Source organism: Antrihabitans cavernicola (genome assembly GCF_008297975.1).
Classification (GTDB): domain Bacteria; phylum Actinomycetota; class Actinomycetes; order Mycobacteriales; family Mycobacteriaceae; genus Antrihabitans; species Antrihabitans cavernicola.
In genome coordinates, this window is record NZ_VLNY01000003.1 from 57,672 (window position 1) to 113,575 (window position 55,904).

Below are 55,904 nucleotides of genomic sequence, written 5' to 3' on the forward strand. Positions count from 1 at the left end.
GGCCTCGCGTCCGGTCGTGATCGCGTCCGTGGTGCGCACGATCTTCGCGAAGACATTCGCCGACCAGGCCGAGGCGGAAGAACTTTTGTTGGCAAGCACTCTCGATTGGACCGTGGTTCGACCCACCAGGCTCACCGACGGTGCGCCGAGTTCAACGTTCCGATCGAGCATCGATCCGATCATGCGCGGGCCGTTCTCGGTATCGCGATCCGACGTCGCCGCTGTGTTGCTGGACGTCGTCGAGTCCCATGACCATCGCGGTGCGTACATCAACGTCTCCGGATGAATACGACGAAAGGAAGAACCATGTCAGCCAGCGCAAGTGCTCACAACGAGAGAGGCCCCGCAGGCACACTCGTCATGCGGCTCTACGACGAAGCGCTCAACGGAAGCGACTACGCCACTGTTGTCGACGAGGTGGTCGGGTCTGATGTGATCGTGCACGAGCTCGATGGCGATCGTCATGGGCGCGATGCGGTTGCGTCGACCATGCGAACCCTGCACAGTGCCTTCACCCAAATGCATTTCGACGTTCATGACCTGATCGAGGCCGACGACAAGGTAGTGGTGCGGTGGCGGATGGTCGGCACCCACACAGGTGAGTTCGCTCGATTCGCCGCAACCGGCAAAGAGATCGAGCAACGTGCGATCGTGATCTATGCCGTCCGCGACGGTGTCGTGGTCGCGGTCTGGCCGATGATCGATCGACTCGGCATGGCTCGGCAGCTGCAGGCGGCCGGCCGATGAGTCCGAGTCCGATGTTGTTGGGAATTCACGTGACCCTGGCTTTGGGGCTGACCGTTCTGGTCGGAGTCCAGAGCGTGGAGCTGGGGAGAATCCGGCGACCGGACGCCGCTCACGATCTACGGCCCCTGACGCGTGCGATTGCGACCGTGCCCTTTCTCGTTGTGCTGGTCGGTATCACCGGCGGCATGCTGATCGGCGACGGCTCGCGCGGAGGACCTTGGATCGGAGCCGGCGTGTTCTCGGCGGTCGCCATCGCGGCCACCGCAGGGTGGACCCGTCGAGCGATTCGCCGGCCGACTGAACTGAGTGAGCGTGCGCGGGCGGGGGTCTCGGGCGTGCAGTGGGGGATCCCGGCTGTGACGCTCGCGGCAGCATTCCTGATGGCGGATCGTCCGCAGAATCCGATCGGTGCCGTCGTTCCGGTGGTGCTCGCCACGCTGGTGGCTGTTGTGGCGGCGATGTCAGCGCAGCGCGGCGCGTCCGCGAATACGGCCGACCAGCACTAGCGCAACAAGCGTGACCAGCAGCAACAGGGTGGTATCAGCGGCGGCAAGGAACACCTGACCACGATCGGTCAGCCCGAAGATGCTTACGGGCAACGTCTTCCACGTCGCTGGATACACCATCACTGTCGCTCCGAGCTCGCCCATCGACAGTGCGATCGCCAAACCGGCGGCCGCCCCCAGTGCAGGCAAGAGCAATGGCAGGGTGATTCGAGTCAGAACTCGGAACGGCCCGGCTCCCAACGATTCGGCTGCCTGCCGGTAGGCGGGATCGAGTCGGACCAATGCCGCGGACACAGCACTGAATGCGAACGCCAGCACCAACACCGAATGCGCCAGAATGACAATCCATTTGGTGCCGCCGAGCAGGATCGGCTGCGAGTTGAACGCGATGAGCAGTCCGAGTCCGATCGCGACAGACGGCACGGCGATCGGCAGGTGGAACACCGCATCGGTGATGCGGCCGAGCCACGGCGGGGCCTCTTTCGCGGCCAGGGCGGCCCACGTTCCGACAACCAATGCAATCCCACCGCCGATCAGCGCTGTCTGCAAACTCACTGTCAGGCTTGCAACGTTGTCGCCGGACAACGCGTCGTTGATATGTCCGAGTCCGAGGTCCGATGGCACTGGTCCGGTCCACGAACCGGCCAGCGCAGCGGCAACCACCGTTGCGATCGGCGCGACGAAGACCACCACGACGACCAGTCCGAACACCGCCAACAGTGCGGCGCGGCTAGATCGGCTCCACAACAGCATCGTTACCTCCTCGGCCACGATCGATCATGTGAGAGAACACCATTCGGTACAGCGCGTACAACGCCAGCGACAGCACCACCTGCACGGTTGCGATGACGGCAGCTCCCGGCAGATCGAAGGTCACGATGCCGCGGGTGTAAATCAACACCGGCAGGGTCACCACATCCTTTGCGCCGGTGAACAACACGATGCCGAATTCGTTGAGGGTGAGCAGCAGGACGAGGCTGCCGCCTGCCATCAGGCCGGGCCACGCCTCCGGCAGCACGACTTGCCGCAGTACCCGCAGCGGTGATGCCCCCAAGCTCGCCGCCACGTCGAGCTGTTCGCGCGGCAACTGCGAGAACGCTGCCAGCAACGGCCTGACCACGAACGGTGTGAAGAAGGTGATCTCGGCGGCGATCACACCGGCGGGCGTATTCAGGAAGTCGATCAGTGGCGTGTCTCGGCCGGTCACGTCCATGATCAGTGCGTTGACAGCGCCCGCCGTTCCATACAGGAACGTGAAGGACAGCGTGATCAGAAACGACGGCAACGCGAGGATCGTGTCGATCAACCTGCCGACCACGCTGGAACCTGGAAATGGGGCGAACGCAAGCACGATCGCGACGAAGGTGCCGAGCAGCAGGCAGCCCGCAGTCGAGCACACCGCGATCGAGACCGTCCGCCACAACGCGTTTCGAAAGAGCTCGGAACCGAGGACGGCGGACCATGTACCTGTTCCCCGGCTGCCGTCCGACTGCGTGACGGACTCCGTGAGCACCCGCACCACCGGATACACCGCGAAGAGAAGCACGGCGATCAGCGGTGGAGCGGTCCACAGCGCGCCACCCCAACGGTGTTGCGGTGGCCGAGCCACGGGAAGAGCGGGCGACGGCCGCTCCAGCACGGATGTCACCGTGCGCCCTCCGGTGCTTCGATCAGCACGCCGGCTTGCTCCGGAAAGTGCAGGCCCACTGCATGACCGGAATCGAACTGCGCCTGACCGGCTACGTCGACCTCGATCGGCGAATCGGGAAGTCCATCGACCGCGAGCGTCAGTCGCGTCGACGCTCCCCGCCACACATTGGACGTCACATTGGCGCGCAACGCATCCCGCTCCGATGTGGCAACGATCTGCAGAGTGTGCGGGCGAACGCAGAGCAGGGCTGCCGAACCAGGTGCCCAATCGACCTTGCCGATGGCGGGCTGCGGCGCCTCGGCGTTGAGAGTCGACTGACCGACCGTCACCAGCGCCGAGGTGCCGATCACCCGGTTCACGGTGCACGGGATCAGATTGGCGCCGCCGAGGAATGCTGCCGTGAAGCTCGACGGCGGTCGCTTCCAGAGGTTCTCGGCGGTATCGATGTCGACCAACCGTGCGTCCCGCATGACCGCGATGCGATCCGCCAATGCCAACGCTTCGGACTGATCGTGAGTGACGTACAGCATCGCCGTATCGGGCAACGCATCACGCAGCCGCTGCAGCTCGCCCAACATCGCCTGTCGCAGTTGGGCATCCAAGGCGGCGAGGGGTTCGTCGAGCAGCAACACCTTCGGTCGAATGGCCAAGGCGCGGGCAATCGCCACCCGTTGTTGCTGACCGCCGGACAGCTCGCGGGGCAGCCGAGCCGCGTAGCCGGACATCCCGACCATCTCCAGGGCTTCGGCCACTCGGGGACCGACGTCGTTGCGCGGCACCCGATGCGACTTCAACCCGAACGCGACGTTGTCTCGTACTCGCATGTGCGGAAACAACGCATACGACTGGACGACTACCCCGATTCCCCGCTTCGCAGGCGGAAGATCGGTGACGTCGGTGCCGCCGAGGCGCACTGTTCCTGATGCGGGCCGGACGAACCCTGCCAAGGCTTTCAACGCCGTCGACTTGCCGGACCCGCTCGGTCCCAGTAACGCGACCGTCTCGCCTGGCGCGACGCGAAGGTTGAAGTCGCTCAATGCATCCGTTGCCTTCTTGCCTCGGCCGTAGGTAACGCGAACCCGATCGAAGGTGATGGCAGGCGCGGAGTAGTCGACAGCTCCGTGTACATCGGTGGCTGCGCGGCGCTTGGTCAGGTCGACGTCGGCCATGTCAGCTACCGGTGGCCTTCTGGTACGCGGCGACGTCGGCATCCAACTCGGCCAGAACGGCGTTCCAGTCCGGCTGCCAGATCTCGACACCGTTGAGTACCGCTGCAGGCGATCCGGGAGCCGCAGAGGCTGCCGCGCCTGCGCGAACGTCCTGCCGCACCGGCACACCCAACGCGTCGGGGGCGATGGTCTTCTGAACGTTCTCCGACAACAGGAACGTGAGGAGCTTCTTTGCCTGCTCGGAATGCGGTGCGCCCTTGGCAAGTCCGGCCACGTAGGGCAGCGCGACGGTGGTGCGCTTGCCATCGGCCGTCGCCGGGAAGATCACGTTGAACTTGGAGCCGTCGTCCTTGATGGATGCGAGGTTCATCTGCACATCGCCATTGGCCACCAACAGTTCGCCGTTGCTGACCTTGGGCTGCAGCTTGCCGGTCGACGACGACGGGCCGACGTTGTTGGCTTGCAGCTTGCTCAGGTAGTCGAGGGCGGCCGGCTTGCCCATCAGATGCTGAAGCAGCAGGAGCACGGCGGTGCCGTCGCCTGCCTGGCCCGGCGTCGAATACTGAATCTTGCCCTTGTAGGCGGCGCCCAGCAGGTCGTCCCATGTGGTCGGGGCCGGATTCGCGCTCGGATTGGCGATGAACGAGAGGTAGTTGTCGACGATCGAGACGTATTTGCCGCCCGCGTCCTTGTCCTCCGGCGCAACGGAACTCATGTCGACACCGCTGGATTCCAGCAGCCCCTGCTTGTCGGCTTTCTGGATGAACGGCGGCAGCGTGACGATGACGTCTGCCTGCGGATTCGACTGTTCCTTCTCGACGCGGGAGACCACCTCGCCGGACCCGGCTTCCACCAGATTCACCGAAATGCCGGTGTCCTTGGTGAATTGGTCGAACTGCGGCTTGTACCAGGCGGCAAGGCCGTCGGCACTGTAGACGGTGAGGGTCTGACCGTCCGAGCTGCTGGTCCCGGTGCCACCGCATGCGGCGGTCATCGAGATCGCTGTCGCGGCAACGGCGAGAGCCGCAACCCTGGTGAGTGTCGGTCGAGTACGCATGGTCGAGTCCTTGCTGTAGGGGTCGAAAGGCTGTAGGGGTCGGAAGATCAGTGCGAGAGAAGAAGTTCGGCAAATTCGGTGACAGAGGCAACCACGTGAGTTGCGCCCGCTTGGGTCAGCTGTTGCTTGTCGTGCGCGCCGGTGAGGGTGCCTGCGACTATCGATGCACCTGCGCTGAGTCCGCTGGCGATGTCACTGCTGGTGTCACCGAGAACGGCCACATTGCGCACGTCGTCGCCGTGCAATTGCAGTAGGGCGGTAAGAATCAGGTCGGGGTACGGGCGTCCGCGGACGGCCCCGGACGGTGCAAGGGTGAGATCGGCGACGCTGTCCCAACCGAGGGCGGTCAGCAGCTTCAGTTGTGTCGATCGGCTGAATCCCGTTGTGAGAGCGACCTTGATGCCGGCCGAACGCAACTTGTCGATCGCCGCGGCCGCACCCTCGATCGGCCGGGCATTGCCTGCCTCGATCAGTCCGTCGTAGGTGCGCTCGAACTCGGCGTTGGCGGCCTGAGCGTGCGCTTCGTCGTCGAGTAAGGCGCGAAACACGGTGATCTTGGACTGACCCATCGTGTCGATCACGTACTGGCGAGCGTCGTCGCGGCGGGTACCGGATTCGGGAATGCCCGCGGCGGCGGCGGCAGCATCGAAGGCTTGCAGTACCAGGCCGCCGTCTTCGACGGTTGTACCCGCCATATCGAGAACGGCCAGCTGTATTGGATTGGTGGACAAGGTGACTCCTAGAGATCGAGTTGGTCGGCGGTTTGTTCGCCCAGGACGGGTCCGAGCGTCATTCCGCGCCCGCCCGGACCGGCGATCACCCAGGTGTGGTCGTCGACTCGATGGCGGTGCACCAGCTCCGTCGGATCGACACACTGGCTGTACACCCCTGCCCAACGCCGCACGATCGGTGGCAGCGTTCGGCCGAGAAGTTCTTCGACGACGCCGGTGAGGTAGGCGTAGGGCGCTTCGTCGACATCGAAGGCGAAGGGCTCGGTGTATTCGTGCGTGTCGCCGATGGTCAGTCCGCCGTGCAACCTTTGGACGCACAGCAGCTGCATCTTGTGCTGTGCCGCAACGGGATCCTGGGGTTGGTTCGTGCGAAGCGTGTCCAGCTCGGAGCCCGCGAAGGCGGGGTAGTAGCGCAGGCTGTCGCCGTCGGCGATGGCTGTGGTGAGTTGCTCGTCGAGCGGTGCGGTCTGCATCATCTGCAGCCGCACCCGGCGGATCGGGAGTTCGCCGGCTAGCTCACGGGCCAGACCTGTCAGTGCGGCACCCGGACAGATCAGCACCAGGTCGGCAGGATGTTCGCGGTTGTGGTCGTCGCGCACGACGGCGCCGGACGACGTCGAGCGCACCTCCCGCGCCTCGGTACCTGCGTGAAACGTGTATCGAACCGACGCCGCAAGTGCGGCACGGATGGCGGGGAGTGCGACACGCGACTCGACGGCACCGTCACGGCTGCAATGCAATCCGGCCACGTACTTGCCTCGGAGCGCGGGATTGATCGCCAGCACCGCTGTGGGATCGAGCAGGGTGAAACCGCGCTCGGTCGCGTCGGGTCGCGCGAGGACTTCTTCCGCGACCGCCACCTCGTCAGGGGTTCGCAACAAGGTCAACGATCCCGCTGGGCGAAACCCCACGCCCGGCACTTCGCGACCGATCTGCTCCCACAATTCCCGCGAACGGAGGCTCGCGGCAAGTTCGTGGGGTGCACGGCCGGACACCCATACCAATCCGAAGTTGCGGACGGTCGCGCCGCGCGCCTCGGGCTCGCGTTCGAGCTGCACCACATCGTGCCCGCGCCGAATCGCTTCCCTGGCGTGAGCGGTCCCGAGGATCCCGCCGCCGATCACCACTACCTGCATGACGGCAAGCATGCCGCATTGGTCTAGACCAATAGGTGATGGAAAGGAGAATTTCGGGTTAACAATTGGTATAGACCAATCTCGGGTACGCTGAACTGCATGGACTCGCTAGCCGAAACGGCGCGCCTCCTGGAATCGCTGCGGGGGATCTGGGATGAAGAGGCGGTGGACGAACTCGATCACGCCCTCCAGAGCGCCGCGCAAGCGATCGCGGCCGGCGCAGACGACGAACTGGTGCTTGCCAGTGCATTGCACGATCTCGGTCACAGCCGTCTGCTCGGACTTCCTTCGGATTACCCGCACGACAAGGCGGCCGCACGGTGGCTGACGCCACGGTTCGGCGACCGGGTTGGGTGGTTGGCGGGTGCACATGTCGCGGCCAAGCGGTTTCTTGCGGAGACCGAACCGGGTTATGCCGCAGACCTTTCGGAAACGTCGACTGTCTCGCTGGCAATGCAGGGAGGAGCAGGTGCGGACGCCGCGTACGTGGAGCATCCGTGGTGGCCCGATGCGGTTCGGCTGCGACGCTTCGACGACGCCGCGAAAGTGCCTGGTGCGCAAGCTGTATCCATCGACGACGTGTTGACTGTGGCGGCACGCGTCCTACGTGGGCGGGCGACGCACTCGTGACGGCAGCCGACCGGATGCCGAAGTCCTACCTTGTCCGCACCGAGTTGGAGCGGATCCTCTCCACCCTCGGTGAGGGCGACACAGTGCCGCCCGAGCGTGAACTTGCCGCCCGCTTCGAAGTGTCGCGCGAGACGGTTCGCCAAGCGCTGCACGAACTTCTGGTCGAAGGACGGATAGAACGACGTGGTCGCGGCACGGTGGTGTCGCAGCCGAAGCTGACACAGCCGCTGTCGCTCAAGTCCTACACCGAGGGAGCGCTGAGCCAGGGTCGCGTGCCTGCGCGACTGCTGGTGACGTGGGAGGACGTGATCGGCGACGACGAGTTGTGCGAGGAGTTGGGACTACCGCCGGGATCCACCGTCATGCACCTGGAGCGGGTGCTGCTCGCCGATGGCGAGCGCATCGGTTTGGAAAGCACCTACCTGCCGAAGTCGCGGTTCGGCGAATTCACCGAGACCTTCGACCCCGGCACGTCGCTGTATGCGGCGATCCGGGCGTCGGGCGTGGAATTCGCTTCCGCGACAGAGCGAATCGAGACCGTCCTTGCGTCGCCACGCGAAGCGGGACTGCTCGAATCGACCACGGCAATGCCGATGCTGCTGCTGCATCGGCGGACTCTCGACACCGAAGGAGTGCCGATCGAGCGAGTACGCGCGCTCTATCGAGGCGATCGGATCGCGTTCGTCGCGACGCTGCGTGAATGACCCGAGCGCGAGTGACCTGCGCGTTCCAAACGGGCAAGAACGGCGGCACCGTCCGGAGTGAGGCGCACGGCGCGTTGCCGGGGGAGCCTGCGCACCCAACCGTTCTCGTCGAACGCGGTGAAGACGTGTGCTCCGAGCAGGCCCGCGAGGTGGTAGCGGTGCTCTGTCCAATCGAGGCAGAACCGCAGCAGTGGGCGTCGGGTCGGGGCAGCGACGATCGTGTCCAGATCCAAGCCCAAGAGTTTCAACGTTTCCGCTGCACTCGGACCGAGGGCATACGGATGGCGTTGGGCCGCACCGACAACCGGCTCGCCTGATCGAGCCTCGGTCGACGCGACGCCGTCCGTGGCCAGCAACGCATCGCGGTCGAGCAACGCCTCGGTGATCTGCACACCCAACTGACCCGCGAAGTGGTCGTAACACGTGCGCCCCATCCGGAGAGCGTTCGCGCGAGTGCCCTCGCGCAACGACCGAACGGGTTTGCTGGGAGCGAGTTGCGCGAGGGCCTCGATGGCGTTGGCGACCTCGTCACCGGTGAGCGCGTAGTAACGATGGCGCCCGGACTTGCGGACGCTGATCAGCCCGGCCTCGCGCAGTTTCGCAAGGTGACCGGAGGTGGCTTGCGGAGATACGCCCGCTTCGTCGGCGAGCACGGACGCGGGAAGCGCCCGACCGTCCGCCAACGCCGTCAGTACCTTCGCGCGTGACGGGTCGGCGAACAGCGCGGCAATTCGGGCGATGTCCGCATCACCGGACATCTGGTTTCCGTCCATGAATCCAGTATCGGTCCACCACACTTCGGTGTGCACGGAACTGTTCGCACACCATGGTGGACGGTGTGGCAATCAGACTGACGAATCGGCTGTCCGGGCGCGGGACAATCCTCGCGCTGATATGTGTCGGGATGTTCGTCGTGCAACTCGACGTGACGGTGGTCAACGTCGCCCTGCCGTCGATCGGAGCGGACTTTCGGTCCGGCACATCCGCTTTGCAGTGGGTGGTCAGCGGATATTCGGTGGCATTCGCCGCACTTCTGCTCGCGGCGGGCTCCGCAGGCGACATTTACGGGCACCGACGAGTGGTGCTCACCGGATTCGCTGTCTTCGGCCTTGCCTCCGTCGGTTGTGCGCTGGCCCCTGGGCTCGCGTTCCTTGTCGCGGCTCGAATTGCGCAGGGCGTCGGCGCCGCGATCTTGCTCCCCGGCACGATTGCACTGATCACCAAGGCGTACCCCGGGTCGGCGGAACAGTCACGGGCATTGGGCATCTGGGCCGGAACGGCAGCCCTGGCACTACCGTCCGGACCGGTGCTCGGCGGTGCGCTGGTCGATGCGTTCGGGTGGCGATCGGTGTTCTGGATCAACGTCCCGATACTGGTCTGCGCCGCGTCGGCCACCGTTGTGGTTGCGCCGGAATCCGTTCGAGAGGTGGATCGCCGCATGGATATCGCGGGTTCGATCTGTGCGGCTGTATTCCTCGGCGGCGTGGTGTTTTTCGCAATCGAGGCCGGTGCGACCGGGTCGACCATGGTGTTGATCGCTGTTGGCGTGCTCGCCGTCGCGGCGCTGGTCGCGTTCGTCGTCGTGGAACGGGGCAGTGCTGCGCCGATGCTTCCGCTGGAGTTGATCCGTTCGCGCGCATTCGTCGGTGCCAATGCGGTGTCGTTGCTCATGAACTTCGTCGGTATCGGCATGATCTTCGTCGTCGGCTTGTATCTGCAGCAGGTGCGCGAGTTGAGCCCGTTGCGCGCCGGTGTCGCGTTGCTGCCCTTGTTCGTTCCGCTTGCGGTCCTTGCTCCGATCGCGGGCAAGGTGACGGCTCGGATGGGGTCGAGACCGCCTGCCGTGGTCGGCTTACTGACCGGCGTGCTCGGCTGCCTGCTCCTGACGCGCGTCGGCACGGGCTGGTCTTTGCTTGCGGTGGGAACGTTGCTGCTCGGTATCGGCATGGGTCTGCTCACCGCGCCCATCGTGGCTGCCGCCATGCGTTCGGCCCCGCCGCAGTACGCGGGTGTGGCGAGTGGAGTGAACAACACGGCTCGGCAAGCCGGGGGAGCGTTCGGTGTCGCGTGCCTGGGATTGGCCGGCGTATCGGCGGCCGCCGCCGTGTGCGCAGCACTGTGGTTGTCGGCTGCTGTTGTCGTATTGCTCTGTGTCGACCGATAATCGGAGATCGTGGATACCGATCCGAAGTCGATGCACGAATCCAACAGGTTGTCGTGGAATGCCGTGATACCGGCGCACAACAGTCACAAGGGCGATCAAGCTGCATTCCTGCGCGGCGGCGGCTCCACCCTGTTCCCTGAGGAATTGGACTTGCTCGGACCGTTGCACGGGGTGGAATTGCTGCATCTGCAGTGCAACGCGGGGCAAGACACCTTGAGTCTTGCGAGTTCGGGTGCCGACGTGACCGGCGTCGACATCTCCGACGAGGCAATCGAATTCGCGCGGACGTTGTCCGAAGAGTCGGGGATTGTCGGCGAGTTCTATCGCGGCGACGTCTACGACTGGCTGGCGGACGCCATCGCCGCAGGTCGTAGTTTCGACGTCGTCTACGTCTCCTACGGCGCTGTGTGCTGGCTGTCCGATCTGGCGGCATGGGCCGCAGGAATTGCAGGAGTGCTGCGGCCCGGCGGCCGGCTGGTGGTGGTCGAGTTCCATCCGTTCGCGGCGTATTTCGACGAAAATTGGCAGCCTGCATACGGATTCGGTGCACCACCGTTCCGCGACGACGACGGTGTGCACGACTACGTCGCCGATTCGGGTGACGGGCTGACCCCGGCCGCACCGGAGCCGGGCGTGGAAGACTTCGTCAATCCCCATCCCGCGTACCTGTTCACCTGGGGGCTCGGCGACATCGTGACCGCGATCGTTCGGGCGGGTCTGGTGGTGGAGCAACTCGTCGAATATCCGTACGCCAACGGCTGGCAGGGTTTCGCGAACATGCGCGATCTCGGCGATCGGCGCTATGCGACGCCAGAAGGTATGCCCGACCTTCCACTGATGTTCGGGCTGACCGGACGGCGACGTTGACCTCTTAGACCGGACGGATTACCGTTAGACCATGCGGTCTAAACATGGCGTAGTCGGTCTAGGGTTGGTGCTGGGTATCGCCGCAACGCTGTGGGGTGCGCCAGCTGCGGCTAGGCCGGTCTGCGCCGGTGCAGGTCAGGATCCCATTGCGGTCGGCAGCGTCGCAGGTGCCGCACTCGAGGGCGTCACGGTCGATCCAACCGGGCGGCTTTACACAGCCGACAACATCTCGGGTCGGATCTATCGGATCGACGCACCGGGCGCACGCGCGGTGACGGTTGCCGCGGTGCCCGCAGGCAACGCCGCGACCGCGTTGGCGTGGTCGCCGGATGGGACACTCTTGGTGGGCTACGCCGACACCCGAATGCTGGTCGGCGATCTCGCGCATCCCGGCTCGATCGGCCGGGTCGACCTCTCGACCGGCACCGTCACAACTATCGCGTCGGGGCTCAGTGCGGTGACCGGCCTTGCTGTTGCTCGTGACGGAACCATGTACGCGACCAACGAATTCGGCGCTCAGGTCGGACGGGTGCTGCCCGACGGATCGGTCCAGGCCGACTGGGCGAACCTGCCGAGTGCGAGCGGCGCCGCCATCGGTGGGGACGGCAGATATCTCTACGTCTCCCGTGTGTTGGCGAACCCCGGCGTCACCCGCATTCCGATCGCCGCTCCGCAGGCCCCGGAGTCCCTGATCACGTTCGCGGGGGCTGACGTGATCTCCGCACCGACACGGGTCACGCTCGATTCGAAGGATCGTCCGATCGTTGCCGCGAGCGCGACCGGCCAGATCCTGCGCATCGACGGCGACAGCCGAACCTGCGCTCTGGCACAGGGGATTACGGCGTCGAGTGCGCTCACGTACGGACGCGGCGACGCGGGATTCTCGGCAGGACGGCTCTTCCGGGCCGGTTTCGACGGCCAGATCTACGAGATCCCCGGCGGATTCGACGCGAACGCCCGCACTGCGATCCCGTGATCAGCCTTTCTTATGATCACCCCACGAGCGGTGCGACCTTGCTGCCGAGCAGCTCGATGCTGCTGAGCACGTTGTCGTGTTCCATCGTCCCGACGCTGATGTGCAGCATGAAACGGTCGATGCCGAGCGTCGACTCCATCGCGCTGATCTTGTCGGCAACCTGCTCCGGTGTGCCGACCAGCAGCGAACCTTCCGGTGCCCGCATGACGTCGAACTTCTCCCGCGTCATCGGCCCCCAGCCGCGTTCGCGTCCGGTCTTCGTCATGCCTGCCGCATACGACGGGTAGAAGTCGGCGATCGCCTTCTGCTCGCTGTCGGCGATGTAGCCGTGGGCGTGGACTGCAATGGGCAGGCGAGGGTGTCCGCCCTGTTCGAGCGCACGCCGGTAGAGGTCGGCCAACGGAGCGAACCTCGCGGGCTCGCCGCCGATGATCGCGATCACCAACGGAAGGCCGAGCAAGCCGGCGCGGACGACGGATTCGGGGTTGCCGCCGACACCGATCCAGACCGGGAGTTCGCGTTCGGGCCTCGGGTAGACCATCTGATCGCGCAGGGGTGCGCGGTGGTGGCCGGACCACGTCACGGGTTCGCCGGAGCGAAGTGCGAGCAGTAACTGCAACTTCTCGACGAACAACTCGTCGTAGTCGGCGAGGTCGTACCCGAACAGTGGGAACGATTCGGTGAAGGATCCTCGGCCCGCGATGATTTCGGCACGTCCGTCCGAGATCAGGTCCAGAGTCGCGAAATCTTGGAAGACGCGAACCGGATCGTCCGAGCTGAGTACGGTGACCGCACTGGTCAGGGCAATATTCGACGTTTTGGCAGCAGCAGCGGCGAGCACGACGGCAGGTGCGGACGCGGCAAAATCGGGGCGGTGGTGTTCGCCGATGCCGTAGACCGCGAGACCGGACTGCTCGGCAACCACCGCCTCTTCGACCACATTCCGCAGCCGTTTACCGGCGTCGACGGGCTTGCCGTCGGCCTCGCGCAGTTCGGCGAAGGTGGTGATCCCGAGTTCCATCAGCGAGGCCTCCCATGCATGTAATTGAATATTTGATCAACTATCTCAACCCCGTTGCCTTCATGGCTATTCCCGGCACCGGGCTACCCTCGTCATCATGTCTGTCGGAACTGAACAGGAGTCGAGGAAGCCGCTGACTCCTGGCACCCCAACGCCCGTACGCACCGTGCCGCGCACCATCGAGCGGCCTGAGTACGCGTGGAAGGCAACTGCCAAAGAGGGCAGCGAGCCGTGGGTGCAGACGCCCGAGACCATCGAGAAGATGCGCGTCGCCAGCAAGATCGCGGCGCAGGCGCTGCAGGAGGCCGGCAAGGCCGTTGTGCCGGGTGTGACCACCGACGACCTCGACCGAATCGCGCACGAGTACATGCTCGACCACGGCGCATACCCGTCGACGTTGGGCTACAAGGGCTTTCCCAAATCCTGCTGCACGTCGCTGAACGAGGTGATCTGCCACGGCATTCCGGACTCGACGGTGGTGCACGACGGCGACATCGTCAACATCGACGTCACGGCGTACATCGACGGCGTCCATGGCGACACCAACGCGACATTCTTGGCGGGCAACGTCTCCGAAGAGAACCGGCTGCTGGTCGAGCGCACCCACGAGGCGACGATGAGGGCGATCGAGGCGGTGAAGCCAGGTCGCGAGCTGAACGTGATCGGCCGCGTCATCGAGTCGTACGCGAACCGCTTCGGCTACGGCGTTGTGCACGACTTCACGGGTCACGGCATAGGCGAGACCTTCCACAACGGCCTGGTTATCCTGCACTACGACCAGCCCAACGTCGATACCGTCATCGAACCGGGGATGGTGTTCACCATCGAGCCGATGATCAACCTCGGCGGCATCGACTACGACATCTGGGACGACGGCTGGACCGTCGTGACCAAGGATCGCAAGTGGACCGCTCAGTTCGAGCACACCCTCGTGGTGACCGAGACGAGTGCCGAGATCCTGACCCTGCCGTGACCCGGGGCGCGCTACTCGTCGCGGGTACCACCTCCGACGCGGGCAAGAGCGTGCTGGTCGCCGGACTCTGCCGATTGCTGGTACGCAGGGGTATTCGCGTCGCGCCGTTCAAAGCGCAGAACATGTCGAACAACTCGGTGGTCACGCTCGACGGCGGTGAGATCGGGCGCGCGCAGGCGCTGCAGGCCGCCGCGTGCGGGCTCGAACCGAGTGTTCGGTTCAACCCGATCCTGCTGAAGCCGGGGAGCGACCGCAGCTCGCAATTGATGGTGCGCGGCAAGGCGACCGGCGTGGTGCGGGCGGGCGACTACATCCGTCATCGCGACGAGCTGCGCGAGATCGTGGCGGCGGAATTGGCTTCGCTGCGTGCCGAATACGACGTCGTCATCTGCGAAGGCGCAGGCTCGCCCGCCGAGATCAATCTCCGCGCAACGGATCTGGCGAACATGGGGCTGGCGCGAACAGCCGACCTACCGGTGATCGTGGTCGGCGATATCGATCGCGGGGGAGTGTTGGCGCACCTGTTCGGCACGCTTGCCGTCCTCGAACCCGAAGACCAGGCCTTGATCGCCGGCTTCGTCATCAACAAGTTCCGTGGCGATGTCGGACTCCTGTCACCGGGCCTCGTGCAGTTACAAGAACTCACCGGACGGCCGACCCTCGGTGTGATTCCGTTCGCCGAAGGACTGTGGATCGACGCCGAGGATTCGCTCGGCACCGTGGCCGATGCCCCGGTCGGGCGGCCCGGTCCGGCGCTGGGATCGGAGTGGCTGAGCGTGGCGGCGATCAGGCTTCCGCGCGTCTCCAACGCCACCGACGTCGAAGCGTTGGCGTGTGAGCCGGGGGTCTCGGTCCGCTGGGTCACCGAACCCTCGCGGCTGGCGGGTGCGGACCTGGTGGTGGTGCCGGGCAGCAAGGCAACGGTGTCGGACCTGGAGTGGCTGCGGCGCAGTGGAATTGCCGACGCGCTGGAACGCAGGGCCGCAGCATGCGGTGCGATCCTGGGCATCTGTGGTGGCTATCAGATGTTGGGTCGCACGATCGTCGATGACGTCGAATCGGGCGGGGGAGAAGTGGCCGGTCTCGGCCTACTGGATCTCGACATAGAGTTCGCGCCCGACAAGATCCTGCGCCAGGTGAACGGCACTGCTGCCGGACTTCCGGTGCATGGCTACGAGATTCATCATGGGCGTGTGGTGCGGACCGGCGATCCGGCGTTGCTGGACACAGCCGACGGGTCACCCGAAGGTAGCGTCCGAGGGTCCGTCACCGGCACACATTGGCACGGTCTGCTGGAGAGCGACGGGTACCGCCGCGCCTTGCTCGCCGACGTCGCACAGCAAAGCGGCCGCACCGGATTCCTGGTTTCCCAGGAAGTTTCGGTAGCGGCCGTTCGCGACGAGCAGTTGGAACTGTTGGCTGATCTGGTGGAGCAGAATCTCGATCTCGATCAGGTGATGGCGCTGATCGACAACGGCGCGCCGCAGGGGCTGGCGACGCTTCGCACGATCAGGGCGTAGCGCGCCGCATCACACCCCACGCCGCGGCGAACGCGAGGACGGCGAGCGCCGCGGGGAGCACCACCATTGGCACCGCGCGAGGCAGGTCGACGAACCAGTGGCCGAGGTCGGTCCACCAGCCTTGCCAGGTGATCGAGATCGCGAGGATGCCGAACACGATCAACGCGAACAGCGCGGTGGCAAACAGGCCGGGAGTCCGCCACCTCTGATAGAGCGAGCCGAGGAACAGGCCGACACCGGCGACCAGCAGGACGAACACGATGTCGGTACCCAACTTGATCGCGGGGTTGGACGTGAGCGCGTTGGTCACGTCGAACATCTGCATGTTCTTGCCCCACCCGTCGGTCGCCCGCTCGATCGCACCCGCGACGAACAGTCCTACGCCCAGTCCCAGCGATTGCAACACGGCGACGAGCGTTGTACCGGTGAAGAATTCGCGACGCGTGACACTGATTCCGAGCGCGAACGGAAACGTCTGGGTCATGGCTTGGAGGTAGAACGCCAGTGCCAGACCGAACATTGCCGACACCCCGCCCGTGTAGTGGCTCTGGCCGTCGTTCGTATCGCCGACCGCGAGGAATACCCCGTACGTGATCAGGAATGTCACGACCACGATTCCGACCGGCCACGCGATCAGGAACGGCCAGGCGTTCGTGTGCATCCGTGCGACTTTCACCGTTCGAGTTGTCATCGCGCGTCTCCCTTCTTGGTGGTGGTGCTGCGCACCAGAAGTTGTTGCAGCGACACCGGTTCCAGGTCCAGCCCGGCGCCCTGAGCGGTGGATCGGTCGGCCTCGGACAGTTCGGTCTCCACCGTGGTGCGGGCAAGGTTGCCGAGTGTCTCCCGGTGCAGGACGGTGCGGCCCGCCGTGAATTCGTCCACAGCACGCGGAGGTCCGGCGACCACGAGTGCGCGCGAGCGCAGTGTGTCGGCGTCCTCGTCGAAGAGCAGCCTGCCTTTGTCGATCACCAGCACGTGTTCGATGAGGTCACTGACCTCGTCGATGAGGTGGGTCGACAGGACCACGGTGCGCGGGTGCTCGGCGTAGTCGGCGAGCAGGCGGTCGTAGAACAATTGTCGGGCGACGGCATCGAGGCCGAGGTAGGGCTCGTCGAAGAACGTCAGCGGTGCTCGCGATGCGAGGCCGATGATGACGCCTACGGCCGAGTTCATGCCCCGTGACAGCTTCTTGACCCGGCGTCCGGTCGGGAGTTGGAAGTCGTCGAGCAAGGCCTGCGCGAAGTCCTCATCCCAATTCGGGAGTAGATCTCGGGCGCACGACAGCACGTGCTTGACCTTGAAGTCGTCGGGATACTTCTGACTCTCCTTGATGAAGCAGACGCGCTCCAGAATTCGAGCGTTCTCGAACGGCCGCTCGCCGAATACCGCGACGTCACCGCTGGATTCGATGGTTTGCCCGGTGAGCAGCTGCATCACGGTGGTCTTGCCTGCACCGTTGCGTCCGAGCAGGCCGTAGATGCGGTTGGCGTGAATGTCGAAGCTGACGTGGTCGACGGCATCGAAGGTGCCGAATCGCTTGGTCAGGCCGCGTGCGGAGATCACGACATCCGGATCGGCGAGGTCATGCTCTACGAAGTCCATACGATTGGTGCTCATCTGCTCTTCTCCCACTGGTCGAGCATCGATTTCAGTTCGACGATTCCCACGCCGAGCTTGTCCGCCTCGGTGACGAGCGGTGCGATGTATTGGAGCGCGAACCGTTCGCGCCTGCGATGCCTCAGCGCGTTGCGCGCACCGTCTGTGACGAACATTCCGATTCCCCTCTTCTTGTAGAGGATCCCCTCTGTCACAAGCTGATTGAGCCCCTTTGCCGCTGTTGCCGGGTTGATGCGATGGAACGCGGCGAGCTCGTTGGTGGATGGCACCTGCGCCTCTTCGGCGAGAGAACCGTCGATGATCGAGTTCTCGATCAGCTCGGCAATCTGCGCAAACAGCGGCCTGCCGTCCTCGATCACCGTGACCACCGGACCGAGGTTCTTCGGTCCATCGGTTCATTACTCATGTAACTAACCATAGAGGCTGTCGACGGGTTACGCAACAGTGCGTTCGACGCCGCAACCTGACCGCGCGGATTCGCGTACCTTTGCATGGCATGGAGCAATTGCAGGTGGCTGCAGGAAACGGCACTTGTACGGTTCGCGTCGACGGGCCGGAAAGTCGGCACGCGGTGCTGTTGTTGCCAGGAGTGGGGGACCCCGCAGACGTCTACGACGACGTGTGCACGAGATTGCACAATTCCGATCTACGAACGTATGCGGTGGAGTCCGTGGACGGTTTGGGCGAGGGCAGTCTGCTGGGATTGCTCGACGAACTGAAACTGGCGTGGGTGAACCTGGTCGGCAGTCGAGAGGGTGCCGACCTGGCGTGGTTGCTCGCAGCGCGAACGTTCGGCCGATTCGCGAGTCTGGTGGTCGCGGACAGCGGGCATCCGGCGGTCGTGGGCTCGAGGGGTGCCAAGGTTGTATCCGATTGCCCCGCAGTGGAATTGCCCACAACGCTGATGATCGGAAAGTCGACAACGCGGGCGTGCGCCGACGAAAGCGGGCGACGCGTGTTCGCCGACTTCCGCGTCGTCGAACTCGACGGGATCGACAACGTTCCGGCACAGGCCGGCCACGAGATGGCGACGGAAATAGTGCTGCGCACCAGCAGTTGGTAGGCGTTTACTCCAGACCGAGGAGCGCGTTCTCGACGACTTCCGGCAGCGCCGGGTGGATCCAGTACTGACCGCGAGCCATCCGGTGAGCGTCGAGGTCGGTGGTCATCGCCTGGATCAGCGGCTGGATCAGAGTCGGTGCATGCACCCCGATGATGTGCGCGCCCAGGATCTTTCCGGTGCCGCGCTCGGCCACGATCTTGCAGAGGCCCTCGTCGTCCTCCATCGCCCAGCCGTACGCCACGTCGCCGTACGACTGAATCTTCACGCTCACGTCGTAGCCGGCGTCACGCGCCTCGTGCTCCGTCAGTCCGACGTCGGCGATCTGCGGATCGGTGAACACCGCTGCGGGTACGAAACGGTGATCGGTGCGCTCCAAATCGTCGGTCGATGCCCACGCATCGCGCAGCAGGTTCTCGGTGACGACCCGCTGTTCGTGGTTGGCGACGTGCTTGAGCTGATAGGGCGAACTGACGTCTCCCAACGCGAAAACGCCGGTGGCAGTGGTGCGTTGGAATTCGTCGACCACAACCCGTCCGTCGTCGTCGAGGTCGAATCCGCCCGCTGCCGCACCCAGTCGGTCGCCGTTTGCTTGCCTGCCGGTTGCGACCAACAGCGCGTCACCCTCGATGGTGGTGCCGTCCGACAGTTCGACGGTGACACGGGTCGCATCACCGCGAACCGTCGTCACCGTCGTGCCGGTGTGGACGTCCCACTTCTTGCGAGCCAGGGTGTTGAACTGTGCGGAGATGTCGTGGTCGAGCCGGCGCAGCAAGGCGTCACCGCGGCAGACGATAGACACGGTGGACCCGAACGCCGAGAACACGTGCGCGAACTCGGCGGCGATGAACCCGCCGCCCACGATCACCAGATGCTTGGGTAGCTCGGGGAGTCGCATCACGTCGTCGCTGGTGTGAAACGGCACACCGCTGGCGGCGATCTGCTCCGGAACGATTGCACGCGAGCCGGCCGCGATCACGATCTGATCGGCGGTGATCCGTGCCCCGCTTGCCGTTTCGAGGGTTCTGTCGCCGACGAAGGTGACGTGCTCGGCGAACACCGTCGTGTTGGACCCTTCGCGCCGGTACTGCTCGCCGTTGGCTGCGATCGGGTCGATGCGGCCGAAAACGCGGTCGACGATGTCGTTCCACCGAACCGCGTCGATACGGGCGTCGATGCCGTACTTGGCAGCATCGCGAATCGTCCGCGCCACCTCCGCCGCGTAGACGTACATCTTGGTGGGGATGCAGCCGACGTTGAGGCACGTGCCACCGAAGACGCCTTCTTCGAAGATCGCGACCGACATGTCCGCGTAGCGCTCGTCCGGAATGCTGTTGCCCGATCCGGTGCCGATGATCGCCACGTCGAAATGCTGCGGATCGAGGTGCTGAGGCGACGTGGGATCTGTCACTGATGTCACTGCGTGATCCGTTCCTGAATGTGGGCCTGTAGCCAATCGAGCCACAGATCGAGCTCGCGCAACGCCGTCGCCAGCGGTTCTGCCGAGGACAGCATCACGTCGTGTCGGGCGCCTTCGACGGGAACGATCGTCGTACGTTCACCGAGGCAGCCTGCCCACCGCTGGATCTGCTTGACGTCGAGCACGGCGTCGGCGACATCGATTTCCGGTCCGTACTCACGCGCGAACTTGGTCAACTTTGACCGCAGGATCAGTGACGGCACGCCGATGTCCAGACCGCGGTGCAACTCGGCCTGACCTTTCCGAATCGCCCGCAACCAGCCGAAACGCACAGGAAAACCGTTCAGCGGCTTCCAATCGAGGTTGTAGTCCCATTCACCCTTCGCGGTGTTGCTGATGCTGGTGCCGTAGGTGGCGATGCCCTGCCCGGGAATCCTGGCGGTGCGGCGGACTCGGCCGATCGCGCGGATGGCAGCGGTTCCGACACCGCGTACGTAAGCGGGACCCTGCAGGTCGAACCAGGGGCTGTTGAGGACAACGCCTGCGATTCCGGCGGGCGTCTCGCCGGTGCGGCGTCGAACACGGTCCAACCACAGCGGGAGGATCAATCCGCCGGTCGAATGCGCGGTGAGCAACACGGTGCCGCCGCCCACCTCGTCCCGCACGATCCGCACGGCCTCGTCGAGTTCGGCGTCGTAGAGGGAGAGATCGCTGATGAAGTGCGGAGTTTGGTCCGCGCGCAATGACCTGCCACATTTACGCAGGTCGAGCGCATAGAACCGAAATCCACGGGCGGCGTAGTGCTCGGCGACGTGCCGCTGGAAGAAGTAGTCGGTGTAGCCGTGCACGTAGAGGACGGCAGTCGGGCCCACCGTCGGCGGGTCGAGCGGTCGCTCGGGGCTGTAGCGCACCAGCGTGGCCTCGATCTCGCCTTCACCGTCGGGATCGGGGCCCAACGGGATGGTCGAACGCTGATATCCGTCGCCGAGGAGGTCCGGCCCCCACGCCGATTGCTGCGAAGGCAGGAAAGGGTTTTGCGTCACATTGCCAATCTAATGGCACCGTGTTGCGCGTCGCGAGGCGCACAATTGGGGAAGGTGACGTCCGGGTAACCTATCGCCACAACTCCCGTCCTTGGACGGGGCTTTACCCCGAGCGCAGCGACGAGCCCGGGCAAACTGACAAGGAAGTCGAATCTCCAGTGTCGAACGCAGCCGCAGATCAGAAGACCGATGTAGTACTCGTAGGTGCGGGCATCATGAGCGCCACGTTGGGCGCATTGCTGCACCAGCTGCAACCGGATTGGTCGGTGAGCGTCTACGAACGGCTCGACGCCGCTGCTGCCGAAAGCACCGATCCGTGGAACAACGCGGGCACCGGGCACTCGGCGCTGTGTGAGTTGAACTACACACCGGAGAACGCGGACGGCTCCGTCGACGTCTCGAAGGCCATCACTGTCAACGAGCAGTTCCAGGTGTCACGCCAGTTCTGGTCGCATGCGGTGGAGAACGGCGTCCTGTCGGACCCCAAGGATTTCATCAACCCCATTCCGCACGTCAGCTTCGTCCACGGCGCCGACAACGTGAAGTACCTGCGGGCGCGCTACGACGCGTTGGCCGGGCATCCGCTGTTTGCAGGCATGGAGTACATCGACGACGCCGACGAGTTCAGTCGCAGGCTGCCGCTGATGGCCAAGGGTCGTGACTTTTCCGATCCGGTCGCGCTGAACTGGTCCGACGGCGGCACCGACATCGACTTCGGTGCGCTCACCAAGCAGTTCCTGAACTACATCTCCAAGTCCGGCGGGGCCGTTCATTTCGGCCACGATGTGCGAAACATCGCAAAGCAGTCCGACGGCACGTGGAAGCTCAAAGTGCGCAACAACCGCACCGGCGAGAAGAAGACCGTCAACGCCAAGTTCGTGTTCGTCGGCGCGGGTGGTGGCGCGCTGCACCTGCTGCAGCAATCGGGCATCAAGGAGGCCAAGGGTTTCGGTGGCTTCCCGGTCAGCGGTGCGTTCTTCCGGTGCACCAACCGCGAACTGATCGACCAGCACCACGCGAAGGTCTACGGCAAGGCCGCTGTCGGCGCACCGCCGATGTCGGTGCCGCACCTCGACACCCGCGTCATCGGCGGCACGCCGGGCCTGCTCTTCGGACCGTACGCAGGCTGGTCGCCGAAGTTCCTCAAGGAGGGCAAGCTCACCGACCTGCCCGGCTCGATCCGCCCGAACAACCTGATGTCGCTGCTCGGCGTCGGCGTCACCGAGTTGGGGCTGACCAAGTACCTGGTCAGCGAACTGCTCGCCTCGCCAGCAGACCGGGTCGACACGCTGTCGGAATTCGTGCCCAAGGCGATCGGCAAGGACTGGGAGCTGATCGTTGCAGGCCAGCGCGTGCAGGTGATTCGTCGTAAGGGTGTCGGCGGCGTTCTGGAATTCGGCACGGCCGTCATCACCGCCGAGGACGGCAGCATCGCAGGCCTGCTCGGTGCCTCGCCGGGTGCATCGACCGCGGTTCCCGCGATGCTCGATGTCCTGAAGAGTTGCTTCGGCGAGCAGTACCGCTCGTGGGAGCCGAAGCTCAAGGAAATGGTCCCCTCGCTCGGCGTGAAGCTCAGCGGCGATCCCAAGCTTTTCGATGAGGTGTGGGATTGGACGTCGGGCGCTCTCGAGCTGAAGACGGACAACATCGCCAGCAACACGGGAACCAGCAAGGTCGCGGCGTCCGCAACTGTGTGATAGTCACTCTTCATGGTGGCAATGGCATCGCTGCGGCGCTCGTGGGCGCTCGATCTCAGTAACGAAACGCTCTACGAACTGCTGAAATTGCGGGTCGAGGTGTTTGTGGTCGAGCAAGCGTGCCCGTACCCGGAACTCGACGGTCGTGATCTGACCAAAGAGACCCGGCATTTCTGGCTCGAAGAAGACGGCCAGGTGATCTGCACGTTGCGCCTCCTGGAGGAGCACGACGACGGCACCAAGTCGTTCCGCATCGGCAGGCTGTGCACATCGCGGTCGGCGCGCGGACGCGGTCACACCACTCGAATCCTGCAGGCCGCTCTCGCCGAGGTCGGGAGCGCGCCGTGTCGGATCAACGCGCAGACGTACCTGGTCGACATGTACGCCAAGCACGGCTTCAAGCTCGACGGCGAGGAATTCGTCGAAGATGGCATTCCGCACGTGCCGATGCGACGAGGTGGCGGCGAACCCTGGCGCGAGGCAGCCACCTAGAGTTCTCCGAACAAGGGATGCTTGCGGGGAAGCCTGTGCGAATCAGGCGCGGTCCCGCCACTGTGAGGATTCTGCCGACGAGGTCGCTCGTTCGGGCGGGATCCGAGCCAGATCGCCGCAGCATCTGCCGAACCTTGACCAACTCCCGGCGTGGACACCGGGACGTGAAGGGATGTGTGGCATGACGCGAGCGAGCGACGTCGGGTTTCCGTTCAGTGCGATCGTCGGGCAGGACCGGCTGCGACTCGCGTTGATTCTGTGCGCCGTGCACCCCGGAATCGGTGGTGTGTTGGTTCGCGGCGAGAAGGGCACCGCGAAGTCGACGGTGGTGCGTGCACTGGCTGCGCTGCTGCCGCCCGTTGTCGACGAGGGTGGCTCGCGTCGGGCCCGGCTGGTCGAGCTGCCGATCGGTGCGACGGAAGACCGCGTCGTCGGGTCGTTGGATCTCGGCAAGGTGCTCCGCGACGGGGAGCAGGCGTTTCAACCCGGCCTGCTCGCTGCGGCGCACCACGGCGTGCTCTACGTCGACGAAGTGAATCTGCTGCACGACCACCTGGTGGACGTGCTGCTCGATGCCGCGGCGATGGGCCGCGTGCACATCGAACGCGACGGCGTCTCGCATTCGCATCCGGCGCGGTTCGTGTTGGTGGGCACCATGAATCCCGAAGAGGGTGAGCTGCGGCCACAGCTGCTGGATCGATTCGGGCTCACCGTCGACGTCGCCGCATCACGCGACATTGACGTGCGGATGGCCGTCGTTCGTCGGCGACTGGACTACGAACGCGACCCGCAGGCATTCGGCGAGCAGTATGCGGACCAAGACCGGCAGTTGGCCCAGCAGATCATCGCGGCGCGAGATCTGGTCGACGCCGTGGAACTCGACGACATCGAACTTCGCCGGATCGCGGCGCTGTGCGCGGCGTTCGACGTCGACGGCATGCGTGCCGATCTCGTTGTCGCCCGAGCCGCAACGGCGCATGCGGCGTGGCGCGGCAGTGCGAGCGTCGGCGAAGAGGATGTGCGAATCGCTGCCGAGCTGGCGCTGCCACACCGGCGGCGGCGAGATCCGTTCGACGAGCCGGGCCTCGATCAGCAGCAACTCGACGACGCGATGGAACAGGCGAGCGAGCAGGCGGACAACCCGCCGGAGCCGGACGATTTCCCCGAGCCTCCCGATGACAATCCCGACGGCACTGGGGGTGGGGCTCCGCCCCAGGTGAGTGATAAAGGGGGCTCTGGACCAACAAACCACTCACCTGCGACGCAGTCGCACTATCGGACGACGCTGCTGCAAATCCCCGGTGTCGGTGAAGGCGCGCCCGGTCGGCGCTCTCGTTCGCAGGGTTCGCACGGCCGCGTCGTGCGGCCGGTCGCGCAGGCGAACCACGGGTTGCACCTGCTAGGCACGGTGTTCGCGGCAGCTCGGCACCAGCAAGCGCGTGGCCGCACCGACGGTCGGCTGTTGTTGGAGTCCGACGACCTCCGCGGCGCGCATCGCGAGGGGCGCGAAGGAAATCTGGTGGTTTTCGTTGTCGACGCATCCGGATCGATGGCCGCTCGCGACCGCCTTGCTGCCGTGACTGGTGCCGTCGTCTCGCTGTTGCGCGACGCCTACCAACGACGAGACAAGGTTGCGGTCGTAACCATCCGTGGTCGCGAGGCTAACCTGGTGCTGCCCCCGACGTCGTCGGTCGACATTGCTGTGCGCAGGCTGGCGTCGATGCGCACGGGTGGCAAAACCCCACTCGCGCAGGGTCTTCTGCGAGCGCGCGACGTAGTGCTGCGGGAACAGGTACGCGACCCGCAACGACGACCGATGATCGTCCTGCTTACCGACGGCCGAGCGACCGGGGGAGTCGAGCCGGTGCAGCGCGCGAAGATCGCTGCAGGCATGCTCGCCCGTGCAGGGGTCGCATCGGTGGTGATCGATTGCGAGCGCGGCCTGGTGCGGCTCGGTCTCGCCGCGGACATGGCGCGCGAATTGCGTGCGCAATATCGTCGACTCGACGAGGTGTCCGCGGAATCCGTTGCGGGCGCGGTCCGTTCACAATCCGCGCGTTCGAGCTCGGCTGCGTGATCCAGCGATGCCACAGGGCGTACCCGAAACGATTCCCGACGACGGGCTCACTACTCGTCAACGTCGCAACCTACCCGTGCTCGCCGTACACACCGGTCCCGGCAAGGGTAAGTCGACGGCCGCATTCGGCATGGCGTTGCGTGCCTGGAACCAAGGCTTCGATGTCGGTGTCTTTCAGTTCGTCAAGAGCGCCAAGTGGAAGGTCGGCGAAGAGGCAGCCTTCCGAACGCTCGGCACCCTGCACGACGAGACCGGCGTCGGCGGTGCCGTCGAATGGCACAAGATGGGCGAGGGCTGGTCGTGGACTCGGAAGAAGGGCAGCGACGACGATCACGCGTCGGCAGCTGCCGAAGGCTGGCGCGAGATCGCCCGGCGAATCCAAAACGAGACGCACCGGTTCTATGTGCTCGACGAGTTCACCTATCCGCTGAAGTGGGGGTGGATCGACGTCGACGAGGTGGTCGAGGTGTTGACGCACCGACCCGGCAACCAGCATGTGGTGATCACCGGTCGCGATGCGCCGCAGGCGTTGCTCGACGTTGCCGATCTGGTCACGGAGATGACGAAGGTGAAGCACCCGATGGACGCGGGCCGCAAGGGCCAGCGGGGAATCGAGTGGTGAGCGTTCCAGCTGTGGTGATCGCCGCGCCCGCGTCGGGCAGCGGGAAGACAACTGTCGCAACAGGTTTGGTCGGAGCTCTGCGGTGGGCCGGGCATCGGGTCGCGCCGTTCAAGGTGGGCCCGGACTACATCGACCCCGGCTATCACGGTTTGGCCGCCGGTCGGCCGGGCCGCAACCTCGATCCGGTATTGGTCGGTGCGCAGCGGATCGGACCGCTGTTCGCGCACGGCGCGGCCGACTGCGACATCGCCGTCGTCGAAGGTGTGATGGGGCTCTTCGACGGCAAGATCGACGTCGACAACGCCGCGGCATCCGCCGAGGGATCGACCGCCCAGGTTGCGGCGTCGCTCGGTGCGCCGGTGGTGTTGGTGGTCGACGCCCGCGGTCACAGCCAGAGCCTGGCGGCGGTTCTGCACGGGTTCGCGACCTTCGATGCCGGTGTGCGCATAGGTGGAGTGATTCTCAATCGCGTCGGCAGCGAACGTCATGAGCATGTACTACGCGATGCTGCTGTGCGCGTGGGTGTTCCGGTGCTCGGAGTGGTGCCGCGGATGGCCGAATTGGAGGTACCGTCCCGCCACCTCGGGTTGATCCCGGCGGTCGAGCACGGTCGTGCCGCCGTCGACGCCGTCGAATCGATGACGGAATTGATCGGCACCCATGTCGATCTGGACGCCGTGGTCAGGTTGGCGAACAGCACGGTCTCGGCACCGACATGGGATCCGGTCGCCGAAGTCGGGGACGCCGAAACCTCCAGGCCGGTCATCGCTTTGGCGGGTGGCGCGGCCTTCACGTTCGGGTACGCGGAGCATCGTGAGCTGCTCGAGGCCGCAGGCGCATGCGTCGAGACCTTCGATCCGCTTCATGATCAGCTGCCTGCCGACGTCGCCGGACTGGTGTTGCCGGGTGGATTCCCCGAAGAACATGCCGGCGACCTGTCCGCCAATGCCGCTCTGCGACAACAGGTCCACGAACTCGCCCTGCGCGGACTGCCGATGCACGCGGAATGCGCGGGCCTGCTGTACCTGTCGCGCAGCCTCGACGGAGTTCCGATGGCCGGCGTGGTGGACGTGGACGCCGAGTTCGGATCTCGGCTGACGTTGGGCTACCGCGACGCCGTCGCACTCGTCGATTCACCCCTGTGGCAGGCGGGCGAGCGAGTAGTCGGGCACGAGTTCCATCGCACCACGCTGACCGCCGCGCCGACCGGAGCGTGGGGTTGGCGCACGTGGGACGGCGTGAGTGCCCGTGAGGGATTCGTCGCCGATGGTGTCCACGCGTCGTATCTGCACACGCATCCGGCAGGCAACCCACGTGCGGTTCGTCGGTTCGTCGGGGCGGCGGCGACATGGACGGACTGATCGTCGGTATCGGGCTGCAGTCCGGTGCTACCGCCGACGACATTCTGGCCGCACTGAGCGAAGTATTCGGCAAGGCATCGGTCGACGTTCTCGCGACAGTCGATGTTCGCGCGAAAGACGTCGGGCTGCACTGTGCAGCAAGCAGTCTCGGCGTGCGCATCGATACCTTCACTGCCGCCGACCTTGCTGAGGTCCACGTGCCCAATCCAGGAACTGCTTCGCGCGATCGTTTGGGCACACCGAGTGTGGCGGAGGCGGCGGCGATCCTCGCGTCCGGTGGGGCAGCGCTGGTGCAGCAGAAACGAGTGGTCAACGGCATTGTTCTCGCGGCGGCACGGGCGCAAAGACCGGTCCCGTAAAGTTCGATCGGTGCCGGAATCCAATTACGACGAGTCCAACTACCTGGTCGGACTGAACCTCAACGATCGTCGAGTCGTGGTGGTCGGCGGTGGAACGGTGGCCCAGCGACGGCTCGGTCTGTTGATCTCGGCGGGTGCGCGAGTACACGTGATCAGCCGTGAGGTGACGCCCGCAGTCGAAGGTATGGCCTCTGCCGGGCAGATCACCGTGGAACTGCGCGCCTACCGCAACGGTGATCTCGCCGACGCGTGGTACGCCATCGCCTGCACCGACGAGCCGGACACCAACGCCGCGATCGTCGCCGAAGCCGAAGAGCACAGAGTGTTCTGCGTTCGTGCCGACAACGCGCGGCTCGGGACCGCCGTGACGCCGGCGTCGGCCCACTACGACGGTTTGAGCCTGGGTGTCCTGGCGGGCGGAGCCCATCGGCGATCCGCGGCGGTGCGGACGGCGTTGGTCGAGGCGTTGCAGTCGGGGGCGATTGCGGACGAGTCCGAGCCTGTACAACCCGGTGTCGCGCTGGTCGGCGGCGGACCAGGCGATCCGGATCTGATCACCGTCCGTGGACGGCGGTTGCTGGCCCGAGCCGACGTCGTCGTTGCCGATCGCCTCGCCCCGCCGGAACTGCTGGCCGAGCTGGGACCGCACGTCGAGGTGATCGACGCCGCCAAGATTCCGTACGGGCGGGCGATGGCGCAAGAGGCGATCAATTCGACACTGATCGACGGAGCGAAGGCGGGGAAGTTCGTCGTCCGACTCAAAGGTGGCGACCCCTATGTATTCGGTCGCGGCTACGAAGAGCTCGAGGCCTGCGCTGCCGCCGGTGTTCCGGTGACAGTGGTGCCCGGCATCACCAGTGCGATCTCGGTGCCCTCTGCCGCCGGAATCCCTGTCACACATCGCGGGGTGACGCACGAGTTCGTTGTCGTCAGCGGTCACGTCGCGCCGGATCATCCGGATTCACTGGTCGACTGGTCGGCGTTGGCACGGCTGCAGGGCACATTGGTGCTGTTGATGGCCGTCGAGCGAATCGAACAGTTCGCCGAGGTGCTGATCGCGGGCGGACGCGCCCCCGAAACCCCGGCGACGATCGTTCAAGAGGGCACCCTGCGGTCGCAGCGTGTGCTGCGCGCGGACCTCGGATCCATCGCGGAACGGGTGCGGGCCGAGAACATCAGGCCGCCCGCGATCGTAGTAATCGGCACCGTTGCTGGTTTTTCCGCCGACGCTGGGTAGCGTGGAGCATCGTGTCCGAACCTCCTGCAGTGACCTATCCAGTGACCACCCGCGCATTCGGGCTGGCCATCATGGTGCTCGGTGGGCTGCAGTTGATGGTGGTGCTCGACGGCACCGTCGCGAACCTCGCGCTCGCGAAGGTGCAGGACGACCTGGGGCTTTCCGATGCCGGCCGTAACTGGGTGGTGGTCTCCTACGCTCTGGCGTTCGGCGGGTTGATGCTGCTCGGCGGTCGGATCGGCGACCGGTTCGGCCGCAAACGCATGTTCGTCGTCGGGGTCGGGCTGTTCACGCTGTCGTCGTTGCTCTGCGGTCTTGCGTTCGACGAAGGCACGCTGATCGCCGCGCGAGCCCTGCAGGGTACGGGCGCCGCAATTGCGTCGCCGACAGCGTTGGCGCTGGTCGCGACCACGTTCGCGCCGGGGCCGGTGCGCAACCAGGCAATTGCGATCTACGCGGCGATGACGGGCGTCGGCTCGATCACCGGGCTGATCGTGGGTGGCGCGCTGACTCAGGTGTCGTGGCGCTGGATCTTCCTGATCAACGTGCCCATCGGCATCGCGATCGTCGTATTCGCGATCCCCGCCCTGCGCGAGACTGCGCCGCACAAGTTGGAACTCGACGTGAAGGGCGCGATCCTCGCCACCATCGGCTGTACCTCGTTGGTGTTCGGCATCAGCGAAGGACCGGAACTGGGTTGGGACAGCGGCGCCGTGATCGGGTCGCTTGCGCTCGGACTGCTGCTGCTGGCGGCGTTCCTGTTCGTCGAGCGCACCGCGACCAATCCGATCCTGCCGTTCTCCCTGTTCGGGGATCGGGACCGCGTCTTCACCTTTGCCTCGATCTTCTTCGCGGGTGCCAGCCTGTTCTGCACCACCGTCTACGTGGCGCAGTTCGTGCAGAACATCATGGGGTACACACCGCTCAAGGCCGGCCTCGCGTTCATCCCGTTCGCGGTGGGCCTGGGCATCGGATCGGCGCTGGCGTCGAAGGTCGTCGTGCGCATCGAGCCGCGGTGGCTGGTGCTGATCGGCGGAGTCATCATGACGGTCGGGCTGCTCTACGGCTCGACGCTCGACGGTGACGCCACCTACTTGCGCGATCTACTGCTCCCCGTGGTCGGAATCGGCTTCGGTGTCGGCTTCGCCGTCGTGCCGCTGCCGCTCTGTGCGGTCGCAGGTGTGGGGGAGACCGAGATCGGGCCGCTGACCGCGATCACGCAGGTCGCGCAGACGTTGAGCGGACCACTCGCGCTCGCTGTCATCGGTGCGATGGCGACGTCGAAGACCTTGTCCGAGGGCGGCACCAACGGTGCGCCGTCGGAGATGAACCCGATGCAGTTGACGGCGCTCGGCAACGGCTACACCTTCGCACTGCTCGGCTGTGCGGTCTGCGCTGCGATCGCCGGTTTGGTCGCGCTGTTCATTCGCCTGACTCCGGCGCAGGTAGCGCAGGCGCAAGCTGCGACGGAAGCGGCGCAGCAGCACGCGGTGTAGTTACGATCGCGCGGTAGTTATGATCGCGGGGTGGTCGATTTTCTGAAGATCGCCGATCTGTCCTGGCCTGTGCTCAAGCCTGTGTTTCGAGGCCACGTGGCGGTGTACCGCGCGACGGGCGGTCGGATCGGGCGGCGTATACCGGGCACTCCGCCGATGCTGCTGCTCGACCACGTCGGAGCGAAGAGCGGTGCAAAACGCACCAGCCCGCTGGTCTACATGCCGGTTGGTGAAGACTTCGTCATCGTCGCGGCCAAGGGCGGCTATCCGGGAAATCCGGATTGGCTCTACAACCTGCGGGCCCATCCGGATGTCGACGCACAGATCGGTGCCCGCCGCGTGCAGGTGCACGCGCGGGAGCTCGACGCCGAGGAACGCTCGCAGCTTTGGCCAGCAGCGGCCGAGTACAACTCGCAGTGGCGCAGGTATCAACGACGAACCGATCGGACGATCCCGTTGGTGGTGCTGGAGCCGCAATCAGGGTGAGATGCGACGTGATCGCGGTGCGGGAGTGTCGGTTGTCACGCGTCGGGCTTGCGTCGCGCGATCGGCAGCGTTAGTCAGATCGGACTTTGTGGCATTTCTCCCGGTATCCGGGAGTATCCACATTTTCAGGTAGGCGTGCATACTTCGTTGCGCCACATAAGTATTGGCTGATTCAGGCTCGAACTGTGTGTCGGTGCCCACCGCTATAATTTCGCACATGAGTTCGACAGCCGAGGTGACGTTCAGCGATACCGATATCGCTGACGCACTCGCCGCTGTCGACACCGGAATGAGTGTGCTCGCGCAGTCGGCGACGGATGCGTTGTCGAATCGGGAACGTGTCCTCGTGTTGCAACAGATGGAAACCTGGTTCCGGATGATCCCCGGTATCGGGCACACCCTGATCAACCAACTCCACGAACAACGCGGTGACGGCACCGTCGGTGAAGCCAACGTCTGTCAACTGCTGCAGTCGGCGTTGCGGATTTCCCCGACCGACGCCGGCCGGCGGGTGCGGGCAGCGAAAGAACTCGGCACCCGCACCACGATGACCGGTGAGACCGTCGAACCGGACCTGGTGAACACTGCTGCCGCGCAACGCGACGGTGCTGCCGGCGCCGATCATGTGCGGGTGATCCGCCGCTTCCTTCACCAGCTGCCGGCCGCGGTCGATACTGGTACCCGGGCGCAGGCGGAAGCCGAGTTGGCCGGGTTGGCGCGGGAGTTGCGGCCCGACGAGTTGGGTAGAGCGGCGGACCGGTTGGCGGTCTACCTCAACCCGGACGGGACGCTGGCCGATGAGAACGATCGCGCGAGGCAACGTAGTTTCCGGATGGGTCCGCAAGGGCCGGACAAGATGTCGAAGGGCAGCTTCGTTGCCGACCCCGAACTACGCGCCTATTTGGAAGCGGTGTTCGCGAAGTACGCGAAACCCGGTGTGTGCAATCCGGAGGATCCGACCCCGACCGTCGACGACGACCCCGAACCCGCGGTCGCGCAACGCGATACCCGCTCTACCGGCCAACGCCAGCACGACGCGCTCAAAGCGATGTGCCGGGCGATGCTCGCCTCCGGGCAGCTCGGCCAGCATCGTGGACTACCGGTGACCACGATCATCAGCATGACCCTGCAGGAGTTGGAGACTGCGTCGGGTGTCGCCGTCACCGGTGGCGGCAGCCTCGTCCCGATCCGCGACGCCTTACGGATGGCGCGGCACGCGCACCATTACCTCGCAATTTTCGACGACCGTGGTCGACCGTTGTACCTCGGCCGGAGCAAACGTGTCGGATCCGGTAATCAACGGATCGTGTTGCATGTTGCCGACGGCGGTTGCACCTTCCCCGGCTGCCCGAAACCCGGCTACCTCTGTCAAACCCACCACGGGCGCAAGGACTGGGCGCAGGGGGGTGAAACCAACATCGACGAACTCACCTTCGCGTGCGACGAACACCACCCGCTGGCCGGAGCTGCTGACACCGACTGGCACACCATCATCGCCGGACCCGACGACCCCTACCCAGGACGCACGTACTGGATACCACCCACACATATCGACCCAACCCGAAAACCCAGAATCAACCACTACCACCACCCCGGCGAATACCTCACCCAGGTCAGGATGACGCGGCGTGATAGACCGAGTTCGATACCGTCGGTGGCAGATTGGGGTTACGCATGGTTGCAGATCGCCAGAATGTGATCGGGGGCGTCGCCCGGTACATCGCCGCGCAACGATTCGATCGGCCGCTGCGCATTGCCATCGACGGCATCACCGCGGCAGGCAAGACCACCCTTGCAAACGAACTGGCGGCAGGGATCGAGGGTCTTGGCAGACCGACGATTCGACTGTCGATGGACGGATTTCATCGTCCGCGCGACTACCGCCACCGACAGGGTCGGGATTCGGCGATTGGGTACTACCAGGATGCCTACGACTTCGATGCTTTCGCCCGGCACGTCCTCACCCCGCTCGGTCCCGGCGGCGACCGGCGCTACCGAGAGCGGATCATCGATCTGGTTTCCGACCAGCCAATAAGGGAAGCTCCGGCGCTCGCAGAAGCCGACGCCGTTGTGGTCGTAGATGGCAGCTTCCTTCAAACCAGGGAACTCGCGGGACTTTGGGACGAGGTGGTTTTCGTCGACACCACCCCACGCGAAGCTCGCGAGCGCGGCGTGCGCCGTGATGCAGGTCAACTGGGCGGCCCAGAAAGGGCGGCAGCACTTTTCGACTTGCGGTATCACGCAGCCTGTCGGATATACGTCGACGACGTGGACCCACGAAGCGCGGCGAGCGTCGTAATCGATAACGACGATGTGGAGCGGCCAATATTGGTGCGCCTGGGGCCAGGCTGAGTCAGTCGGTCTCTGCGAGCGCCCCGAACCCGACGATCAACGCGTCGACAGCAAAACGAAAGCGCTCGGAGTCGTCTGTTCCTTCGTGCGTTCGTGCGGCCTCGGTAAGCAGAGGAAAGATCGAACCATCGAGCGTCGCAAGCTGATTCGTCGATCCGGGTAGCGACTTTCGATTCACGTTCGCGATGCCGATTTCGCTCGCAACATGTCCGACAACGAAGACGGTCAACGCATTGAGCGCATCGAGCGCTCGGCCGACCGGAAATCCCGCAGCGTGCAGGATCGCCAGTCCGTGCTCCACCGTTCGGAGCATCTCGGGAGTGGCGGCGGGTCGGGTCACAGCAAGGGGAACGATGCCAGGATGCCTGAGGAGGCGTGCGCGCAGTGACGCCGCGAAACCTGTCAACACCGACTGCCACGTTTCGGCCAGCAGGCTGCTGGGTGTCGCCGCACCGAACACCAACTCGACCAGACCGTCGAGCAGCGCGTCTTTGTTTGGAACGTGGTGGTAGATCGTCATCGCTTCGACGCCGAGGCGATCGCCGAGCCGCCGCATGGTCAACGCATCGAGGCCGTGCTCGTCGACCAGGTCCAGGGCTGCCTGCAAGACGATGTCCCTGCTCAGGCCTGCTCGCTCACCTTGCGTCCGCTGCGCCATCACGGCTGCTCCTTCCCCCAACATTGACACTCTTACAAGGTAAGAGCATAGTCGAATCATAACTTACGACGTAAGAGAGACGATGACCAACAAGACTGTGGTGAGCGGATTCTTCGATGCGATCAACAATCGCAAACTCGACGACCTGCCGAAGTTCATGGCGCTCGATGTGATCGACCACAACAAGGTCATTCATGGCGAGGCCGACGAACCGGGTGCAGCGTTCGACGCTTTTCGACAGCAACTCGACGCGTTCGGCGAAGGCGGAATGTTTCCAGAGGAGCTGATCGCGGAGGGTGACCGCGTAGTTGCACGGCTGACGGTCCGCGGTGTGCATACGGGAAGTCATCCTCGGATGCCCCAGCCCACCAACCGGCCGTTCGAGGTGGAGCAGATCTGGATCTTCACCGTGCGCAACGACAAGATCGTCGAGATCCGCGCTGTCAGTGATCGATTGGGGATGTTTATGCAGTTGGGTTGGGACTGGCCGGACCGAGGCTAGCGCCCTAGGTCAGCACGATCAGTTCCGACTTCGATGCCACTTCGACTCGCAGTCCTGCCTTCGCTGCAACGCGCGCGACGCCACGGACATCGGTCGGCTCTGCGCGGCTGATGACCAGCGCGCGAGCCAGCAAGCCCTTGTGATGCTTGTTGAAATGGCTTACGACGCTGCGGGTTCCGTTCGGCGCCTCGGTCAACACCGTCGCGATGACGGCGCCGGGGACACGGCCGAGCTGCTGGTAGGTCCCGGATCGCAAGTCGACGACCAACCCGCCGTCGGCCTCGTCGATCAGGGCATCGGTGAGATCGGGCTTCCAGAGCGAACCGAGGGTGCCGAAGCCCGGGAGCTTGGAGCCGCCGGAGAGCCGATAGGCGGGGATCGGGTCGGCAGGGCGCACCGCACCGAACAACGCTGACCCGATTGCCAGCCGCGCATACGCCTTCGACTTCTGCACACGCGTGAACGATTTTGCGTCCAGCGCGTCGAACAGCACGCCGGTGTAACGCTCCAACGCAGGGCGGGTGGGGCTGGTCCAGAGCTTGGTATTGCGATCGATTTCGTCGAACTGGCCTGCGGTCAGTCCCAGCGCCATGGCCGACGCCTCCGGATCGGCAGCAAGATCCACGACAGCCTGCACCAACGCGTCGCGTGTCGCGGTCAGCTTCGGCATGGACAACTCGCCGAGATCGAGCGGCTTGCCGCGTCCGCCGTCGGACTTGGTCTCGGAAGGAGGAAGTAGCACCAGCACGACGGGCGAGCGTAGTCGACTACGCTGACCTCCCGTGATCACCCGCCTCTCCCAACTGTTCCTGCGCACGCTGCGCGACGATCCCGCCGACGCCGAGGTGCCCAGCCACAAGCTGTTGGTCCGCGCCGGCTATGTGCGCCGAATCGCGCCGGGTGTCTACTCGTGGCTGCCGCTGGGTTTGAAGGTGCTGCGCCAGGTGGAGCGGGTGGTTCGCGAAGAGATGGACGCGATCGGCGCGCAGGAAATCATTCTGCCCGCGCTGCTGCCGCGCGAACCGTACGAGACCACCAATCGCTGGACCGAGTACGGCGACAGCCTGTTCCGGCTCAAGGACCGCAAGGGCGCCGACCTGATGCTCGGTCCGACGCACGAGGAACTGTTCGCGCTGACGGTCAAGGGTGAGTACAACTCGTACAAGGACCTGCCGGTCACGCTGTACCAGATTCAGAACAAGTACCGCGACGAAGAACGGCCCCGCGCAGGCATTCTGCGTGGTCGCGAATTCGTCATGAAGGATTCGTACTCCTTCGATCTGGACGAGGACGGTCTGAAGAAGTCGTATCACGCGCATCGCGAGGCCTACCAGCGCATCTTCGCTCGGCTCGGCGTGAAGTACGTGATCGTGGCGGCGACGTCCGGTGCCATGGGTGGCAGTGCGTCCGAGGAGTTTCTTGCGGAGAGTCCGATCGGTGAGGACACCTACGTCCGCTGTGTCGAATCCGGCTACGCCGCCAACGTCGAGGCCGTGATCACCGCCGTTCCCGATTCGATTCCGCTCGACGGTCTCCCCGAATCGGTCGTGCACAGCACGCCGGAGACCCCGACCATCGCGACGCTGGTCGACTGGGCCAACGGCGCCGAGCTGGGTCGGACTATCACCGCGGCAGACACCCTCAAGAACATCCTCGTCAAGACGCGGACCCCGGGCGGCGAGTGGGAACTGCTCGGCATCGGCATTCCCGGCGATCGTGAGGTGGACGACAAGCGCCTCGGCGCCGCATTGGAGCCCGCCGAGTTCGAGTTGCTCGGCGACGCCGACTTCGCGGCCAATCCGTTCCTCGTCAAGGGCTATATTGGTCCGAAGGGATTGCAGGCCAACGGGGTTCGTTATCTGGTGGATCCGCGCGTCGTGTCCGGCACGGCGTGGATCACCGGTGCGGATGCGCCGGGCAAGCATGTGGTCGACCTGGTCGCCGGCCGCGATTTCACTCCCGACGGCACCATCGAGGCCGCCGAGGTGCGCGACGGCGATCCGTCACCCGACGGTCGGGGACCGCTGGTGTCGGCTCGCGGCATCGAGATCGGCCACATCTTCCAGTTGGGCTACAAGTACACCGACGCGTTCGCCGTCGACGTGCTCGGCGAGAACGGCAAGCCGGTTCGACTGGTGCAGGGTTCCTACGGAGTGGGCATCTCGCGACTGGTCGCGGTGATCGCCGAGCAGATGCACGACGACAAGGGGCTGCGTTGGCCTGCAGAGGTCTCGCCGTTCGACGTCTACGTGGTAATTGCGAACAAGGACGCCGAGGCGCGCGAGGGTGCGGAAGCCCTTGCGACCCAACTGGATCACGCCGGCCTTTCGGTGCTGCTCGACGATCGCAAGGCATCGCCCGGCGTTAAGTTCAAGGACTCCGAATTGCTCGGCATCCCGCTGCTCGCGGTGGTCGGACGCGGTTGGGCAGAGGGCAAGGTCGAACTCAAGGATCGGTTCACCGGTGAGACCACCGAGGTGAGCAAGGACGACGCCGTCGACACCGTGATCGAAAAGGTGCGTAATTCCTGACAGGATCTGACAGTGATCGGTCGTAGCGTTGCAGCTATGACCAACTGGACAGAGTTCGCAGCAGCCGCGCCCCGAGTGTCGGAAACCTTTGTTCGTCGACACAAAGCGACCGGCAACCTGTGCATGCTCGCAACGTTGCGCGCCGACGGGTCGCCGCGGATCAGCCCCGTCGAGCCGCGGTTCTTCGAGGGCGAACTGTGGATCGTCGGGATGCCGAACACCACCAAGTTCGACGATCTGGCCCGCGATCCGCGCTTCTGCCTGCACACCGCAACGGTGGACACTGAGGTCAAAGAGGGCGACGCGAAGCTCTGGGGTGTGGTCGAGGACGTGAGCGACGACGCAGTGCGGGCACGGTTCACGCAGGACATCTTCGACGAGACCGGGATGGACTGTCGGGACGAGAAGTTCGACCACTTCTTCCGCGCCGACCTCACCAGTGCGTCGTCGGTCCAGGTCGCAGACGAACACATGGACGTCACCATCTGGAAAGCCGGACAAGCCGAGAAGGTCGTCCGCAAGCACTGACTTTTCTTATTACCGGCTGGTAAGTTCAGGAGCATTCCTGAACCGAAAGGCGCGCAACCGATGACCGAAGCCGGCGGACTGCTCTTCAACCCCAACACCTACGATCCCCGGCACTTCGACGACGAGACTCGACGTCAGTTGCGCGCGATGATCGACTGGTTCGAATCCAAGGGCAAGAAGCAGCTGCTCGACGACGACCTCAACGCGGTCTGGGTGTCGGACTTTCTCGACTTCATCAAGCGCGAGAAGATCTTCGCGACCTTCCTGACGCCGTCGGAGTTCGCGGACGGCGACCTGAACAAGCGCTGGGACACTTCGCGCAACGCGGTGCTGAGCGAGATCTTCGGTTTCTATGGGCTCGCATACTGGTACGCCGAGCAGGTCACGATTCTCGGACTCGGACCGATCTGGCAGAGCGACAACAAGGAAGCCAGGGAGCGCGCCGCCAAGGATCTCGAGGCAGGCGAGGTGATGGCCTTCGGTCTGTCGGAGCGCGACCACGGTGCCGACATCTACAACACCGATCTGATCCTCACGCCCAGCACCGAAGACGGCATCGCGTTTAGCGCGTCGGGCACCAAGTACTACATCGGCAACGGCAACGTCGCCAGCATGGTCTCGGTCTTCTCTCGTCGTACCGATATCGAGGGCGCCGACGGCTATATCTGGTTCGTCGCGGACAGCAGGCACGAGAACTACGAGTTGGTCGACAACGTCGTGCACGGCCAGATGTACGTCAGCACCTTCCGGCTCGACAACTACCCGGTGCGCGAAGAAGACATCTTGCACACCGGTCCGGACGCGTTCTCGGCAGCGTTGAGCACCGTCAACGTGGGCAAGTTCAACCTGTGCAGTGGCTCGGTCGGCATGTGTGAGCACTCCTTCTACGAGGCGATCACGCACGCGAACAACCGAATCCTGTACGGCAATCCGGTCACCGACTTTCCCCACGTGCGTGCGGCATTCGTCGATGCCTACAGCAGGCTCGTCGCGATGAAGCAGTTCAGCGACCGCGCGATCGACTACTTCCGCAGCGCAAACCTCGACGATCGTCGCTACTTGCTGTTCAACCCGATGACGAAGTCGAAGGTGACGTCGGAGGGCGAAAAAGTCATCACGCTGCTGCAGGATGTGTTGGCGGCGAAGAGCTTCGAGAAGAACACCTACTTCAGCGAAGTAGCCCGGTTGATCGGCACGCTGCCCAGACTGGAAGGCACCGTCCACGTCAACGTCGGCCAGATCCTCAAGTTCATGCCGAACTACTTGTTCAACCCGAAGGAATACCCGGCGATCGGCACTCGCCAGGATCCCGCTGACGACGCCTTCTTCTGGGCGCAGGGTCCGGCCCGCGGCGCGAGCAAGGTGCAGTTCGCCGACTGGAAGCCGATCTACGAAAAGCATTCGGACGTACCGAATGTCGCGCGCTTCTACGAACAGGCTCAAGCGCTGCAGAAGTTGCTGGCAACCGCGGCTCCGGATGCCGATCAGCAGAAGGATCTCGACTTCATGCTCGTCATCGGGCATCTGTTCTCGCTCGTCGTGTACGGCCAGCTCCTGCTGGAGCAGGCAGAGCTGACCGGTCTGGACCGCGACCTGCTGGATCAGATCTTCGACTTCCAGATCCGCGACTTCTCGGAATATGCGGTCACGCTGCACGGCAAGCCGTCGTCGACGCAGGCACAGCAGGACTGGGCGCTCGGTGCGATCCGCAAGCCGGTGGTGGACACCGCGCGCGCCGATCGCGTGTGGACGCAGGCCGCGTCCTACGACGGCGCGTACGAGATGCGTCCGTAGCGATGGGGGATTCCGAGAACGAGCGGATCGTCGCCGAGTTCTTGACTGCGTTGCGCGAGAAGGATTTCGCCACCGCAGGAAAGCTGCTCGACGACGATCTGGTCTACGAGAACGTCGGGTTCCCGACCGTTCGTGGCGGGCGGCGGACGATCAAGCTGTTCGAGGCACTGACGCGGATGGGTTTCGACGTGGCCGTCCATCGAACCGCGACCGACGGCGACACTGTGCTCAACGAGCGCACGGACGTCCTCTCTTTCGGACCCGTGCGGGTGCAGTTCTGGGTGTGCGGCACGTTCGAGTTGCACGACGGCCGAATCACGTTGTGGCGCGATCACTTCGACGTTTTCGACTTGACCAAGGCGATTGGCCGCGGACTCGCCGGTGCTGTCGTTCCGGCTTTGCGGCCTAGCTTCTCGGACGCTGCCCGCTGACCGATGTGGCGTCGGGCGTGTGATGTCGCATCGACATCACACTGGCAATCTGGTCGCGTGTGATGGCGGGTGCGGCCAATTCGCTGACGCACTCTCGTGATTGGCGGAGACCGTCGATGAGGAAGCCGAGCTGCCGCCGCCACAGGTCGGGGCAGCGGCTACCCGCGAAGTCGCGCGATGCCTGAATGGTCCACATGATCGCCGGGACGTCGGTGGGTTCGAAGTCCTGCCGCAGTTTGCCCTGCTCCTTCGCGCGACTCACGAGCACCGTCATCCGTTCCGACATCCGTGCACGGGCCTCCGCGAACGCCGGTGACTCCACGTGCCCGCTGATCAGCAGTTCGCGCAAGCCCTGATCGTCGGCGAGCTTCTGGCCGCTTTGCTTCAAGAAGTAGACCAGCCCCGCCCACGGATCGTCGTTCGCCAGAGCGGAATCGGCGATCACAACAATGTCGTTGACGCGGGAGAGGAAGAGCGCTTGAATCAGCTCGTCCTTGCTCGCAAACCTGCGGTAGACGGTGCCGACGCCGACGCCCGCATGTTTGGCGACATCGGCCAGCTTGGCTTCCAATCCTTGCTCGGCGAACACCACACGCGCCGAGGCGAGGATCCGCTCCAGATTCGCCTGCGCATCGCAGCGCAAGGCGGGCTGGTCGGCCAGGCTCGGTGGGGTAGGTGTCGGCATGGTCACAGCTTACGCGGATTCGGAACATCAGGTTCCGCTTGTGTTAGAGTTTTGCTATTCGGAACATCAGGTTCCGTTTATCGGCTTCGAGAGGCGCCGCCATGACCGTCCTGGACTTCGAATGGCCAGGTAGCACCACGGTCGACCGTCAGACGGTCGACAGCGGTGCACGTGGTGTGCGCGCGGTCCAGCTGATTCGTCGGGCCTTCGATCCGGAATCCGACGCCGTCCTGGCTCAACTCATTCGCTTCGCGCTGGTCGGCGGACTGAGCAACATCCTCTACGTGGCAGCCTTCATCGGGCTGGACTCCGACGGTTCGATTCTCGCGAACGTTGTCGGCTCCATCGTGAGTACTGCCGTTGCCAACGAAATGCACCGCCGGCTTACGTTTCACGCGTCCGGGCGTGTCAGTTGGTTGACGGCGCAGTGGGAGGGCGGTGGACTTGCCCTCATCGGCATCGTCGTCAGCTCCGCGTCGCTGGCGATGCTGAACTTCCTGTTCCCGGGAACCAGCGGAATCGTGCAGGCGCTCTTCGTGATCGGCGTCAGCGCCATCGTCGGCGGGCTTCGTTTCCTCGCCCTTCGAGGCTGGGTCTTCTAGTTCGCGCCTGACCGCGTCGCGTCATCGAGCACGGTTCCGAGTACGCACGACGACAATTCTTCGAGGTCTGGATTCTCCCCGACATGCTCGGGTGCCTGCATCGACAGCAATACGTTGATCAGCATTCCGTGCGCAATGAACTCGCGCGCCTGCTCCGGTGTGCATCCCGTGCGCTCGCGTAGGTGTCGGTAGATGCCGGACATGCCGTCGCGGGCCTGGGCGCCGATCTCGGGAACCGAACCCGCCGAGAATCCGTGCATCATCACCAGCAACAGATCGCGGTCTTCGACCAGGTGTCCGTAGGCCGATCCGAGTTTGTCCCAGAACTCCTCGTCCTCGGGGTCGACGACCACGTCGTCGAGCACCCTGTCGAATGCCGCGGTGATGGCGCCGATCGCGCGTGCGAAGACTTCACGGAAGAGTTCGGCCTTGGTGCCGAACATTCGGACCACGTACGGCTGAGAGATCGATGCCTCCTTGGCGACGGCATCTGTGCTGGTCCCCGCGTAACCGCCCCGGGCGAACGCGCGCGAAGCTGCTGCCAGGATCAGCTCGCGTCGATCGGCTGCGTTCATCCGGGTGGTGGTCGGTTCCGAACTTTCTGAGCGCGACATGTTGACATGTTATCAGTCGATAACTAGCGTTCCCGATTAAGTAATCATTTGATGCTTACAAGGAGCGGGACATGGCAACAATCACTGACACACTAGACGTCGAACCCGGGCGCGAACCGGCCGCGGCACGGCTCCTAGGGTCTCGGCCGGTCTGGTTGGTGCTGCTTGCGGCATCGGTGCCGATGTTCATGGCCACCCTGGACAACCTGGTGATGACCAGTGCACTGCCAGTCATCAGCAAGGATCTCGATGCCTCCGTCGGTCAGGTGCAGTGGTTCGTCAACGCCTACACCCTTGCCTTCGCGACGCTGATGCTCGCGGCCGCGACACTCGGTGATCGGCTGGGTCGGCGCCGGATGTTTCTCGGCGGAATAGTGCTGTTCACGTTGGCGTCGGTCGGCTCGGCACTGTCGACCACGCCCGCGATGTTGATCGCCGCCCGCGCGATTCAGGGCGCCGGTGCGGCCGCGATCATGCCGCTGTCGCTCGCGCTGCTTGCGGGCGCGGTTCCGGTTTCCAAGCGCGCGTTGGCAATCGGTGTCTGGGGCGGCGTCTCCGGACTCGGTATCGCGTTGGGGCCGGTTATCGGCGGTGCCGTGGTGGACGGGGTGTCCTGGCAGGCCATCTTCTGGCTCAACGTTCCGGTGGCCGTCGTCGCAATTCCGTTGGCGCTCTACGCCCTTCGCGAGTCGTTCGGCCGCTCCAACCCGCTCGACGTGGCAGGCGTGGTGCTCGCAGGCGTGGCGGTGTTCGCGGGAATCTGGGGGATCGTGCACGGCAACGACGACGGCTGGACATCGGCAATCGTGCTGGGATCGTTCATCGTCTCGGCTGTGAGCCTCGTCGCCTTCCTCGTCCGTGAACAGCGCACCGAGTTTCCGATGATGCCGTTGCGGCTCTTCAAGTCTCGCAGCTTCACGATCGCGAACATCGTGAGCCTCGGCTTCTCTGTCGGCATGTTCGGTGCGGTATTCCTGGTGTCGCAGTACCTGCAGATCGTGATGGGGTACACGCCGTTCCAGGCGGGCCTGCGCACGCTGCCGTGGACGGCCGCGCCGATGCTGATTGCGCCGTTGGCGGGCATTCTCGCGCCCCGAATCGGGATCCGTCCGCTCCTGGTTTCCGGGCTTGCGCTGCAGGCCGGTTCGCTGGCCTACATGGCGGTGGTCCTTGTTCCGGGTAGTTCTTACGTCAGCATGATCCCGGCTCTCATGATGGCCGGTGTCGGAATGGGATTGACGTTCGCGCCGTCGGCAACGGCGGTGCTGTCCGACATGGCCGACGACGATCACGCAACCGCAAGCTCGACCAACTCGACGATCCGGGAGATCGGCGTGACGCTCGGTGTCGCAGTGCTGACCGCGGTGTTCCTCGGCTTCGGTGGAGCGTTGACGCCGACCGGCTACACGGACGCGCTACGGCCGGCGCTGATCGTCGGGGCATTCGCGGTCGCTGCCGCCACCGTCGCGGCACTGTTCATTCCGAATCGGCGGTCGTAGTAAGCGGTACGAGCGCGCCGTCACTTCTGCGGCGCACCTGGGAACGGCACCGTAGGCGGTGTCGTTCCCAGAATCGTGCGCCAATCAGCAAGTCGCAGAGCGGTTTCGGTGAGTGCATCGATCCCGGTGCCGCGGGTGTGATCGGACTGCGAACGTTCGATCACCGAGCGCCAGGCAACGGCGGTATCGGACTCCGCCTGGACAGCGAGTTGCACGGCCGTCGTCGGATCGGTCACCGGGAACGGCACCGTGTATCCGGCGGGCGGCTCGGGGGCAACGATGCTGGCGGCCGACAGGGCATCGATGGTGGCGTCGCGACGGGCGCGATGGGCAGCGGATGCCGCAGCGATCATGTCGCCGCGATCCGGATTCGAGAACGCTCCCACGATTCCGTAGGCATAGACGGCGGCATTCTCGGCGGCCAACGCGTCGAGCAGCGCCTGCTGTTCGGGCCCCGGCTGTGTCTGCTGCCGGCGGCGTGGATCGCTCATCGCAGCAACACTCCGGCATGCACGGCACACGCCGCGCTGATCGAACCGAGGAGGCCTGCCCGGTAGTCGGATTGCGTCCTGGCGAGCGCGGCAGCGCTGTTCTGCGCGCCGACCAGCTGTGCGCGCAAGGCGTCCACCGCCGGCGGCGGGGCAGGGGCTACCGAGGATTGCGTAGTCGTCGGATCGGCAGAGGGTGTCGAGCCGTCCGGATACGTTCCGACCAGCCGAGCGACCTCCGTGCGCAGTGCGTCGGCATGGGCCGTGCGTTCGGCCGCGATCAGGGTCAATGCCGCTGTGCGGTCGGGCGCGAGAGCTGCCGCGCTGCGCGCATCCGCGGCATTCTGTCGTGCCGCCTCCTCCTGCGCAATGAGCGGATCGGGCGGCTCCGGCGCGGCGTCGTCGCCGTTCGAGCACGCTGCGACGGTGCTGACTCCGACCACGCCGACGGCAGCAATACCGGCCAGCCGGAAACTGGAGCGCCGGGACAGCACGGGTGAGGCGACGGTGGTGAGCACCGGTACATCGTGCCAGGCGGGTCGATCCGGTGCCATGACCGACACCGCGCAACCATCCAGCACAGCGCAACCTCCGACGACGTGTGCAAACGATCGACCCGAATGCGAGTTAGGCTTGATCTTCGAACGTGCGCCGCCACAACTGATCCAACGACAACTGAACCAGGAGCCTCCCAGATGCCGATTCCGTCCAAGGAGAGGGTGAACGAGCTCGTCGCAGAGCTCGTCGCACGCCGGGGTTACGACCTCGAGGACGTGAACGTGATTCCCGCTGGCAGGCACACCACCGTTCGGGTGATGGTCGATTCCGATGCAGGCGTCAGTCTGGACGCGATCGCCGACCTGAGCCGCGACATCTCGGTCGCCCTGGACGATCTCACCGAAGTAGGGGAGACGCCGTACACGCTCGAGGTCACCACTCCCGGTGTCGAGCGGCCGCTGACACACGAGCGGCACTGGCGGCGCGCCCGTGGCCGGAAGGTGCGGCTGAGCGCAGGAGGCGAAGCCGTGGACGGTCGGATCGGAGCCGTCACCGACGACTCGGTCGACCTCGTTGTCGGCGGCAAAGCAAATCCGACGATCCGTCCGATAGCACTCGCCGACATCACCGATGCCGTCGTCCAGGTCGAATTCTCGCCACCCGGCGAACGTGAGCTGGAGCTGGCAGGCGGAGTCGCCGAAGGCAGGCCGATCTCCGGTGACCGCACCACCGAACGCGACGCCACCGAACTCGACGACACCGAATCCGAGGGGGAAGACAAATGAATATCGACATCGGCGCGCTGCGTGCGATCGAAGCCGACAAAGGCATCTCGATCGAGACGGTCATCGCGACCATCCAGTCCGCACTGCTCACCGCGTACCGCCACACGGACGGTCACGAACCCAACGCGCGCATCGACGTCGATCGGAAATCCGGGATCGTTCGGGTGATGGCCCGCGAGGTCGACGCCGACGGCAACACGATCTCCGAATGGGACGACACACCCGAAGGCTTCGGACGGATCGCAGCTACCACCGCGCGGCAGGTCATCCTGCAGCGTCTGCGCGACGCCGAGCACGAGAAGTCGTTCGGTGAGTACTCCACCCACGAGGGCGAGATCGTCGGCGGCGTCATCCAGCGCGATACCCGAGCGAATGCTCGCGGCACCGTCGTCATGCGGATCGGCAGCGATGCCAACGGAGCCGATGGCCTGATCCCACCGGCCGAGCAGGTACCCGGTGAAACGTACGAGCACGGGGAGCGCATCAAGTGCTACGTGGTCGGCGTCACGCGCGGTCAGCGCGGCCCACAGATCACCTTATCGCGTACCCATCCGAATCTGGTGCGCAAGCTTTTCGCCCTCGAGGTCCCCGAGATCGCCGACGGGTCGGTCGAGATCGTGGCCGTCGCGCGTGAGTCGGGGCATCGCTCAAAGATTGCCGTTCGCTCCAACGTCGCCGGGCTCAACGCCAAGGGCGCGTGCATCGGCCCGATGGGAGCGCGGGTTCGCAACGTCATGAGCGAATTGGCGGGGGAGAAGATCGACATCATCGACTTCGACGAGGATCCGGCGAAGTTCGTCGGCAACGCGCTGTCACCGTCGAAGGTGGTGTCCGTGACGGTCGTCGATCCCGATGCTCGTGCAGCGCGGGTAGTGGTGCCCGACTTCCAGCTCTCCCTCGCGATCGGCAAGGAAGGCCAGAATGCCCGGCTCGCGGCGCGCCTGACCGGGTGGCGCATCGACATCCGCAGCGACGCCGCTCCGGTCACCGATCACCCCACCGAGCGCGCAGCGGATCGGGGTTAGGGGAACGGATGCGGAGATCGGACCCATCCAGCGGTAGAGTGGTCGATGGTTCGGCATGAGCCTGTGGTTTCTGTGCCTTCTGCACCCGGTTCCCCGGTCAGGACGTGCATCGGATGCCGCGAGCGCGCGCTGACCGTCGATCTGTTGAGGGTCGTCGCACGCAATGGAACCGGGAATGACGTCGAAGGCTCCGTGGTTGTGCCCGATCCCCGGTGCAGACTTCCCGGCCGAGGTGCGTGGTTGCATCCTCGGTTGGATTGCCTGAACCAAGCAGAACGACGCCGAGCATTCGGCAGAGCGCTTCGAGTGTCCGGACATCTGGACATCACCGCGTTGATACGGCTGATCGAGCCGGACCGAAACGGGCTTGTGACCGGACGGAACGGCGAGCAAGATCAGTAGTGATGTGCAGCACCACCACCGAGCACCACTTTCGAGAAGAACAGGCACGAGCACTCATGAGCACAACGTGAAGCACCAACGATGAACGTCCGTCGGAGATAACCCGAGGTCGTTGCGGGCACCCCTATCGGGGACGCCACGCTCGACCTCTCAGTGAGGAGAGCAGTGGCAGGCAAGGCCCGCGTGCACGAGTTGGCCAAAGAACTCGGCGTCACCAGCAAGGAACTACTCGCGAAGCTCAAAGAGCAAGGCGAGTTCGTGAAATCGGCATCATCCACCGTCGAGGCACCCGTGGCCCGTCGCGTCCGGGAGTCCTACTCGGCATCGACCAGCCCCGCCCCGGCCACATCGAACGGCACGGCATCGAATGGCGCAGCAACGGCTGCGCCTGCCAAGTCGGCAGCAAAGCCCGGCGCCAAGCCGTCGTCGGCACCGCGTCCGGGCCCCAAGCCCGCACCGGCTCGCCCGGCAGCACCCGCCGCTGCGGCGCCGGTAGCACCCGTCGCGCCGCCGGCCCCGGCTGCTCCGGTTGCACCCACGCCCGCACCCGTCGCCGAAGCGCCTGTCGCGCCGGCAGCCAGTGCGGCGCCCGCAGCACCTGCGGCACCGGCCGGTCCGGGACCCAAGCCCGGCCCGAAGGCGCCGCGCGTCGGCAACAACCCGTACTCGTCGGCACCCGTCGAGCGCCCCGCACCGCGACCGGCCCCAGGCGCTCCGCGTCCGGGAACCCCGCGTCCGGCACCGGGCCAGGGCGGTCCGCGTCCCGCGCCAGGTCAGGGTGGGCCGCGTCCCGCCGCAGGCCAGGGCGGTCCGCGTCCGGCTCCCGGCGCAGGTGGCCCGCGTCCGAGCCCCGGCGCCATGCCGCCGCGACCCAACCCCGGCGCCATGCCGACCCGTTCCGCCCGCCCGGCACCTGGTGCAGGTAGGCCCGGTGGCGGTCGTCCCGGCGGCGCACCCGGTGGTCGTCCCGGCGGTGCCGGTGGCGGCGGTGGCTACCGCGGCGGCGGCGGTGCGCCCGGCGCTCCCGCAGCAGGTGCTCCCGCAGCAGGTGGCTTCCGAGGTCGTCCCGGTGGCGGCGGTCGTCCCGGCGCCCGCGGTGGTGCGGCCGGTGCGTTCGGTCGTCCCGGTGGTGCCCCGCGTCGTGGTCGTAAGTCGAAGCGGGCGAAACGGGCCGAGTACGAGAACATGCAGGCCCCAGCCGTCGGCGGCGTTCGGCTGCCGCGCGGCAACGGCGAGACCATTCGTCTCGCCCGTGGTGCCTCGCTGTCCGATTTCGCGGACAAGATCGATGCGAACCCGGCTGCTTTGGTGCAGGCGTTGTTCAACCTCGGCGAGATGGTCACGGCAACTCAGTCGGTCAACGACGAGACGCTGGAGCTGCTCGGCGGCGAGATGAACTACGTGGTCCAGGTCGTCAGCCCGGAGGACGAGGACCGCGAGCTGCTCGACAGCTTCGACCTCACCTACGGCGAGGACGAGGGTGGCGAGGAAGACCTCGAGCAGCGTCCGCCGGTGGTGACCGTGATGGGTCACGTCGACCACGGTAAGACCCGACTGCTGGACACGATCCGTAAGGCGAACGTCCGTGAGGGCGAGGCCGGCGGCATCACCCAGCACATCGGTGCCTACCAGGTCCCCGTCGACTTCGAAGGCGCCGAGCGACTCGTCACCTTCATCGACACACCGGGTCACGAGGCGTTCACCGCCATGCGTGCCCGTGGTGCGAAGGCGACCGACCTCGCGATCCTGGTGGTCGCAGCCGACGACGGCGTCATGCCGCAGACGGTGGAAGCGATCAACCACGCCCAGGCGGCCGATGTGCCGATCGTGGTCGCGGTGAACAAGATCGACAAGGAAGGCGCCAACCCGGAGAAGATCCGGCAGCAGCTGACCGAATACGGTTTGGTCGCAGAGGAATACGGCGGCGACACCATGTTCGTCGACATCTCGGCGAAGCAGGGCACCAACATCGAGGCACTGCTGGAAGCCGTGCTGTTGACGGCGGATGCCTCGCTGGATCTACGGGCCAACCCGGACATGGACGCACAGGGTGTTGCCATCGAGGCGCACCTCGACCGTGGCCGCGGCCCGGTGGCGACCGTGCTCATCCAGCGCGGAACGCTCCGCGTCGGCGATTCGATCGTCGCGGGCGACGCCTACGGACGTGTTCGCCGCATGGTCGACGAGCACGGCGAGGACGTCCCCGAGGCGCTGCCGTCGCGGCCCGTCCAGGTCGTCGGCTTCACGTCGGTGCCCGGCGCCGGTGACAACCTGCTTGTGGTCGACGAAGACCGCATCGCCCGCCAGATCGCGGACCGCCGCAATGCGCGCAAGCGCAACGCACTGGCCGCGAAGAGCCGCAAGCGGATCAGCCTGGACGATCTCGATGCAGCGCTGAAGGAGACTTCGCAGCTGAACCTGATCCTCAAGGGTGACAACTCCGGAACCGTGGAGGCCCTGGAAGAGGCGCTGCTCGGCATCGAGATCGACGACGAGGTGCAGTTGCGCGTCATCGACCGCGGCGTCGGTGGCGTCACCGAGACCAACGTCAACCTGGCGTCGGCATCGAACGCGATCATCATCGGGTTCAACGTCCGCGCCGAGGGCAAGGCGACGGAGCTGGCGAACCGCGAGGGCGTCGACATCCGGTACTACTCGGTGATCTACCAGGCGATCGACGAGATCCAGTCCGCGCTCAAGGGCATGCTCAAGCCGGTCTACGAAGAGGTCGAACTGGGCCGCGCGGAAATCCGCGCACTGTTCCGTTCGTCCAAGGTCGGCACCATCGCCGGTTGCTTGGTCACCTCGGGCATCATGCGGCGCAACGCCAAGGCGCGGTTGCTGCGTGACAACCTCGTGGTCGCGGAGACCGTCACCATCTCGTCGCTGAAGCGGGAGAAGGACGACGCCACCGAGGTTCGCGAGGGCTACGAGTGTGGTCTGACGTTGACGTATTCCGACATCAAGGAAGGCGACGTCATCGAGGCATACGAGTTGCGGGAGAAGCCGCGCGACTGAGTGCAGCGACGCGCGTGCGTGGTTGCCGAGTCGAGGCTCGGTGACCACGCACGAGCGAACTCGTCGGTCCCCCAGAAGGGAATCTCACGGTGTACGTCGGCGCGCTCGAGCTGGACATCCTGCTCGGTGATGTGCGTTCTCTGAAGGAAAAGCGATCGATCGTCCGACCGATCGTCGCCGGTTTGCAGCGATTCGGAGTGTCGGCAGCGGAGACGGGTAGCCACGATCGGTACCGTCGAGTCCTGCTCGGCGTCGGGATCGTCAGCGCGGGTGTCGACCACGTCAACGACGTGCTCGACACCTGCGAGCGCAACGTTGCGGAGCGACCGGAACTGCAGCTGCTCGCGGTGCGTAGGCGGATCTTCGGACCCGAAGACTAGAGAAGGGGGCTGATCGCGGTGGTCGATCATGCCAGGGCAAAAAAGCTTGCGAAACGAATCTCGACCATCGTCGCAACCGCCATCGAGCTCGAGATCAAGGATCCGAGACTGCGGCTCGTGACGATCACCGACGCGAAGGTGACGGGCGATCTGCGCGACGCGACGGTGTATTACACCGTGATGGGCGAGGACCTGAACACCGAGCCCGACTTCCAAGGCGCCGCAGCGGGTCTGGAGAAAGCCAAGGGTGTGCTGCGCACGAAGGTGGGCGCCGGGACGGGTGTCCGCTTCACGCCGACGCTTGCGTTCGTCCAGGACACCGTGCCGGACACGGCGCGGCACATGGAGGAACTGCTCGCGCGTGCGCGTGCCGCCGACGACGAAGTTGCAAAGGCCGCCGCCACAGCTCGACATGCGGGCGATGCCGACCCGTACAAGACTGCAGACCATGACGGTGAGCTGCAGTCGGAGACCTCCGGCGATGACGACTGACGTGGCGGTCGCATGACCGCCACCGGGTCGAGCGCGGTCGACGAACCCTTCGGCGACGACCAGCTGAAGGTGGCCGTCGACGCGTTCGAGGCGGCGACGTCGGTGACCGTACTCTGCCATGTCCAGCCCGATGCGGACACGATCGGGAGCGGCCTTGCGCTGGGACTTGCGTTGGAGCGCCGCGGAATTGCGGTTCAGGTGTCGTTCGCCGAGCCCGACCGACTGCCTGCATCGATGCGCGATCTACCCGGCACCGATCTGCTGGTGCCCGCCGACGAGGTCGCCCGCGCGGTGGATCTGATCGTCACCGTGGATTGCGGCAGCACCGGTCGGTTGGGCTCGCTCGCGGATCGACTCGACGGCGCCGACACCGTGCTGGTGATCGATCACCATCGCTCCAACACTCGCTTCGGCACCGTCAACGTGATCGATGTGAAAGCCGAGTCGACCACTGCTGTGCTCGCTCGAATTTTCGACCTGTGGGACACCGAGATCGACCGCGACATCGCGCATTGCCTCTACGCGGGCCTGGTCACCGACACCGGCTCGTTCCGCTGGGTTCGCCCCGGCACGCACGTCCTTGCCGAGCGCTTGCTGGCCACCGGAATCGACGGTGGCGCGATTGCGCGGACGCTGCTGGACAATCACCCGTTCGGGTGGCTGCCGATGCTGTCGACCGTCCTCGGCTCGGCGCAGTTGGTCGCCGATGCGCACGGCGGCGACGGCTTGGTCTACGCGGTGGTGCGACGTGCCGATGTCGAGGGACTCGGCTCGGAAGAGATCGAATCCATCATCGACATCGTGCGCACGGCCACTGAAGCCGAAGTGGCCGCGGTCTTCAAGGAGACGGAAGCGAGTACACGGCACGAGTGGGCGGTCTCGCTGAGATCGAAGAACGCTGTCGACGTCTCGACCGTGGCGACAGGCCTCGGCGGCGGCGGACACCGGTTCGCCGCCGGCTATACGGCATCCGGCCCGATCGAGGATCTGGTCGCGTCTCTGTGTGCTGCTCTCGGGTGAGGGTGATGCTCTTGGCTGAGGGTGCTGCTCTTGGGTGAATCGGCTGGATCGGCACGGCGAGTACTGGGTTTGGCGCTGCCCGCATTGGGCGTGCTGGTCGCGGAACCGATCTACCTGCTCTTCGATTTCGCGGTCGTCGGACGGCTCGGCGCATTGCCGCTGGCAGGCCTGGCCGTCGGCGGTCTGATCCTCACGATCGTCAGCACGCAGCTCACGTTCCTGTCGTACGGGACGACGTCGCGTTCGGCTCGGCTGCACGGCGCGGGCGACTATCGGGCAGCGGTGGCCGAGGGTGTGCAGGCGAGCTGGCTGGCATTGGGCATCGGTGCGGTCATCGTGGTGGTGATGCAGATCCTGGCCGCGCCGATCACCGACGTGATCGCCGGTGGGCACGATATCGCCGGTCAGGCGCAGAGCTGGCTACGCATCGGACTGTTCGGTGCCCCGCTGATTCTCGTGACGATGGCAGGCAACGGTTGGATGCGGGGGGTGCAGAACACGGTGCGCCCCTTCGTGTTCGTCGTGGCCGGCCTCGTCCTGTCCGCCGTGCTATGTCCGGTGCTGGTGCACGGATTGCTCGGTGCGCCGCATCTGGGGCTGGAAGGGTCTGCCGTCGCCAATGTCTGTGGGCAGGTCGTTGCGGCGGTGTTGTTTATCTCGGCACTGGTCCACGAACGCGCGGATCTCGGTCCAAGAGTCGGCGTGATGCGCGCCCAACTACTCCTCGGCCGCGACCTGATCGCCCGCAGCCTCGCATTTCAGGCCTGCTTCCTGTCGGCTACGGCCGTCGCATCGCGCTTCGGTGCCGCCTCGGTGGCTGCGCACCAACTGGTGCTGCAACTCTGGAACTTCGTGTCGTTGACACTGGATGCGTTGGCGATTGCTGCGCAGTCGTTGGTGGGTGCCGCACTGGGGGCCGGTCGGATCGATCCCGCAAAGTCGTTGGCCTGGCAGATCACGCGCTGGTCGACGGTGTTCGCCGCCGCGCTGGCGGTCGCGTTCGCGGCAGGCTACGTCGTCGTACCCGGCGTTTTCACCACCGATGCCGCGGTGGTCGACCAGACGCACGTCGCCTGGTGGTACTTCGTGGCGATCATTCCGATCGGGGGAGTGGCGTTCGCGCTCGACGGAGTCTTGCTCGGAGCGGGCGACGCGGCGTTCCTCCGCACCGCCACCCTCGGTGCGGCGATCGTCGGCTTCTTGCCGCTGATCTGGCTGTCGTTGGTCTTCGATTGGGGGCTCGCGGGAATCTGGGCCGGACTGACCACGTTCATGGTGCTGAGGATGGTGGCGGTCGCGGCCCGGACGGCGTCGGGACGATGGGCGGTACCCGGGTCGGACATCCAGATCCGGAATGCGGAAAGGTAGAGGTTGTGAGCGAAGTGAACGATCAGGTCGCGCCCAAGCTGATGGCGATCAGCGACATTCACGTCGGCCATCGCGGAAACAGGCCTGTCACCGAGGACATCTATCCGGATTCGCCCGACGACTGGCTGATCGTTGCCGGCGATGTGTCCGAGAAGACCGACGACATTCGGTGGGCGTTGACCCTGCTGCGCAGCCGTTTCGCCAAAGTCATCTGGGTCCCCGGCAACCACGAATTGTGGACCACCGCAAAGGATCCGGTGCAGATCTTCGGCGCATCGCGATACGACTACCTGGTGAATCTGTGTCGCGACATCGACGTGCTCACGCCCGAGGATCCGTATCCGGTGTGGGAGGGCGACGGGGGACCGGCGACTCTGGTGCCGATGTTCTTGCTCTACGACTACACGTTCTTACCTGCCGGGGCGACCACCAAAGCGCAGGGGCTTGCGATCGCCCGCGACAAGAACGTGGTTGCGACCGACGAGTTCCTGCTCTCGAGTGAGCCCTATGCGAGCAGAGACGCGTGGTGTCGCGACCGGGTGGCGAGCACACAACACAGACTCGACGCGCTGGACCTGTCGATACCCACCGTGCTCATCAATCACTTCCCGTTGGTCCGACAGCCCACCGAGGTGCTGTTCTATCCGGAGTTCTCCCTGTGGTGTGGCACGGAACTGACCTCCGATTGGCACGTGACCTACAACGCGATCTGCGCCGTCTACGGCCATCTGCACATTCCACGGACCACGTACTACGACGGCATTCGCTTCGAAGAGGTTTCCGTCGGCTACCCACGCGAATGGCAGCGGCGCGGTCTGCCGGAAAAGCTACTGCGCCAGATTCTTCCGGTGCCGGAGTATCCGCCCGGAACGTTGAACAAGTGGGGCGGACATTTCAAGGTGACTCCTGCAATGGAGGCCGAGGTCGCGAAGATAAGGGCACAACAGGCGTGATCGAGCAGATACTTCCGGCAGGGGTGGCGTCGGCTGAATTGTTCGACGACCCGCCTGGATTGGCGCCACACCCACAGGAGGAGGCGTTGATCTCGCGAGCGGTGGAGAAGCGACGCAAGGAGTTCATCACCGCGCGCCACCTCGGCCGCGAGGCGATGGGAAAGTTGGGTGTGGAACCCGCGCCGATCCTGCGGGGCGAGCGAAACGTGCCGTTGTGGCCGAAGGGTGTGGTCGGCAGTTTGACGCATTGCACCGGCTATCGCGGTGCGGCGCTGGCGTATGCACTGCAGGTGCGGTCGATCGGTATCGATGCCGAACCGCATGAACCGTTGCCCGAGGGCGTCCTGGATTCGGTGAGCCTGCCCGCGGAACGCAAGTGGCTGAAGAAGGCCGGTACCGACATCGCCTGGGACAAGCTGTTGTTCTGTGCGAAGGAGGCGACGTACAAGGCGTGGTTTCCGCTGACCGGCCGGTGGCTCGGTTTCGAAGACGCACACATCACGTTCGAGGCAGGCGCCGGCGGAACCGAGGGCACGTTCCACAGCGATCTGTTGATCTCGGGCGAGACGCATTCGGGTCCGCCGCTCGCATCGTTCGACGGCCGCTGGATCGTGTCGGGCGATCTGATCCTGACAACGATTGCGGTGCAGTAGATGCCACATCGCAAACCGTCGTCCGGATTGGTGGGCGCGGGTCTGCTGATCGTCGACAAGGACGGCGGCATGACCAGCCACGACGTGGTGTCGAAGTGTCGAAAGTTGTTGAACACCCGCAAGATCGGGCACGCGGGCACCCTCGATCCGATGGCCACCGGCGTATTGGTGTTGGGGGTGGAGCGCGCGACAAAGATGCTGGGGCTGCTGGCGCTGACCACCAAGGCGTACTCGGCGACCGTTCGGTTGGGGCAAGCGATGAGCACCGACGACGCCGAGGGGGAGCTGCTCGCCGAAACCGATGCGAGGAACCTGACGGACGAGCAGATCGCCGCCGTGATCGTCACCCTGACAGGCGATATCGAGCAGGTACCCGCGAGCGTGAGCGCGATCAAGGTCGACGGTCAGCGTGCGTACAAGTTGCATCGTGACGGCGAGGACGTGCAGCTCGACGCGCGTCCGGTGACTGTGCACAGGTTCGACGTCCTCGCCCGTCGCGATGTCGAAGGTGGGCTGGTCGATCTGGATGTCGATGTCGAATGCACGTCCGGTACCTACATTCGCGCGCTTGCCCGCGACCTCGGTGCGGCGCTGGGCGTGGGTGGCCATCTGACCGTGTTGCGTCGCACCCGGGTCGGCCCGTTCACCCTCGAACACGCCCGCACGCTCGCCGAACTCGCCGACAAGCCCGCTGTCAGTCTCGACATCGATGCCGCCGCGGTGACCGCATTCGAGCACAGAACCATCGACGATGCAGAAGCGCTCGCACTGAGCCAAGGCAAGTGGTTGGACCCGATCGGCATGAAGGGCGTGTACGCAACCATCGATCCCGCGGGCCGGGCGATCGCATTGGTGGAAGAACGCGGCAAGCGCGCCAGCTCGGTGATGGTGGTCCGCCCGGCGACCTTGGGGCCATGACTGCGCTTCGCGCAGGTGAGCGTTTAGTTGGTCTAGGGACCAACAAAACGCTCACCTGCGGCGTCGTCGCACTCGCGCTGATCGTTCGGGTGTGGGTTGCGGCGAGTGGCAACTTCTACTGGGACGACCTGATTCTGGCCGGACGCGCCGGTACCTATTCCGCGTTCTCGCCCGACTTGCTGCTGTACGACCACGACGGCCATTTCATGCCTGGCGCGTTCCTTCTCGCGAAGATCGTGACAGCGATCTCGCCGTACAACTGGACGCTGCCGGTCATCACTCTCGTTGTGCTGCAAGCACTTGCGGCGGTCGCAGTGCTCCGGCTGCTGCGGCTGATACTGGGTAACCGCCCGATTGTGTTGGCGCCGTTGGTGTTCTACTTGTTCTCGCCGCTGACGCTGCCGTCGTATTCGTGGTGGGCGGCCGGGCTGAATTCGCTGCCTTTGCAAATCGGTCTCGCCTGGGTTGCGGGCGACGCGCTGCTGCTGTGTCGCACCGGACTTCGGCGCCATCGGGTGTCCGGCATCGCGGCGTTCGTTGTTGCGCTGTTGTTCTTCGAGAAGTCGGTGCTGATTCCGTTCGTCGCGTTCGCCGTGGTTGCGGTGGTGTATTCCGTCGACGGCGAGTCGGCACCGCTTCGCGCAACGTGGCGTGCCGCGCGGCAATTGTGGATCTGGTCGGCGTGCGTCGGCGCGGTCTGGCTGGCCACCTACCTGATCGTCGTCGACCAACCGTTCACGCTGGCAAGCAGATCGATGGCGGTGGGACTGCTCGAGCACGGCATCTCCCGGGGGCTGCTGCCGACGCTGATCGGGGGACCGTGGGCGTGGCAGCGGTGGCAACCGAGTCCGCCGTGGGCCGATCCGTCGGTGTTGTTGATCGTGCTGGG

General features: G+C 65.1%; 60 protein-coding genes (2 of these 60 cut by a window edge). 41 read left to right on the forward strand and 19 right to left on the reverse strand.

Translation table 11 applies throughout. From position 1 onward, the window contains the following. The 3 genes in view from FOY51_RS07420 to FOY51_RS07430 are tightly spaced (at most 20 nt apart) and all read left to right on the forward strand, a layout consistent with a single transcriptional unit that may run on beyond the window. A protein-coding gene (locus tag FOY51_RS07420) for an NAD(P)-dependent oxidoreductase (RefSeq protein ID WP_187776229.1) crosses the window boundary here: on the forward strand, positions 1-286 show its 3' end. Its footprint begins 326 nt before the window's first position; only the last 286 of its 612 coding nucleotides appear in the window; its start codon lies beyond the left edge, outside the window; it ends in the stop codon at positions 284-286. A 20-nt stretch (positions 287-306) separates the two neighbouring features. Then, positions 307-747 carry an ester cyclase gene (locus tag FOY51_RS07425; RefSeq protein WP_187776230.1) on the forward strand — a complete coding sequence of 147 codons (441 nt, stop codon included), beginning with the start codon at positions 307-309 and terminating at the stop codon, positions 745-747. Beyond that, complete coding sequence (locus FOY51_RS07430) at positions 744-1,253, forward strand: hypothetical protein (protein WP_149429598.1); 510 nt, start codon at positions 744-746, stop codon at positions 1,251-1,253. Before FOY51_RS07425 ends, FOY51_RS07430 begins: the two co-directional genes overlap by 4 nt. On the opposite strand, the gene FOY51_RS07435 is transcribed toward FOY51_RS07430, so the two are convergent. The 6 genes from FOY51_RS07435 to FOY51_RS07460 are packed head-to-tail and all read right to left on the reverse strand — an operon-like array spanning position 1,209 to position 6,997. Then, positions 1,209-2,006: an ABC transporter permease gene (locus FOY51_RS07435; protein WP_149429599.1), complete on the reverse strand. Its 798-nt coding sequence runs from the start codon at positions 2,004-2,006 to the stop codon at positions 1,209-1,211. The two genes, FOY51_RS07430 and FOY51_RS07435, sit on opposite strands and share 45 nt — an antisense overlap. After that, positions 1,984-2,901 carry a 2-aminoethylphosphonate ABC transporter permease subunit gene (locus FOY51_RS07440; RefSeq protein WP_149429600.1) on the reverse strand — a complete coding sequence of 306 codons (918 nt, stop codon included), beginning with the start codon at positions 2,899-2,901 and terminating at the stop codon, positions 1,984-1,986. Before FOY51_RS07440 ends, FOY51_RS07435 begins: the two co-directional genes overlap by 23 nt. Beyond that, on the reverse strand, positions 2,898-4,073 hold the full coding sequence (locus tag FOY51_RS07445) for an ABC transporter ATP-binding protein (protein WP_149429601.1): 1,176 nt from the start codon (positions 4,071-4,073) through the stop codon (positions 2,898-2,900). The genes FOY51_RS07440 and FOY51_RS07445 overlap by 4 nt, the downstream gene beginning before the upstream one ends. Position 4,074: 1 nt before the next feature. Continuing rightward, positions 4,075-5,130: a 2-aminoethylphosphonate ABC transporter substrate-binding protein gene (locus tag FOY51_RS07450; protein ID WP_149429602.1), complete on the reverse strand. Its 1,056-nt coding sequence runs from the start codon at positions 5,128-5,130 to the stop codon at positions 4,075-4,077. Positions 5,131-5,177: 47 nt separating this feature from the next. Further along, entirely contained in the window at positions 5,178-5,861 is a 684-nt protein-coding gene (locus FOY51_RS07455) for a phosphonatase-like hydrolase (protein ID WP_149429603.1), read from the reverse strand. A gap of 8 nt (positions 5,862-5,869) precedes the next feature. Next, positions 5,870-6,997 (reverse strand): TIGR03364 family FAD-dependent oxidoreductase, encoded by a 1,128-nt coding sequence (locus FOY51_RS07460; protein ID WP_149429604.1) that lies wholly within the window; start codon positions 6,995-6,997, stop codon positions 5,870-5,872. 99 nt (positions 6,998-7,096) lie between these two features. On the opposite strand from FOY51_RS07460, the gene FOY51_RS07465 reads away from it, so the two are divergent. Together FOY51_RS07465 and FOY51_RS07470 are read left to right on the forward strand one after the other, a co-directional pair. After that, positions 7,097-7,627, forward strand: coding sequence for an HD family phosphohydrolase (locus FOY51_RS07465; protein WP_149429605.1), 531 nt, complete (start codon positions 7,097-7,099; stop codon positions 7,625-7,627). Beyond that, positions 7,624-8,331, forward strand: coding sequence for a GntR family transcriptional regulator (locus FOY51_RS07470; RefSeq protein WP_187776231.1), 708 nt, complete (start codon positions 7,624-7,626; stop codon positions 8,329-8,331). Before FOY51_RS07465 ends, FOY51_RS07470 begins: the two co-directional genes overlap by 4 nt. Here the strand turns inward: FOY51_RS07470 and FOY51_RS07475 are convergent. Next, complete coding sequence (locus FOY51_RS07475; protein WP_214633076.1) at positions 8,286-9,104, reverse strand: ArsR/SmtB family transcription factor; 819 nt, start codon at positions 9,102-9,104, stop codon at positions 8,286-8,288. The genes FOY51_RS07470 and FOY51_RS07475 overlap by 46 nt on opposite strands. A 65-nt stretch (positions 9,105-9,169) precedes the next feature. On the opposite strand from FOY51_RS07475, the gene FOY51_RS07480 reads away from it, so the two are divergent. From FOY51_RS07480 to FOY51_RS07490, 3 genes are read left to right on the forward strand one after another with little or no spacing between them, the layout of a single operon-like run. Next, positions 9,170-10,495 carry an MFS transporter gene (locus FOY51_RS07480; protein ID WP_214633077.1) on the forward strand — a complete coding sequence of 442 codons (1,326 nt, stop codon included), beginning with the start codon at positions 9,170-9,172 and terminating at the stop codon, positions 10,493-10,495. Positions 10,496-10,504: 9 nt separating this feature from the next. Further along, positions 10,505-11,362: a class I SAM-dependent methyltransferase gene (locus FOY51_RS07485; RefSeq protein ID WP_214633078.1), complete on the forward strand. Its 858-nt coding sequence runs from the start codon at positions 10,505-10,507 to the stop codon at positions 11,360-11,362. A 31-nt stretch (positions 11,363-11,393) separates the two neighbouring features. Then, positions 11,394-12,338, forward strand: coding sequence for an SMP-30/gluconolactonase/LRE family protein (locus tag FOY51_RS07490; RefSeq protein ID WP_149429606.1), 945 nt, complete (start codon positions 11,394-11,396; stop codon positions 12,336-12,338). A gap of 16 nt (positions 12,339-12,354) precedes the next feature. Here the strand turns inward: FOY51_RS07490 and FOY51_RS07495 are convergent, their stop codons facing one another. Continuing rightward, on the reverse strand, positions 12,355-13,359 hold the full coding sequence (locus FOY51_RS07495) for an LLM class flavin-dependent oxidoreductase (protein WP_149429607.1): 1,005 nt from the start codon (positions 13,357-13,359) through the stop codon (positions 12,355-12,357). A 97-nt stretch (positions 13,360-13,456) separates the two neighbouring features. Here FOY51_RS07495 and map point away from each other — a divergent pair, with 97 nt between their 5' ends. Continuing rightward, a complete protein-coding gene (gene map, locus FOY51_RS07500) occupies positions 13,457-14,332 on the forward strand; it encodes a type I methionyl aminopeptidase (RefSeq protein ID WP_149429608.1) in 876 nt (291 codons plus the stop codon). Next, entirely contained in the window at positions 14,329-15,852 is a 1,524-nt protein-coding gene (locus FOY51_RS07505; protein WP_187776232.1) for a cobyric acid synthase, read from the forward strand. Before map ends, FOY51_RS07505 begins: the two co-directional genes overlap by 4 nt. On the opposite strand, the gene FOY51_RS07510 is transcribed toward FOY51_RS07505, so the two are convergent. Genes FOY51_RS07510 through FOY51_RS07520 form a run of 3 tightly spaced genes read right to left on the reverse strand, consistent with a single transcriptional unit; the run spans position 15,842 to position 17,828 of the window. Then, on the reverse strand, positions 15,842-16,543 hold the full coding sequence (locus tag FOY51_RS07510) for an ABC transporter permease (protein WP_149429610.1): 702 nt from the start codon (positions 16,541-16,543) through the stop codon (positions 15,842-15,844). The genes FOY51_RS07505 and FOY51_RS07510 overlap by 11 nt on opposite strands. Further along, complete coding sequence (locus tag FOY51_RS07515; protein WP_235916187.1) at positions 16,540-17,469, reverse strand: ABC transporter ATP-binding protein; 930 nt, start codon at positions 17,467-17,469, stop codon at positions 16,540-16,542. The genes FOY51_RS07510 and FOY51_RS07515 overlap by 4 nt, the downstream gene beginning before the upstream one ends. Continuing rightward, positions 17,466-17,828 carry a GntR family transcriptional regulator gene (locus tag FOY51_RS07520; protein WP_149430015.1) on the reverse strand — a complete coding sequence of 121 codons (363 nt, stop codon included), beginning with the start codon at positions 17,826-17,828 and terminating at the stop codon, positions 17,466-17,468. The genes FOY51_RS07515 and FOY51_RS07520 overlap by 4 nt, the downstream gene beginning before the upstream one ends. A gap of 137 nt (positions 17,829-17,965) precedes the next feature. On the opposite strand from FOY51_RS07520, the gene FOY51_RS07525 reads away from it, so the two are divergent. After that, positions 17,966-18,532 carry an alpha/beta hydrolase gene (locus FOY51_RS07525; protein WP_149429611.1) on the forward strand — a complete coding sequence of 189 codons (567 nt, stop codon included), beginning with the start codon at positions 17,966-17,968 and terminating at the stop codon, positions 18,530-18,532. 4 nt (positions 18,533-18,536) lie between these two features. Here FOY51_RS07525 and mtr read toward each other — a convergent pair whose 3' ends face one another. Both mtr and FOY51_RS07535 read right to left on the reverse strand, forming a co-directional pair. Further along, entirely contained in the window at positions 18,537-19,940 is a 1,404-nt protein-coding gene (mtr, locus tag FOY51_RS07530; RefSeq protein ID WP_149430016.1) for a mycothione reductase, read from the reverse strand. 5 nt (positions 19,941-19,945) lie between these two features. Beyond that, positions 19,946-20,992, reverse strand: a complete 1,047-nt coding sequence (locus FOY51_RS07535) for an alpha/beta hydrolase (protein WP_235916188.1) — start codon at positions 20,990-20,992, stop codon at positions 19,946-19,948. A gap of 158 nt (positions 20,993-21,150) precedes the next feature. Here FOY51_RS07535 and mqo point away from each other — a divergent pair, with 158 nt between their 5' ends. The 11 genes from mqo to FOY51_RS07590 all read left to right on the forward strand — a co-directional run bounded on the left by mqo (position 21,151) and on the right by FOY51_RS07590 (position 33,171). After that, positions 21,151-22,689, forward strand: a complete 1,539-nt coding sequence (gene mqo, locus FOY51_RS07540; protein WP_149429612.1) for a malate dehydrogenase (quinone) — start codon at positions 21,151-21,153, stop codon at positions 22,687-22,689. Positions 22,690-22,701: 12 nt separating this feature from the next. Beyond that, the gene (locus FOY51_RS07545) at positions 22,702-23,181 is read left to right on the forward strand and encodes a GNAT family N-acetyltransferase (protein ID WP_149429613.1); all 480 of its coding nucleotides are present in this window, start codon (positions 22,702-22,704) and stop codon (positions 23,179-23,181) included. 181 nt (positions 23,182-23,362) lie between these two features. Further along, positions 23,363-25,258 carry a magnesium chelatase subunit D family protein gene (locus tag FOY51_RS07550; protein WP_235916189.1) on the forward strand — a complete coding sequence of 632 codons (1,896 nt, stop codon included), beginning with the start codon at positions 23,363-23,365 and terminating at the stop codon, positions 25,256-25,258. A 7-nt stretch (positions 25,259-25,265) separates the two neighbouring features. After that, positions 25,266-25,880, forward strand: coding sequence for a cob(I)yrinic acid a,c-diamide adenosyltransferase (gene cobO / locus FOY51_RS27520; protein WP_149429615.1), 615 nt, complete (start codon positions 25,266-25,268; stop codon positions 25,878-25,880). After that, positions 25,877-27,241: a cobyrinic acid a,c-diamide synthase CobB gene (locus FOY51_RS07560; protein ID WP_371830419.1), complete on the forward strand. Its 1,365-nt coding sequence runs from the start codon at positions 25,877-25,879 to the stop codon at positions 27,239-27,241. Before cobO ends, FOY51_RS07560 begins: the two co-directional genes overlap by 4 nt. Then, complete coding sequence (locus FOY51_RS07565) at positions 27,229-27,600, forward strand: cobalamin biosynthesis protein (RefSeq protein ID WP_149429616.1); 372 nt, start codon at positions 27,229-27,231, stop codon at positions 27,598-27,600. The genes FOY51_RS07560 and FOY51_RS07565 overlap by 13 nt, the downstream gene beginning before the upstream one ends. Before the next feature lie 10 nt (positions 27,601-27,610). Then, on the forward strand, positions 27,611-28,837 hold the full coding sequence (gene cobA / locus FOY51_RS07570) for a uroporphyrinogen-III C-methyltransferase (protein ID WP_149429617.1): 1,227 nt from the start codon (positions 27,611-27,613) through the stop codon (positions 28,835-28,837). A 71-nt stretch (positions 28,838-28,908) separates the two neighbouring features. After that, the gene (locus FOY51_RS07575; protein WP_149430019.1) at positions 28,909-30,333 is read left to right on the forward strand and encodes an MFS transporter; all 1,425 of its coding nucleotides are present in this window, start codon (positions 28,909-28,911) and stop codon (positions 30,331-30,333) included. 30 nt (positions 30,334-30,363) lie between these two features. Then, entirely contained in the window at positions 30,364-30,819 is a 456-nt protein-coding gene (locus tag FOY51_RS07580) for a nitroreductase family deazaflavin-dependent oxidoreductase (protein WP_149429618.1), read from the forward strand. 217 nt (positions 30,820-31,036) lie between these two features. Further along, the gene (locus tag FOY51_RS07585) at positions 31,037-32,518 is read left to right on the forward strand and encodes an HNH endonuclease signature motif containing protein (RefSeq protein WP_149429619.1); all 1,482 of its coding nucleotides are present in this window, start codon (positions 31,037-31,039) and stop codon (positions 32,516-32,518) included. Next, positions 32,494-33,171: a nucleoside/nucleotide kinase family protein gene (locus tag FOY51_RS07590; RefSeq protein ID WP_214633079.1), complete on the forward strand. Its 678-nt coding sequence runs from the start codon at positions 32,494-32,496 to the stop codon at positions 33,169-33,171. Before FOY51_RS07585 ends, FOY51_RS07590 begins: the two co-directional genes overlap by 25 nt. A gap of 1 nt (position 33,172) precedes the next feature. Here FOY51_RS07590 and FOY51_RS07595 read toward each other — a convergent pair whose 3' ends face one another. Further along, positions 33,173-33,829, reverse strand: a complete 657-nt coding sequence (locus tag FOY51_RS07595) for a TetR/AcrR family transcriptional regulator C-terminal domain-containing protein (protein WP_149429620.1) — start codon at positions 33,827-33,829, stop codon at positions 33,173-33,175. An 82-nt stretch (positions 33,830-33,911) separates the two neighbouring features. On the opposite strand from FOY51_RS07595, the gene FOY51_RS07600 reads away from it, so the two are divergent. Then, on the forward strand, positions 33,912-34,331 hold the full coding sequence (locus FOY51_RS07600; RefSeq protein ID WP_149429621.1) for an ester cyclase: 420 nt from the start codon (positions 33,912-33,914) through the stop codon (positions 34,329-34,331). 4 nt (positions 34,332-34,335) lie between these two features. On the opposite strand, the gene yaaA is transcribed toward FOY51_RS07600, so the two are convergent. After that, on the reverse strand, positions 34,336-35,079 hold the full coding sequence (yaaA, locus tag FOY51_RS07605; RefSeq protein WP_149429622.1) for a peroxide stress protein YaaA: 744 nt from the start codon (positions 35,077-35,079) through the stop codon (positions 34,336-34,338). 34 nt (positions 35,080-35,113) lie between these two features. Between yaaA and FOY51_RS07610 the strand changes: the two genes are divergently transcribed. The 4 genes from FOY51_RS07610 to FOY51_RS07625 are packed head-to-tail and all read left to right on the forward strand — an operon-like array spanning position 35,114 to position 39,615. Further along, positions 35,114-36,862, forward strand: a complete 1,749-nt coding sequence (locus FOY51_RS07610) for a proline--tRNA ligase (protein ID WP_149429623.1) — start codon at positions 35,114-35,116, stop codon at positions 36,860-36,862. A 36-nt stretch (positions 36,863-36,898) separates the two neighbouring features. Continuing rightward, complete coding sequence (locus FOY51_RS07615) at positions 36,899-37,390, forward strand: pyridoxamine 5'-phosphate oxidase family protein (protein WP_149429624.1); 492 nt, start codon at positions 36,899-36,901, stop codon at positions 37,388-37,390. Between the two features lie 60 nt (positions 37,391-37,450). Then, entirely contained in the window at positions 37,451-39,184 is a 1,734-nt protein-coding gene (locus FOY51_RS07620) for an acyl-CoA dehydrogenase family protein (protein ID WP_149429625.1), read from the forward strand. 2 nt (positions 39,185-39,186) lie between these two features. Beyond that, the gene (locus tag FOY51_RS07625; protein ID WP_149429626.1) at positions 39,187-39,615 is read left to right on the forward strand and encodes a limonene-1,2-epoxide hydrolase family protein; all 429 of its coding nucleotides are present in this window, start codon (positions 39,187-39,189) and stop codon (positions 39,613-39,615) included. On the opposite strand, the gene FOY51_RS07630 is transcribed toward FOY51_RS07625, so the two are convergent. After that, positions 39,590-40,300 (reverse strand): TetR/AcrR family transcriptional regulator, encoded by a 711-nt coding sequence (locus FOY51_RS07630; protein WP_149429627.1) that lies wholly within the window; start codon positions 40,298-40,300, stop codon positions 39,590-39,592. The genes FOY51_RS07625 and FOY51_RS07630 overlap by 26 nt on opposite strands. Before the next feature lie 101 nt (positions 40,301-40,401). Between FOY51_RS07630 and FOY51_RS07635 the strand changes: the two genes are divergently transcribed. Beyond that, the gene (locus FOY51_RS07635; RefSeq protein ID WP_149429628.1) at positions 40,402-40,902 is read left to right on the forward strand and encodes a GtrA family protein; all 501 of its coding nucleotides are present in this window, start codon (positions 40,402-40,404) and stop codon (positions 40,900-40,902) included. Here FOY51_RS07635 and FOY51_RS07640 read toward each other — a convergent pair. Then, on the reverse strand, positions 40,899-41,516 hold the full coding sequence (locus FOY51_RS07640; protein ID WP_235916191.1) for a TetR/AcrR family transcriptional regulator: 618 nt from the start codon (positions 41,514-41,516) through the stop codon (positions 40,899-40,901). The genes FOY51_RS07635 and FOY51_RS07640 overlap by 4 nt on opposite strands. 71 nt (positions 41,517-41,587) lie before the next feature. On the opposite strand from FOY51_RS07640, the gene FOY51_RS07645 reads away from it, so the two are divergent. Beyond that, positions 41,588-43,015 (forward strand): DHA2 family efflux MFS transporter permease subunit, encoded by a 1,428-nt coding sequence (locus tag FOY51_RS07645; RefSeq protein WP_149429629.1) that lies wholly within the window; start codon positions 41,588-41,590, stop codon positions 43,013-43,015. Between the two features lie 20 nt (positions 43,016-43,035). Here FOY51_RS07645 and FOY51_RS07650 read toward each other — a convergent pair whose 3' ends face one another. Beyond that, positions 43,036-43,506, reverse strand: a complete 471-nt coding sequence (locus tag FOY51_RS07650) for a ferritin-like domain-containing protein (protein WP_149429630.1) — start codon at positions 43,504-43,506, stop codon at positions 43,036-43,038. Then, positions 43,503-44,057, reverse strand: a complete 555-nt coding sequence (locus tag FOY51_RS07655) for a hypothetical protein (RefSeq protein ID WP_149429631.1) — start codon at positions 44,055-44,057, stop codon at positions 43,503-43,505. Before FOY51_RS07655 ends, FOY51_RS07650 begins: the two co-directional genes overlap by 4 nt. 141 nt (positions 44,058-44,198) lie before the next feature. Between FOY51_RS07655 and rimP the strand changes: the two genes are divergently transcribed. The 12 genes from rimP to FOY51_RS07715 all read left to right on the forward strand — a co-directional run. Continuing rightward, on the forward strand, positions 44,199-44,786 hold the full coding sequence (rimP, locus tag FOY51_RS07660; protein ID WP_149429632.1) for a ribosome maturation factor RimP: 588 nt from the start codon (positions 44,199-44,201) through the stop codon (positions 44,784-44,786). Further along, positions 44,783-45,811 (forward strand): transcription termination factor NusA, encoded by a 1,029-nt coding sequence (gene nusA, locus FOY51_RS07665; RefSeq protein WP_149429633.1) that lies wholly within the window; start codon positions 44,783-44,785, stop codon positions 45,809-45,811. The genes rimP and nusA overlap by 4 nt, the downstream gene beginning before the upstream one ends. 45 nt (positions 45,812-45,856) lie before the next feature. After that, a complete protein-coding gene (locus FOY51_RS07670) occupies positions 45,857-46,213 on the forward strand; it encodes a YlxR family protein (protein WP_149429634.1) in 357 nt (118 codons plus the stop codon). Positions 46,214-46,378: 165 nt separating this feature from the next. Then, on the forward strand, positions 46,379-49,231 hold the full coding sequence (gene infB, locus FOY51_RS07675) for a translation initiation factor IF-2 (RefSeq protein ID WP_149429635.1): 2,853 nt from the start codon (positions 46,379-46,381) through the stop codon (positions 49,229-49,231). A gap of 89 nt (positions 49,232-49,320) precedes the next feature. Beyond that, entirely contained in the window at positions 49,321-49,611 is a 291-nt protein-coding gene (locus tag FOY51_RS07680) for a DUF503 domain-containing protein (protein WP_149429636.1), read from the forward strand. A gap of 18 nt (positions 49,612-49,629) precedes the next feature. Then, positions 49,630-50,103 (forward strand): 30S ribosome-binding factor RbfA, encoded by a 474-nt coding sequence (gene rbfA / locus FOY51_RS07685; RefSeq protein ID WP_149429637.1) that lies wholly within the window; start codon positions 49,630-49,632, stop codon positions 50,101-50,103. 12 nt (positions 50,104-50,115) lie between these two features. After that, positions 50,116-51,123, forward strand: coding sequence for a DHH family phosphoesterase (locus FOY51_RS07690; RefSeq protein WP_149429638.1), 1,008 nt, complete (start codon positions 50,116-50,118; stop codon positions 51,121-51,123). Between the two features lie 30 nt (positions 51,124-51,153). Then, positions 51,154-52,491, forward strand: coding sequence for an MATE family efflux transporter (locus FOY51_RS07695; protein ID WP_149429639.1), 1,338 nt, complete (start codon positions 51,154-51,156; stop codon positions 52,489-52,491). Positions 52,492-52,532: 41 nt separating this feature from the next. Then, positions 52,533-53,444 (forward strand): metallophosphoesterase family protein, encoded by a 912-nt coding sequence (locus FOY51_RS27525; protein WP_235916223.1) that lies wholly within the window; start codon positions 52,533-52,535, stop codon positions 53,442-53,444. Continuing rightward, complete coding sequence (locus FOY51_RS07705; RefSeq protein ID WP_149429641.1) at positions 53,441-54,097, forward strand: 4'-phosphopantetheinyl transferase family protein; 657 nt, start codon at positions 53,441-53,443, stop codon at positions 54,095-54,097. The genes FOY51_RS27525 and FOY51_RS07705 overlap by 4 nt, the downstream gene beginning before the upstream one ends. Next, on the forward strand, positions 54,098-55,015 hold the full coding sequence (gene truB, locus FOY51_RS07710; protein ID WP_149429642.1) for a tRNA pseudouridine(55) synthase TruB: 918 nt from the start codon (positions 54,098-54,100) through the stop codon (positions 55,013-55,015). Beyond that, positions 55,012-55,904 carry the 5' end (the start) of a hypothetical protein gene (locus FOY51_RS07715; RefSeq protein ID WP_149429643.1) on the forward strand. It continues 898 nt past the right edge of the window, so only the first 893 of its 1,791 coding nucleotides appear in the window; it begins with the start codon at positions 55,012-55,014; the stop codon falls past the right edge of the window. Before truB ends, FOY51_RS07715 begins: the two co-directional genes overlap by 4 nt.

Excerpts from the sequence above, each read along its gene's own strand:
- FOY51_RS07425 (WP_187776230.1), top strand. The coding sequence starts at position 307 with ATGTCAGCCAGCGCAAGTGCTCACAACGAGAGAGGCCCCGCAGGCACA.
- FOY51_RS07430 (WP_149429598.1), top strand. The coding sequence starts at position 744 with ATGAGTCCGAGTCCGATGTTGTTGGGAATTCACGTGACCCTGGCTTTG.
- FOY51_RS07435 (WP_149429599.1), bottom strand. The coding sequence starts at position 2,006 with ATGCTGTTGTGGAGCCGATCTAGCCGCGCCGCACTGTTGGCGGTGTTC.
- FOY51_RS07445 (WP_149429601.1), bottom strand. The coding sequence starts at position 4,073 with ATGGCCGACGTCGACCTGACCAAGCGCCGCGCAGCCACCGATGTACAC.
- FOY51_RS07450 (WP_149429602.1), bottom strand. The coding sequence starts at position 5,130 with ATGCGTACTCGACCGACACTCACCAGGGTTGCGGCTCTCGCCGTTGCC.
- FOY51_RS07460 (WP_149429604.1), bottom strand. The coding sequence starts at position 6,997 with ATGCAGGTAGTGGTGATCGGCGGCGGGATCCTCGGGACCGCTCACGCC.
- FOY51_RS07465 (WP_149429605.1), top strand. The coding sequence starts at position 7,097 with ATGGACTCGCTAGCCGAAACGGCGCGCCTCCTGGAATCGCTGCGGGGG.
- FOY51_RS07475 (WP_214633076.1), bottom strand. The coding sequence starts at position 9,104 with ATGGACGGAAACCAGATGTCCGGTGATGCGGACATCGCCCGAATTGCC.
- FOY51_RS07490 (WP_149429606.1), top strand. The coding sequence starts at position 11,394 with ATGCGGTCTAAACATGGCGTAGTCGGTCTAGGGTTGGTGCTGGGTATC.
- FOY51_RS07495 (WP_149429607.1), bottom strand. The coding sequence starts at position 13,359 with ATGGAACTCGGGATCACCACCTTCGCCGAACTGCGCGAGGCCGACGGC.
- map (WP_149429608.1), top strand. The coding sequence starts at position 13,457 with ATGTCTGTCGGAACTGAACAGGAGTCGAGGAAGCCGCTGACTCCTGGC.
- FOY51_RS07510 (WP_149429610.1), bottom strand. The coding sequence starts at position 16,543 with ATGACAACTCGAACGGTGAAAGTCGCACGGATGCACACGAACGCCTGG.
- FOY51_RS07515 (WP_235916187.1), bottom strand. The coding sequence starts at position 17,469 with ATGAGCACCAATCGTATGGACTTCGTAGAGCATGACCTCGCCGATCCG.
- FOY51_RS07525 (WP_149429611.1), top strand. The coding sequence starts at position 17,966 with ATGGAGCAATTGCAGGTGGCTGCAGGAAACGGCACTTGTACGGTTCGC.
- FOY51_RS07545 (WP_149429613.1), top strand. The coding sequence starts at position 22,702 with ATGGTGGCAATGGCATCGCTGCGGCGCTCGTGGGCGCTCGATCTCAGT.
- FOY51_RS07550 (WP_235916189.1), top strand. The coding sequence starts at position 23,363 with ATGACGCGAGCGAGCGACGTCGGGTTTCCGTTCAGTGCGATCGTCGGG.
- cobO (WP_149429615.1), top strand. The coding sequence starts at position 25,266 with ATGCCACAGGGCGTACCCGAAACGATTCCCGACGACGGGCTCACTACT.
- FOY51_RS07565 (WP_149429616.1), top strand. The coding sequence starts at position 27,229 with ATGGACGGACTGATCGTCGGTATCGGGCTGCAGTCCGGTGCTACCGCC.
- FOY51_RS07575 (WP_149430019.1), top strand. The coding sequence starts at position 28,909 with ATGGTGCTCGGTGGGCTGCAGTTGATGGTGGTGCTCGACGGCACCGTC.
- FOY51_RS07585 (WP_149429619.1), top strand. The coding sequence starts at position 31,037 with ATGAGTTCGACAGCCGAGGTGACGTTCAGCGATACCGATATCGCTGAC.
- FOY51_RS07590 (WP_214633079.1), top strand. The coding sequence starts at position 32,494 with ATGGTTGCAGATCGCCAGAATGTGATCGGGGGCGTCGCCCGGTACATC.
- FOY51_RS07595 (WP_149429620.1), bottom strand. The coding sequence starts at position 33,829 with ATGGCGCAGCGGACGCAAGGTGAGCGAGCAGGCCTGAGCAGGGACATC.
- FOY51_RS07600 (WP_149429621.1), top strand. The coding sequence starts at position 33,912 with ATGACCAACAAGACTGTGGTGAGCGGATTCTTCGATGCGATCAACAAT.
- FOY51_RS07615 (WP_149429624.1), top strand. The coding sequence starts at position 36,899 with ATGACCAACTGGACAGAGTTCGCAGCAGCCGCGCCCCGAGTGTCGGAA.
- FOY51_RS07620 (WP_149429625.1), top strand. The coding sequence starts at position 37,451 with ATGACCGAAGCCGGCGGACTGCTCTTCAACCCCAACACCTACGATCCC.
- FOY51_RS07625 (WP_149429626.1), top strand. The coding sequence starts at position 39,187 with ATGGGGGATTCCGAGAACGAGCGGATCGTCGCCGAGTTCTTGACTGCG.
- FOY51_RS07630 (WP_149429627.1), bottom strand. The coding sequence starts at position 40,300 with ATGCCGACACCTACCCCACCGAGCCTGGCCGACCAGCCCGCCTTGCGC.
- FOY51_RS07635 (WP_149429628.1), top strand. The coding sequence starts at position 40,402 with ATGACCGTCCTGGACTTCGAATGGCCAGGTAGCACCACGGTCGACCGT.
- FOY51_RS07640 (WP_235916191.1), bottom strand. The coding sequence starts at position 41,516 with ATGTCGCGCTCAGAAAGTTCGGAACCGACCACCACCCGGATGAACGCA.
- FOY51_RS07645 (WP_149429629.1), top strand. The coding sequence starts at position 41,588 with ATGGCAACAATCACTGACACACTAGACGTCGAACCCGGGCGCGAACCG.
- FOY51_RS07650 (WP_149429630.1), bottom strand. The coding sequence starts at position 43,506 with ATGAGCGATCCACGCCGCCGGCAGCAGACACAGCCGGGGCCCGAACAG.
- FOY51_RS07655 (WP_149429631.1), bottom strand. The coding sequence starts at position 44,057 with ATGGCACCGGATCGACCCGCCTGGCACGATGTACCGGTGCTCACCACC.
- rimP (WP_149429632.1), top strand. The coding sequence starts at position 44,199 with ATGCCGATTCCGTCCAAGGAGAGGGTGAACGAGCTCGTCGCAGAGCTC.
- nusA (WP_149429633.1), top strand. The coding sequence starts at position 44,783 with ATGAATATCGACATCGGCGCGCTGCGTGCGATCGAAGCCGACAAAGGC.
- FOY51_RS07670 (WP_149429634.1), top strand. The coding sequence starts at position 45,857 with ATGGTTCGGCATGAGCCTGTGGTTTCTGTGCCTTCTGCACCCGGTTCC.
- FOY51_RS07690 (WP_149429638.1), top strand. The coding sequence starts at position 50,116 with ATGACCGCCACCGGGTCGAGCGCGGTCGACGAACCCTTCGGCGACGAC.
- FOY51_RS27525 (WP_235916223.1), top strand. The coding sequence starts at position 52,533 with ATGGCGATCAGCGACATTCACGTCGGCCATCGCGGAAACAGGCCTGTC.
- truB (WP_149429642.1), top strand. The coding sequence starts at position 54,098 with ATGCCACATCGCAAACCGTCGTCCGGATTGGTGGGCGCGGGTCTGCTG.